The organism is Bradyrhizobium sp. AC87j1, assembly GCF_002936975.1.
Lineage (GTDB): Bacteria > Pseudomonadota > Alphaproteobacteria > Rhizobiales > Xanthobacteraceae > Bradyrhizobium > Bradyrhizobium shewense.
This window is the reverse complement of record NZ_PTFE01000047.1, coordinates 1-57,671: the sequence shown is the minus strand read 5'-3', so window position 1 is coordinate 57,671 and position 57,671 is coordinate 1. Positions and strand designations below refer to the sequence as shown.

The window sequence follows — 57,671 nt, the reverse complement described above, 5'->3', positions numbered from 1 at the left end:
AGGTGCCCCGCAGCACGCGGTCGAGCTTCCAGGACAGGTTTTCGGCGTCCTCGAGCCCGGAATTGGCACCGCGGGCACCGAACGGCGAAACCTGATGAGCGGAATCACCGGCAAAAATCACGCGGCCATGGATGAAGCGATCCATCCGCCGGCACTGGAATTTATACAGCGAGATCCACTCGAACTCGAAGTTGTCGTGGCCGAGCATGCGCGCGATGCGCGGCCGCACGTTCTCCGGCTTCTTCTCGACCACCGGATCGGCGTAGCGGTTGAGCTGGAGGTCGATCCGCCAGACGTCGTCGGGCTGCCGATGCAGCAGCGCCGAGCGTCCGGCATGGAACGGCGGATCGAACCAGAACCAGCGCTCGGTCGGGAATTCCGCGGTCATCTTGACGTCGGCGATCAGGAACTGGTCCTCGAACACCTGTCCCGCGAACTCGGCGCCGACCATCTGCCGCAGCGAAGAGCGCGCGCCGTCGCAGGCGATCACATATTGCGCGTGCAGCCGGTAGGCGCCTTCCGGCGTCTCGATCGTCAACGCCACGCCGTCATTGCGCTGCTCCAGCGCCGTCACCTTGTTGCGCCAGCGCAAGTCGATCTCGGGCAGGTCGCTGATGCGATCGACCAGATAGGCTTCGGCGTAGTATTGCTGGAGATTGATGAAGGCGGGCCGCTTGTGGCCGTCCTCGGGCAGGAGGTTGAACTGGTAGAGCAGGGACTCCCCGTGGAAGATCCGGCCGACGCTCCACACCACGCCCTTGGCGACCATGCGGTCGCCGACGCCGAGCCGGTCCCAATATTCCAGCGACCGCTTCGAGAAGCAGATCGCCCGCGAGCCCTCGCCGATGCGATCGGTGTCATCCAGAAGGACGACGCGCTGGCCGCGCTGGGCAAGGTCGATCGCGAGCGACAGCCCGACCGGGCCGGCGCCGACAACCACGACGGGATGCTCGGCCGGGCTTTGGCCGGCGCGGTCCTGATCGGCATGGCGGCGATAGCCGAACTGGGCTTTGGCCTGATGCGTCTTGACCTGAAGAGTCTTGGCCTGCGCCATACTCGAACCTCGGCTCTGGTCAGGAGAGGACTGATCTGCTAGATAGTCTCACGTGCAACTATTTTGGACCGGAGCCGGCCGGCCGTCAACTGGAATTCGGAGCGCGCTCCTTGGCGAGGACATCCAGCGACATCGCAGTGAAGGCACGCGAAGCCGAAGAGGCCTCCGTGCGGCCAAAGGCACGGCTCGACCTGTTCAAGTTCGTGCCGTTCCGCCTCAACCGGCTCGCAGCGGAAGTCAGTTCCGCGCTTTCGGTCGAATATCAGGAACGGCATGGTCTCGACATTCCGGCCTGGCGCGTGATCGCCACGCTCGGGTTCCGCAACGATGCCTGTAGCGCGCAGTACATCGCGCAATGCACCCGCACGCACAAATCCACCATCAGCCGCGCGGTGACTGCGCTGCTCAACGAGGATCTGATCGAGCGGGTGGAGAACGAAGCCGACCGCCGCGAATTCCGCCTGCAACTGACGAAGAAGGGCCGCGCGCTCTACGAAGAGCTGTTCCCGCAGCTGCTGCGGCGGGAAGACGAAATCCTCGCCTGCCTCTCCGCGCAGGAGCGCAAGCAGCTCTCGGTGCTGCTCGGCAAGATCGAAGCGAATCTCGATCTGATCCAAACCAGCGAAGAGGCCGACGCGAAAGAGGCGTATTAGGACGCGTACTCATGGACGCGCAGACGTCGGCTTTTGGGAGTCCGGTTGAGAAAGCTTGGTAGGCCCGTGACGGCAGTGGCGTATATAGCGATGCTACTTGTGGCCTTTGCTGCAACTCGCGCATACGCCGTTGATATGGGTTATCTGGCTCCCCCCGGAGTCGCTGCAAACGAGTTTCCCTCACCGCAGCGCCCTGTCGCACGAATCGTCAGCCCGCGCCGCTCCGCCGAAGAGCGCCGCGACGCCCTCGATGAGGCCGGTCAAATCGCACGTATGCTTGAACTGAAACCAGGCATGACAGTCGGTGACATTGGAGCAGGCGGTGGCTACCACACGGTCAGGCTCTCGCACCTCGTCGGACCCGCCGGCTCTGTCGTTGCCCAGGACGTCACGCGAGATTACCTCGTCGAACTCGCCAGGCGAACAAAACTTCTGAAGTTGACGAACGCGCAATTCGCACTCGGCGAACCACACGACCCGCGTCTGCCCGCTTCCTCGCTGGACGCCGCAATCCTTGTGCATATGTACCACGAGATAGCCCAACCGTATGCCTTCCTCTACAATCTCGCGCCCGCCTTTAAGCAAGGTGCGCGGGTCGGAATTGTCGATCTTGAGCTTCCGACGTCGAAGCATGGCACGCCAATTGCGCTCTTGCGCTGCGAGTTAACCGCCGTCGGCTATCGCGAGGTCGTCACATATAAGCTCGCAGGGGACGGAGGATACCTGGCGATATTCTCTCCGCCGGAGCTAGCGGCTCGAAAATCTCCCCGCGATATCGTTGCTTGTGTGGATCCTGCCGGCGCTCGTTGAAACTATCTGCCGCCCGTCTCGGAGACCGCACACGTCCAAGGAAAAGGTCAGACCGGAATTGTCGATCGAGACTCAAACCGCCGCTCTCGACCCGGCTCGGCAAGATCGAAGCGAGTCTCGACCTGATCCAGACCAGCGAAGAGGCCGACGCCAAGCAGGCGTATTAGCCGACGCTGTCATTCCGGGGCGCGCCCTCTTGGGCGCGAGCCCGGAATCCATACTCCCGATCGTGGTTATGGATTCCGGGCCTGCGCCTTCGGCGCATCCCGGAATGACGGCTTCGCCCTCACTTCGCAAACGACCGCGACGGCGGCAGGTGCAGCGCCCAGGCATCGACCTTGTCGCTGGCGCGCGGATAGATCTCCGTCACGATCGGATCGTGGCCGGGAATGAATCGATCAGGATGGCCGGCGAGGCGCTCGATCGTCTCCCAGCCCACCGCCATGTCGCCGACATTGTAGACGATCGGGAACGGGCTCTTGCGCTGCAGATTGGCGTAGTAATGCGCGGCATCGGACGCCAGCACCACCGGCCCGCGCGCGGTCTCGACCCTGACCACCTGCAGGCCGTCGGAATGGCCGCCGACACGATGCACGGTGACGCCGGGCGCGACCTCGCCGTCACCCGAATAGAAAGTGACGCGTTCGCCATAGACGTGGCGCACCATCTGCGTGACGTGCTCGACCGAGAACGGATGTCGCAGCAGTCCGTTGCACATGCAGCGTCCCGTCGCGTAGGCCATCTCGCGCTCCTGGAGATGGAAGCGCGCATTCTGGAAGCGATCGAGATTGCCGGCATGGTCGTAATGCAGATGCGTCACGATGACGTCGCGGATGCTTGACGCCGCGACGCCAAAACGCTCCAGCGCATCGACCGGATTGAGCGTCAGCTTGCGCGCCCGCGCGCTCGCCTCCTCGGCATTGAAGCCGGTGTCGACCAGGATGTCGCGGCCGCCGCCGCGGATCAGCCAGACGAAATAGTCGAGGTCCTGCGCCGCGCTGTCATGCGGATCGGGCTGAAGGAAGTTCATGCTGGGGGTGCGCGGCGACATCGTCGCATAGCGCAGGGCGTAGATCTCGTAGGCGTTTCCCATGGTTTTTGCTTTTGCTTTGCTTTTCTGAGTGGATCTTCGGCACGATCCTGCGCACCAAGCCATTCTCCGCTGCAAAGGTCAAACGCCGCGCCGCATCAGGGCGGCAGGCCTTCAATGTGAGACCAATCACATTTTCGTCGCCATGGAGGCCCTAACGTGCCGCCGGTAAGATCGAGCCGGATCACGTCGAGCACAAACATGACAGCCTGTTTATTCCCCCTGCGGCGCACCCTGGCGTTGCGGTCAAACGTCGCGATAACGCCGAATCTCCAAGCGGTTGACGCCCCCCGTCCCCGGTTTGATAATGCAGGAAGCGTAAGTTAAGGTCGCCGCGGCGCAAGCTGGGAACGGCGCCTTTTTGGCTGGACCGCGCTGATTATGAAAATTCGCTTCCTTTTTCTTCTGCCCTTGCTCGTCTCGCTCGTCCCGACTGCACCATCGCTTGCGGCCGGTGACCGCTTTGCGCTGGTCATCGGCAACGCGAAATATCCGGATGCGGATGCCCCGCTGAAGGAACCGATCAACGATGCCCGTGACGTCGCCGACGAGCTCAAGCGCGACGGCTTTTCGGTCGAGATCGGCGAGAATCTGACCGGCGACGGCATGCGCCGCGCCTTCGACAAGCTCTACGGCAAGATCAAGCCGGGATCGGTGGCGCTGGTATTCTACAGCGGCTTCGGCATCCAGTCGGCGCGCCAGAGCTACATGCTGCCGATCGATGCGCAGATCTGGACCGAATCCGACGTGCGCCGCGACGGTTTCAGCCTCGAGACCGTCCTCGGCGAGCTCAACACCCGCGGCGCCGGCGTCAAGATCGCGCTGATCGACGCCTCCAGGCGCAATCCGTTTGAGCGCCGGTTCCGCAGCTTCTCGGCCGGCCTGACCCCGGTCATCGCGCCGAACGGAACGCTGGTGATGTATTCGGCGGCGCTGGCCTCGGTGGTCTCCGACGCCGGCGGCGAGCACAGCCTGTTCGTCCAGGAGCTCCTGAAGGAAATCCGGGTCCCCGACCTGATGGCCGAGGAGACGCTGAATCGGACCAAGATGGGCGTCACCCGCGCTTCGCGCGGCGAGCAGGTGCCTTGGATATCCTCTTCATTGGCCGAAGATTTCTCGTTCAGCCCGGGAGCCGGCGGATCGCGTCCGGCACCGGCGACGCCGCCCGCGCCTCCCGCGCCGCCGCCGGTTGTCGCCAACAACCCGCCGCCGTCACCGCCCGCGCCGCCGACACCGCCTCCGCCGCCGAAGCCGGCCGACACTGCAGCGGCACCCGCGCCGGCTTCTCCACCTGCGCCTGCGCCCGCGCCGGCCACCACGCCGAAGCCGCAGATCGAGGCCGCCCTGCCTCCGCCTCCACCGCCGGTAAAGCCGGCAGATCCCGCTCCGGCGCCGAGCACGGACAGCGGGCCGAGCGCTGCCGCGCTGGCCGACGATCCCACGATCAAGAGCCTGACCTCCAAGATCGCCGCCAATCCTGATGACGTGAACGCGCTGTACCGGCGTGGCCAGGTCTATGCCAGCAAGGGCGCCTACAACCTCGCCATCAAGGATTTCGACGACACGCTCCGGATCAATACCAAGGATGTCGAGGCGCTGAACAACCGCTGCTGGACCCGCACCGTGGTCGGCGACCTCCAGGGCGCGCTGAAGGATTGCAACGAGGCGCTGCGGCTGCGGCCCAACTTCGTCGACGCGCTGGACAGCCGCGGGCTCGTCAACCTCAAATCGGGCGCGGTCAAGAATGCCATCGCCGATTTCGATGCGGCCCTGAGGATCAACCCGCGCCTGACTTCCTCGCTCTACGGACGCGGCCTCGCCAAGCAGCGCAATGGCTCCGCCCAGGAAGGCGCGCTTGATATCGCCAATGCCAAAGCGATGGATCCGAACATCGTTCAGGAGTTCGCAAGCTACGGAGTGCGCTAGTATTTTTTTGAATTGAGGCAGGCGGCGCCTCGAACCCCTGGTGGCCCAGGGAAGACTAACGAACGGACGCCGCAGGCGGCCTTCCCCGGGGGGGGCTCATTGCAGGAATTTGGCAGAATTTTGGAACCGCGCGAGCTGGCTGCGCAGGAGGGACTGGTTATGAAATCGGCTGCAAAGGGACTTACCGCGATCCTGTCCATCATCGCTCTTGGCGCCGCGCTGTCGCTGCCGGCCTCGCCCGCCTTCGCCGGCGACGACGGCAACAGCAAGAACGTCACAGAGGATGACATCGTCCGCGCGCTGGCGCCGCCGACCAAGAAGCCCCTGACCCGCGGCCTCTCGATCGCCCCGCAGGCCGACCCCGCGCCGAACGCCGCCGAGAGCAAGCTGATCCAGTCGGTGCGCGGCCGCTCGACGCGTTCGCTGTCCTCGACCGAGCGCGAGGAAATCGCATCGGTCGCCAAGGACAAGCCGAACATCGATCTCGAAATCACGTTCGACTACAACTCCGCCAATATCAGCGCCAAGTCGATGCCATCAGTGCAGGCGCTCGGTCGCGCGCTGACCAGTCCCGACCTGAAGGGCTCCACCTTCGTGGTGGCCGGTCACACCGATGCCGCCGGCGGCGAAACCTACAACCAGGACCTGTCGGAACGCCGCGCGGATGCGATCAAGCGCTACCTCGTCGACAAGTACAGCATCTCCGCCACCGACCTCGTCACCGTCGGCTACGGCAAGAGCAAGCTGAAGAATCCGAGCCAGCCGATGGCGGAGGCCAACCGCCGCGTGCAGGTCGTTAACATGGAAAACAAGACCACCGCATCGAAGTGAGCACGACGCAATCCTTTGAAGTGACAAGTCGTGATGTGGTGTAAAGTCTCGCCTCCAAAGCGCGTCCCGCGGCCTTGCGGGACGCCGCTTTGTTTCAGGGAAACGTTCTCGATGGGCCTCGCGCGGATGGCCGTGAGCCAGGCCAGGATGATCCGGCGATGAACCTCTCCGAATATCTCAAGCCTGCCGGAACGGTGGTGTTCGTCGTCGCGCTCGGCGTCGGCTATTACCTGTTCGAGCATCGCAAGCGCGCCGAACCGAAGGAAACGCAGAGCGAGGCGCTCGTCATTGTGACGAAGTCGACCAATGCCTGCTTCTCCGACCTCGTGCGGGTGACCGGCTTCTTCGTGCCGCGTCGCGAGGCGGTGGTCATCGCCGACCAGGAAGGATCCAGGGTCACCGATCTCTTCGTCACCGAGGGCACCGTCGTTGCCGACAACCAGGAGCTAGCGCGCCTGACCGCGCCGCCGCAGATCCCGGGGCAGCCGCAGAGACCCGGTCCGCAAGGCCCGATCTCCCTGAAGGCACCTGCGCCGGGCCTCATCACTGAAGTCCGCACCATCGTCGGCGCGCCCGCTTCCCCGCAGGCCGGCCCGATGTTCCGCATTGCCGTCAACAACGAGATCGAGCTCGATGCTCAGGTCCCGGCGGTGCACATGCCCAAGCTCAGTTCGGGCGCCACCGTGCGTATCAGCCGCGACGACGCACCCGATTTGATCGGCCGGGTCCGGCTGGTTGCGCCCGAGATCGACCGCGCCACGCAGCTCGGCCGCGTCCGCATCAGCGTCACCAACAATCCGTCGCTGAAGGTCGGCGTGTTCGCCCGTGCCTCGATCGACGCCAAGCGAAGCTGCGGCGTCTCGATCCCCAAGACCGCGATCGACCATCTCACCATTCAGGTCGTCAAGGGCAACACGATCGAGACGCGCAAGGTGCGGGTCGGGCTCTCGTCCGACAACGCGACGGAAATTCTGGAAGGCCTCGACGTCGGTGAAATCGTCGTGGCCGACGCCGGCTCTTCGCTCCATGACGGCGACCAGATCAAGACCATGTTCGCCGATGAACTCGATCGCACGCGGGTACGCTGATGGCTCTCAATATCTCGGCTTGGTCGATCCGGAATCCGCTGCCGTCGGTCGTCTTCTCGATCATCCTCTTGATTCTCGGCTGGGTGTCTTTCACCAAGCTCGCGGTGACGCGGCTGCCTTCGGCCGACATTCCCGTGATCTCGGTCGTGGTCTCGCAGTTCGGCGCGGCGCCCGCCGAGCTCGAATCGCAGGTGACCAAGACGGTCGAAGACGCCGTCTCCGGCGTCGAGGGCGTGCGGCACATTACCTCACAGATCACCGACGGTGTGTCGGTCACCACCATCCAGTTCGCGCTGGAGACCAATACCGACCGCGCGCTCAACGACGTCAAGGACGCGGTGACGCGTGTGCGCTCGAACCTGCCGCAGAACGTCACCGAGCCGCTGATCCAGCGCGTCGACGTGATCGGCCTGCCGATCGTCACCTATGCCGCGATCTCGCCCGGCAAGACGCCCGAGCAACTCTCTTACTTCGTCGACGACGTGGTCAAGCGCGCGCTGCAAGGTGTCCGCGGCGTCGCCCAGGTCGAGCGCATCGGCGGTGTCGAGCGCGAGATCCTGGTTTCGCTCGACCCGGACCGTTTGCAGGCAATGGGCCTGACCGCGGTCAATGTCAGCCAGAGCCTGCGCGGCACCAATGTCGACGTCGCCGGCGGCCGCGCCGAGATCGGCAAGAACGACCAGGCCATCCGTACGCTCGCCGGCGCCAAGACGCTGAGCGATCTCGCCGGCACCATGATCCCGCTGTTCGGCGGCGGCGAGGTCCGGCTCGACGATCTCGGTACCGTCACTGACACCATCGCCGACCGCCGCACCTTCGCCCGCTTCAACGGCGAGCCGATCGTCGCGCTCGGCATCAAGCGTTCTAAAGGCGCCAGCGACGTCAAGGTGGCCGAGGCTGTGCAGAAGCGCGTCGACGCGCTCAAGGCCGCCTATCCCGACGTCGACCTGAAGGTGATCGACACCTCGGTCGAATACACCAACGGCAATTACCACGCGGCGATCTCCACCCTGTTCGAGGGCGCCATCCTCGCCGTCGTCATCGTGCTGTTGTTTCTGCGCGACCTGCGCGCCACCATCATCGCCGCGATCTCGCTGCCATTGTCGATCTTCCCGGCGTTCTGGGCGATGGACATGCTCGGCTTCTCGCTGAACCTCGTCAGCTTCCTCGCCATCACGCTATCGACAGGTATTCTGGTCGACGACGCCATCGTCGAGATCGAAAACATCGTCCGGCACATGAACATGGGCAAATCGCCCTACCGTGCCGCCCTGGAAGCTGCCGACGAAATCGGCCTCGCGGTGATCGCGATCTCGCTGACCATCATCGCGATCTTCGCACCTGCGAGCTTCATGTCGGGCATCGCCGGACAGTTCTTCAAACAGTTCGGCATCACCGTCTCGGTGCAGGTGTTCTTCTCGCTGCTGGCGGCGCGCTTCGTCACGCCGGTGCTGGCCGCCTACTTCCTCAAGCCTGGCACTCACGAAGAACCGCCTCCCGGCCGCGTGCTGCGGTCCTATCACAGGATCGTGGCCTGGTCGGTAAAACACTATTTCATCACGGTGCTGGTCGGCTTCGGCGTCTTCGCCGCCTCGATCTGGAGCATCACGCTGTTGCCGCAGGGTTTTCTGCCGGCGCAGGACAGTTCGCGCTCACTGCTGGCCCTCGAGCTGCCGCCGGGCACCCAGCTTGCCTATACGGAAAAGGTCACCGAGGACATCGTCGCGCGCCTGCGCAAACGGCCCGAGGTGAAGAGCATCTTCGTCGACGGCGGGCGCGTCCCGCCGGGCACCCAGGAAGTCCGGCGCGCCGCACTGATCATCAATTACACGCCCAAGGATGCCCGCGACATCACCCAGCGCGAGCTGGAATTCTCGATCAGCCAGGAGCTGGAGAACATTCCAGACATCCGTTTCTGGTTCCTCGACGAGAACGGCCTCCGCGCTATCTCGCTGGTCGTGACCGGTGTCGACGCCAACATCGTGAACAATTTCGCGAGCGAGCTCGCGACGCAGATGAAGCGGATTCCCACCATCTCCAACGTGATCTCGGAAACCACGCTGGAGCGGCCCGAGCTGCGCGTCGAACCGCGCGCCGATCTCGCCGCGCGGCTCGGCGTCTCGACCGAAAGCCTGTCGCAGACCATCCGCGTCGCCACCATCGGCGATGTCGGACCCGCGCTCGCCAAGTTCGACGTCGGCGACCGCCTGGTGCCGATCCGCGTGCAGCTCGAGGATGCCGCGCGCGGCAATCTGAAGACGCTGGAACAGTTGCGCGTGCCGCTCGGCGAGCACGGTGAGAAGGGCGGCGTGCCGCTCTCGGTCATCGCCGACGTCAAGCTCGACCAGGGCCCGACCAGCATCAACCGCTATGATCGCGAGCGGCAGGCGACCGTCGCCGCCGACCTCGTCGGCTCTGCCGCACTCGGCGACGCCACCAAGAAGATCTACGACCTGCCGGTGATGAAGAGCCGGCCGAAGGGCGTGAAGGTCTCTCCCTCCGGTGACGCCGAAAGCCTGAACGAACTGTCCGACGGCTTCGCCACCGCGATCACGGCAGGCCTGATGATGGTCTACGCCGTGCTGGTGCTGCTGTTCGGCACCTTCCTGCAGCCAATCACCATCCTGTTCTCGCTGCCGCTCTCGATCGGCGGCGCCATCGCGGCCCTGCTCATCACCGGCAAGCAGCTCACCACGCCGGTGTGGATCGGCATCCTGATGCTGATGGGCATCGTCACCAAGAACGCGATCATGCTGGTGGAGTTCGCGATCGAGGCGATCCGCGACGGCAAGCCGCGCGAGGAAGCCATGATCGACGCCGGCATGAAGCGCGCCCGCCCAATCGTGATGACCACGATCGCGATGGCCGCGGGCATGATGCCGAGCGCGCTCGCGGTCGGCGCCGGCGGCGAGTTCCGCTCGCCGATGGCGCTCGCGGTGATCGGCGGCCTGATCTTCTCCACCATCCTGTCGCTGGTGTTCGTGCCCGCGATGTTCATGGTGATGGACGATCTCGGCGCCCTGATCTGGCGCTTCGCCAAGCGGCTGATCGTGCACAGCGAGGACGCCGAGACGGACAATCATCACGGCGCGGCGCCGGCATCAAAAGACGTTGCCCACCGTGCTGCGGAGTAAAATTCCAGGCGAGCGGCTGGAGGGGCGCGTCAACGCAGGGCGCCTTCAAGGCGCTCTGTTACCCCAATAGCTTTCACGCGGATCACGCTCGGCCCTGCGGTCTGCACCGGCAAGCCCTGCATTCGTAGGCTACGTTCGGCTTCGCCCTATTCGTTCCGCGCGATCGCGGTCAGCTTGGTCATGTTCCGCAGCAGGATCCGGCCGCGCTGCAGATCGAGGATCGCTTCCTTGCGCCAGGCCTGGAGCTGGCGGTTGACGCTCTCGCGGGCGGCTCCGACGAAGACGCCGAGCTGCTCCTGCGAGATGTGCACCTCGGAACCGAAATCGGCGGCAAGCGCGCAGAGCCGCCGTGCGAGGCGCACCGGCAGCGGCTGCAGCATGGATTCCTCCATGCGCTCGCTCTGCCAGCGGATGCGCTGGCACAGCAATGCGATGATCTTGATTGCGACCTTCGGCTCGCGTTCGAGGAAGCTGAGGAAATCTTCGCGCCGCAGCACGAACAATTCGCTGGCCTCGCCGGCGGTAGCATCCGCGGTCCGGTTCTGGCCGTCCAGCACCGCGACTTCGCCGAACAGGTCGCCCGGGCCCATGAAATTGAGCGTCAGCCGGCTGCCGTCGGAGGCACCTGTCTCGATGCGGACCTGGCCGCGGCGCACGCCGAACAGCGCATTGCCGGCATCGCCCTTCTGGAACAGCACCTCGCCGTTCCCCAGGTGCTGGGTGTGACAGAGATTGGACAGCCGCTGGAGCTCGTCTGCACCGAGATCCGCGAACATCGCGTTCATCTTCAAAATGACCGCAAATTCGGCCTGCTTGCTCATTTCAATGTCCTTGTGAAGTCCTGGTCAGTCAGCTTGTCAGACGCTTGGCAAATCGCTTGAAACCATCACGATCAGGATCGCGTAAAACCGCGTCGGGGAAGTGTGTCATAAGTCACATAACTTTGCAGCACCCCCTGACTATTTTTACGCGCTTGGAGCCGCTTCCCGTCCGGGGATAAACTCGCGAAGGATGGATAGCCGGCGGGATTCGACGCCGATTGTCCGTCAGTGGAAAGTCGAGATGAGAGCAGTAAAATTCGCCGGCGCGGCATTGGCCGCCGTCATCATCGTGATCGCACTCCTGCTGGTGGTCGGAATCCCCTCGGGCTTCCTGACGACGACGATCGCCTCGCGCGTCGAGAGCGCGACCGGCTATCGTCTCTCGATCGACGGCACCACCAAGATCAGCCTGTGGCCGACGCTGAACGTCACCCTGAACGACCTCTCGCTTGCCGATCCCCGGGATCGCAGCGGCATCACGCGGCTGACGGTCGACCGCGTGCAGGCCGACATGTCGCTCTCCAGCGTTTGGTCGGGCCGCCCTGAGATCCGCGAGCTGATCATCACCCATCCGGTGCTCTACCAGCCGCTGCTGCGTGAACGCTTGCCGAATGCGGGGAGCTCGTCGAAACCGCCTGCGCTCGATGTCGACGGGGCATCCATCGACCGCGTCAAGGTCACCGACGGTGAGGTCGCATTCGCGCGCGTGCGCGATCGCGTCGAGGGCCGCATCAGCGCCATCAACGCGGAGGCGACCATCGGCCGCGACCGCAAGGTCGAAATCACCGGCACCGCGCGCGTCGGCGACCACCCGACCAAGTTCGACATCAAGGCGACTACGCCTGCGCCGCCGGCCGACCGGCCGACGATCCCGGTGGATTTCGCCATCGACATGCCCGACGTGCTGAAGTCTCAGCTCAACGGTCATGCCGAGATGCGAATGAACGGCGACGTCGTGATGATCAATGGCGTGAATGGCCGGCTCGGCGACGGCGCATTCAACGGCTGGGCTTCGATCGACATTGCGAGCAAGCCCCTGGTCAAGCTCGACCTCGACTTCCAGCGGCTGGCTATACCGCTGGCGAAAACGCCGGAGGGCGCGTCCGGACAGCCCTGGAGCAATGCGCCGATCGACGTGTCCGGGCTCAATTACGTCGATGCGCAAGTGAGGATCTCCGCGAACGAAGCCGTCATCGGCGATGCCCGCATCGCGCCGCTGGCGCTCGATGCGAAGCTCGCCGGCGGCGTGCTGAAGGCCGGCACCGCCAATCTCGGCGCCTATGGCGGCCAGGTCTCGGGCGAGGTGATCCTCGATGCAACCACCGGCGCGCCGAGCTTTGCCATGCATTCCGATCTCGTCGGCGTGCGTGCGCTGCCGCTGCTTCAGGGCCTTGCCGAATTCGACCGCATCGACGGCAAGCTGCAGGCCAAGCTCGCTCTGCGCAGCGCCGGCACCAGCCAGCGCGCGCTGATGGCCAACATGCAAGGCACGGCCTTCGTCAATTTCCAGGATGGCGCCATCCGCGGCATCAATGTCGCACAGATGATCCGCTCGCTGACATCGGGCACGCTGTCCGGCTGGCAGGACAACCAGAATGCCGGCCAGGAGCAAAGCACGGATTTGTCGCAGCTTTCGGCCTCGTTCCGTATCGACAAGGGCCAGGCAGTGACGACCGATCTCAACCTGATCGGACCGCTGGTGCGCGTCACCGGCGCGGGCACCATCGCGCTCGACACCAAGATGATGGGCTTTCGCGTCGAGCCGAAGCTGGTGATGACGACCGAAGGTCAGGGCCGCGCCAATGAGCCGGTCGGCTTCGGCATTCCCGTAATGATCCAGGGCAGCTGGTCGCAGCCCAAGATCTACCCTGACATGGCCGGCATGCTGGACAATCCGGATGCCGCCTATGCCAAGCTGCGCGAGATGGGCAAGGGCCTGTTCGGCCCCGACGGCGCCGGGCTCGGCAACATTTTGGGCAGCCTCGGCCTCGGCGGCGCAACTGCGCCCGGCGGCAACGCCAATCCGCAAGCCCAGCAGCCGGGGCAGAACAATCTGCTCGGCGGTCCGCTGGGCGAAGCCATCGGCAATTTGCTTCAGCAGGGGCTGTCCAGCGGCGCGGGAAGCAGCACCGGCGCCGCGCCAGGCAGTGGCCGCAGCCGGAGCCTGCCGGCAACGCCGTCCACGCCGACGCCGCAGGCCTCGCCCGCGGCTCCGGCCCTTGAGGACCCGCCGGTCGCGCAGCAGGACAGTCAGCCAATGAACGACGTGCTGCGGCAACTCTTTAACCGGTGATTGGCGGATTGGCGGGCTGGGCTCCACGGCAATCCCCTTACATCAGCTTCCCCGCCACCGGCTTCCTCCGAACGGATGAGGCTGCGGCAATTCACCGGCCTTCCGCCGGCCCCGGCGTCCACAGGGAGTAACCACGCCGGCCGGTCCCCGGCCCGCGCGGCGGTCGTTTGGCCCAAATTGTGATAGAACGGCCGGGAAGGGCCTGCACGGCCCGTGAGCGCCGGCGTCGATGGCGGCGCGAGAGGATCGGGATGGCAGGAGCGAACGACAAGACACGGTTTCTGCGCGAGGGCCTGTTCGCCAAATACGTCGTCTCCCTCGTCGGCCTCGTCGTGTTCGTCCTCGCCGTCAACGGCGCGATGGAGACCTGGATCTCCTACCGCGCCACCAAGACACAGCTGACCGACGGGCTGGAGGACAAGGCGCAAGCCGCCGCCCGGCGGATCGAGCAGTCGATCTCGGAGCTCGATCGCCAGATCAGCTGGGTGACGCGGGCGAGCCAGGACACCCTCGAAAAGCGTCGTGCCGACTACGCGTCGCTGCTGCACCAGGTCTCGGTCGTCAACCAGCTGTTCCAGCTCAACGGCGAGGGCCGCGAGGTGCTGCGCGTCTCCCGCCAGTCGACCACGACCGGCAGCAACGCCGACCTCTCCCGCGACATGCGCTTCACCGACACCGTTGCCCGCGGTGTCAGCTATGCGCCGGCCTGGTTCGCCGACCGGACGCCGTTCATGTCGATCTCGGTGGCGCATTCCGGCTTCAATGCCGGCGTCACCGTGGCCGAGATCGATCTCAGCTTTCTCTCCGACTTCCTGTCCGACGCGCAAGTAGGCAAGGCCGCCTTTGCCTATGTCGTCGACCCCCGCGGCCGCGTGCTGGCGACGTCGTCGAAAGGGCCGGATGTCGGCAAGGATTTGTCGAAGCTGCCGCAGGTGGCGGCGGCGATCGCACCTGGCCATGAGGCGGACAGCTCGGGCACCGACTTCAACGGCCATGCGGTGATGAGCGCCGCGAGCACGGTGCCGAAGCTCGGCTGGAGCGTGTTGTTCGAGCAGCCGACCACGCAGGCCCTGACGCCGATCCGCGACCAGCTGGTGCGCATCGCGCTCTTGATCGGCATGGGCCTGATGGTCGCGATCCTCGCCGGCACGCTGCTCGCCCGCCGCATGATCATTCCGATCACGGCGCTGCGCGACGGCGCCTACAGGCTCGGCGAGGGCGATTTCAATCACCGCATCGAAGTGCGCACCTCGGACGAGCTGGAGGATCTCGCCGGTCAGTTCAACCGCATGGCCGGCCAGATCCAGGAGACCTATTCGGACCTGGAGACCAAGGTCGAGGAGCGCACGCGCGATCTGGCGCAGTCGATCAACGAGCTGAAGGTGCTGGAGGAGGTCGGTCGCGCCGTCGCCTCCTCGCTCGATCTCAACGCCGTGCTGCCGACGATCGCCGCGCGCGCGATCGAGATCACCCATGCCGATGCGGTGCTGATCTACGGCTTCGATGCCGAGACGCACCGCTTCAACCTGGTCGAGGCCAACGGCATCGACAAATCCCCCGACGGCGCCCATGTCACCATCGACGAAGGCGAGAACATCCTGAGCGATGCCGCCGAAAGCGGCGAGCCGATCGCGATTTCCGAACTCGGCGCGGCCGCCGAGCAGCCGCTGCGGGAGGTCGCCATCGCGGCCGGCTTCCATTCGGTGCTGGTGGTGCCGCTGGTCGACCAGCAGGGCACGCTCGGCTCGCTGGTGGTGTTGCGCCGCCCGGGCGGCGAGTTCGCCGCCAGCATCATCGGCCTGATGCGCACCTTCGCCAACCAGGCCGTGCTGGCGATGCGCAATGCGCGGCTGTTCACCGAGGTCGACCACAAGAGCCACGCCCTGGAGACGGCGAACGAGACCGTGCGCGCCCAGGCCGACAAGCTGCGCGAGCAGACCGAGCAATTGAAGAACTGGAACAAGTCGCTGGAGGAGCGCGTCAAGACCCAGCTCGGCGAGATCGAGCGCATCCGCAAGCTCGAGCGTTTCCTGGCACCGCAGGTGGCGCAGCTGATCGCCTCCTCCGACAGCCCGGAAGGGCTGCTCACCAGCCAGCGCCGCGAGGTGACCGTGGTGTTCTGCGATTTGCGCGGCTTCACCGCGTTCACGGAAGCGACCGAGCCGGAAGAGGCGATGAACGTGCTGCGCGAATATCACGCCGCGCTCGGCAAGCTGATCTTCAAATATGAAGGCACGCTCGACAAATATGCCGGCGACGGCGTGATGATCCTGTTCAACGCGCCGATCCAGTTCGAGGACCACACCAAGCGCGCCGTGAAGATGGCGGCGGAGATGCGCGACACCATCGGCCCGCTGACCGAGCGCTGGCGCAACCGCGGGCACAGCCTCGGCTTCGGCATCGGCATCGCGGTCGGCTATGCCACGCTCGGCCAGGTCGGCTTCGAGCAGCGGCTGGAATATGCCGCGATCGGCAGCGTCACCAACCTCGCCTCGCGCCTGTGCGGCGAGGCCAAGCCCAACCAGATCGTGGTCAGCCGCCGCGTCTACGGCATCGTCGAGCCCTGGGTGGAAGCGCGTGCCCTCGACGATCTCCAGCTCAAGGGTTTTAATCACCCGGTGCTCGCGATGGAGATTTTGAACTGGCGCGAGGAAGTCGAGAACGTGGTGGATGCTTCAGTGGTGCGGCGAAGAGGGTAGCTTCCTCGCCTGTCCCAAGTGGTGAGGCATTGCTCTTATAGTTCACTGACAGCGTTTCGCGATCCCGCGACGGATTGCGCCCGGGTTTTGCTTGATCTCGGCACCCTTCGAAGTGGAAGGGCGCAGGGAAGACCGGGCACCGGCTGGCACCCGCAAGACCCCTGTGCATGAGTGCGTGATAGTCGCTCACAGGGGAGAAACAGGTGCGGCCGAATGCCCGGCCTTCCCTGCGCAGTGGTTGAAACGGCTTATGTCGCGCTCTCGCCGGTGAGACGATCCCTTTGCCACCGTCGCCTTGCAGCTTTCGAGGGATGCGTAGGTCCGGTCGGACCAGCGCACCGCTGCAAGACTTGACGCCGGATATTCGGGCGTCACGACCACACGATTTTGCCGTACGCAGGCAGCACCGTCGTACACGACGCCCGCTGATCGCTCACGGGGACAACCCGCCCTGCGACCGCATCTGGCACCAACGCCGCCCGCGTCCACCGCCCCTCACCCCACGAACCCTGACGATCGCGATCCGTCCCTTACCATGGGATGAGTTGGGAGGGAGCATAGGGTGTTTCGCTTTTCTAGTAAAGAGAATTTTGGATTATTCGAATACGGAATTGGATATCGAGCTTTCTTGGAATTTCAAAACAACCCCATGCACAGTAGACGGGAGTTGTCGGATCAGTGGGTTATGAGAGACAGTCGAGGACCCACCTCCCCGGGGTCGTCCCGGCGAACGCCGGGACCCATACCGCGTGATCTATCGGTTGCGGAGGTAGAAGTACCGAACACCTCATCTTCGCCAAACTTCTCCCTGTGGTTATGGGTCCCGGCGTTCGCCGGGACGGCAGGGGAGAATGAGGCGACGGCGTTGCCAAAATTCCTCCCCCCGAACCACATCCCTGCTCCCCACGACTAACCCTCGCCTCAACGGCGAGGCGATTCCAATGGAGACCACCTGTGACGCTCGCCTTGCCTTCGCGTGCTTATGATCTGCAGATGCTGGACCGTCCCGCCGATCGCGCGCGCGACCAGGGTTGGGTCTATGGCCTGCCGCCGGGCATCAGCAGCGAGCAATGGCCGCTCGATCCCGTCACCGGCTATCCCCTGATGCACGGTTTCACGCTGCTGCTGCCGGAGGACTACCGCGTCCATGGCGAGGACATCGTTGCAGTGTCGTTCTTTGCCACCGCGCCCGACCACAATGACGGCGGCGCGCCCGACGATCCTGAAATCCGCGAGGCCGTGCAGGCGCGCGCCTCGCATCCGCGCCTGTCCCGGATGACCGACATTCTCGACTACGAATATGCTGCGCTGCTGCTGACGAAGGCGGAATATGACGGCCCGTTCGCGACACCGCCCGCACCGCTTGCGCTGGCGACGGCCGACCGGCCGCGCTGGCTCGATGTCGGCGGCGCCAGCGCCTTCTTCGAGACGGCCGCGCCCTTCGCGCAGAAGATGTTCGCCGGCCCTCCGCGTGCCGAACTGGCCGAGAACCTCGCGATCGCGTTGATGCCGCGTGCTGATGATCCCAACGCCGGCAAGGCCCCGCAGGACCCGCACATCCCGCGCAACCCGCCGACCGGCTATCAGTCCTATTACTACTTTGCCGACAATATCCCGACCGCCGACAATTACCGCCTGCACGATTGGTGCAAGGACCACGCCCGCATCCATCTCGGCGGCACCATGCGGCCATGCCAAGCGGTGCCGGAGATGAGCCCGTTCTACATCGAGTTCGAGGAATATTTCGGCGGCTACAATTTCGGCAGCGGCAACGCGCAGCTCGACTTCAGAGACATGAAGTTCGACTGGGCGTGCGACTGATCACGCCCCCCGCTTCGGCCCGATCGCTTCGAAGCCGGCCTTCTGCTCGTCGCTCAGATCGGCCTCGAAATCGTCGAGCGCATCGATGACGCCGTTCACGGCTTGCAGCATTGTCCGCAGCCGCGCCTTTGCGGCGGAGAGGCGCGCCTGCGGAGTCGCGGCGGCTTCCGCCGGGCAGGCGCTGAGCGTCTGCATCGTGCGCAGGGTGGTGTCCTGGAGCACCTCGAAGCGGGCGCGGGCGGTCTCGTCGAGGCGGAGCGTGGTGGCGATATCGCCTGCCGGCCATTGCTGCTGCACGAGCTGCTCATACTGACGCTGCAGCTTTTCGTCATAGCGGGGATCGCTGTTGGCATCGCAGGCGTTTGAGGCCTGCGCATCCTTGCTCGTATCCTTGCTCGTATCCTTGCGCTGCATGGCTGCGAGCGCGGCGCGGCGGTCCTTGGAGAGCGCCTCGAGCTTGGCCTTCTGGCCGTCGTCGAGGAGACCTGTGAACTTCGACAGCGGCGCCGCGATGGCGTCGGTTGCCTTGATCATGGCCTCGATGCGCGCCTGCATCAGGCCGAGGCGCTCCGAGGCCGTGGCGGGCGCCTGCGCCGGGCAGGCGGCGCGGATGGTGTCGCGCGCATTGGTCCAGGCGGTTGCGAGCTCGTCGAGCGCCACGCGCTGCAATTCGTTCGGCTGCAGGGCGGCGGCGATGCGGTCGACCGGCAGGCCGCCGGTGTCGCTGGCCTCGCACAGGGTCTCCGCAGTCGGGACTCTTCGTCCGCGCCGGCCTTGCGGTGCGGTGTAGGCCGCGAGCTCGGTCGCCGCATAGGGCGCGAAGATCGCGGCATAGATGTCGCCATAGCCGTAAAGCGAGAGACTGGTCGCATCGCCGAAGACCACGGCATTGGTGAGATCGTCATGCGCGAACGGCCAGAACACCGGGCCGACCCAGCCGTAGCTGCCATCGGGATGGCGCCACCAGCCCTGCGGTCGGCGGCCGCCCTGCCAGCCCGACAACGCCGCTTGCGCCGTGAGCGCCGCACGCAGGACGTAAGGATTGGACTGTTGTCCGCGCTCGGCCCCGCGCGGATCTTGACGTGGATCTTGCGACCTCAACGCGGCGGAGCGGTATCGGCCGCCCCGCACCGCCATGCGGGAATGGCGCAAGCGCGACACGCCGATCATGTGGCCGACGGCGAAGCGTGCGACGCCAAGCGGACCGCCGCGCAACCCGAACTGCGCCTCGGCCTTACCGGGCAGCAGCACGGCCGCAATCATGATGGTCGCGCCCGCCAGCGCCAGTCCGATGCGTCCTGACAACACCGCTGACCTGACCAATTCGGCCTCCTCCCGGCTGCCCAAGCGCGCACTGCGTCGCATCGAGATGACGCGCCGGGGAACCAAATGTTCCGGAGGGACACAGGGCAAAGCGTCGCGGGGAGATGACTTACCTATCCCGGCGCCTGCGCAGACGCGCTTTGACTACGGCCTGAGCGCGCGCCTCGAAACGCCTCTCACTCCGCTTTTTGCGGCATCACAAACGTCTGGCCGGGATAGATCAGATTGGGATTGTGGATCTTGTCGCGGTTGGCCTTGAAGATCACGGCGTAGCGGGCGCCGTCGCCATAAGCGAGCCGGCTGAGCGCCCACAGGCTGTCGCCGCGGGAGATCACCCGGCTGCCGGTCTCCGCCGGCGCGGCGCTGAGGCCGTCCGCCGGCGAGGCCGATGCAACGGTCGTCGCCGCCGGCGCCCGCGCCATGACGCGGGGCTTCGGCGCGCCGACCAGCCTCGGCCGGGCCGCCGACCTGTCGGCTGTTGAGGCCAGATGCGGCGCGGCCGACTGCAAGGAAGCCACGACATCCGATTTGTCGTCCGGCTTCTCGGCCTGCTTCACGTCTTGCCTGGCGGCCGGCACCGGACGCGCGGGCGGCGGCGCCGCCTCGGCGATGGTCACCGGCATGGTCCGGCTGGACTGCGTGACCGTGCCATCCGGCGCCCTGGCGCGGAGCGTCAATTCATAGGAGCCGGCGGGAAGCTGCGGCGGGGTCATGACGAACTGGCCCGAGGCGTCGGCGACCACCGTATCGAGCGGCTTGCCGTCGCGCAGCAGCTCGACCTTCGCACCCGGCGCGGCCTGGCCCGCAATCACCGCGGCCTCGCCGTGATCGTCGACGCGGGCGACGTCGAAACGGGGGCCGGTGTCGGCGACCGCCGGCGGCGGCTTGACCGGTGCAAGGTCGGCGAGCGCGGCCGTGACCTGCTTCTGGGTCTCGGCCAGCCCGGCCACCTTCGGCTCAGGGGCCGCCGCGGGTGCTGGCGCAGGCGGCGTGGCGGCGGCAAGCTTTGGCTGTTCCGGTTTCGGCTCGGGCTTGAGTTCGGCCTTAGCCTCGACCTTTGCTTCGACCTTGGGTTCCGGCTTGGCGGCGACGGCGGTCTTGGTCCCGTCCGGCAGCAGGCGGCGCAGCTCGGTCGGGCCGATCACCAGCACGGTGCCGACCAGCGCGAGCAGGCAGAAGGCAATGAAGGCCTTGGATGCGGTCATCATCGGAAAAGAACCTTGGATGGCAAATCAGCCGAGGGGCCAAGGTGCGCCGAATTGGCTGCGGCAGCAAGACGTTCGATGGGATGAGACCGCCGTCCCGGCACTCAGGGATGAACCGGCGCCACCCCGCCGGCGTCAAATCACGCGAGACCGCATCGCGGCATTTTTTGAGGAATTTTCCCGTGACCGCATTTTGCCGTTCCGCCCCAAGTCTGGCGCTCGGTCCGGCCCTTGGGCTGGCGCTTGCCCTGACGCTCGCCGCTTCCCCCGCGCTCGCAGTGTCCGGCCCGCCGCCGGGCTTCGTTCTCTCCGACAATGCCGAGTTCGCCTTCACCTCGCCCGACAAGGCCACCGGGATCGAGCAGTACAAAAAGGACGGCGGCGATTTCGAGATGAAATGGCAGGCCTGGGCGCGGCACGGCGACCAGATGACGGAGCTGAAGCCCGAGCAGGGCTATCCGGCCGGCTTCCGCTTCACCAGCGACTCGCAATGGCTGGTGCGGATGCAGAAGACCTCGGGCGAGCAGGACCTTTTTCTCTACCATGTCGAGAACGGCGCCTTCGTCAGCGCGACGAAGCAATCACTCAGCGATCTCGCCTGGGCCTATTTCCACAGCCGTCCTGACACGAAGAAGATGAAGCTCGACTACCATATCTCGGCCAATCTGATGAAGGGCACCGAGACTGCCTATCGCTGGCTCGGCGTCGACTGGCCCGACAACCGCTACCTGCTGATCTCGCTGTCAGGCGAAATGGACAAGCATCCGAAGAACGTCGCCGTGAAGGGGCTCGCCGACTGGAAATGCCGCTATGACCTCAAGACCGGCAAGTTCGATGTCCCCAAGATGTTCGCCAAGGGCAACGTGGAAGCGCTGAACTGGGAGATCAAGCGGTGAGCGCACCGCAATCGCCGCGCGCGATGGAACCAACCCTCTGATTCCGTTCCGATTCATAGTTCCCTAACCTTCGCTGGTAACGGGGTCTTGTCGGTTTTGCTGCACCTTGCATCCCACGGGAGGGCTGCATGGGCACATCGATCCGATGGACCGCGCGCATGCGCGCGCTGCTCCGCCGTTGGCGGGGAGCGCCACTGACATGGCTGATCGTCGGCGGCTTCGTGCTGATGGCCGCGACCGCAATCGGCACCGCGCTCACCGTCGACCGTTTCCGGCAGAATGCGATCGAGAGCGGCCGCGACAGTCTTGAAAACGCCGTGCGCCTGCTGGCCCGGCATTTCGACCGCGAGTTCGAGGATTTTGCGGTGCTGCAGAAGAGCATCATCACCGAGCTCGAGAGCCGCGGCATCGAATCCGCCGACGTCTTCCGCAGCGAGATGGGCACGCTGGCCATGCACGAGGTGCTGCGTGCGAAAGCCAGCGGCTGGTCCGACGTTGCCGGTGCCAATGTGTTCGATGCCAGGGGCATGCTGATCAACTCGTCGCGGCGCTGGCCGGTCGCAGACGTCTCGGTCGCCGACCGCGGCTACTTCAATCGCCTCAAGAACGATCCGACCGCGCAGGAGGACGTGGAGGTGGTGAACGGCCGGATCGGCAACGGACCGGCGATCGTGTTCGCGCGGCGCGTGTCCGGCCCGCATGGTGAATTCCTTGGGCTGGTCTCGCGCGCGATCGCGCCCGAGCAGTTCGAATCCTTCTTCGCCTCGACCGGGCTCGGCGAGGAATCATCGATAGCGATGCACCACCAGAACGGCCAATTGCTGGCGCGCGTTCCGCGTGTCGATGCGATGATCGGGCAGAACTTTCGCAAGGGCACGCCGGAGCAGATGGCGGTGTTCGATCGCACCTTCGTTTCCATGCAGATCGCGAGCCCGATCGACGGCAAGGACCGCATCGTCGCCTCGCGCCTGCTCGCCGGCGAGCCGCTGGTCGTGGTCGCGACCAAGTCGCTGGATGCGACGCTTGCGACCTGGCGCACGCAGACGAAATTCTTCGTCACCGTCGCCGTGCTGTCGATCGGCCTCCTGGTGCTGACGCTGTTCCTGATCTTCCGCCAGGTGACGAACCGGCTCTCGCTCGAGAAGCAGCGGCTCGACACCGCGATGAACACGATGACGCAGGGGCTCCTGATGTTCGATCAGGACGAGCGGCTGATCGTCTGCAACCGGCGCTACATCGAGATGTACAGCTTGTCCCCTGAAGTGGTGAAGCCCGGCGCCACTTTCCGAGACGTGATCCGGCACCGCCATGACACCGGCTCGTTCCACGGCGACGTCGAGACCTATTGCGACGACATTCTGAGCCATATCGGGCGCACCCAGAGCACCATCGTGGAGACCGCGGACGGCCGCCTGATCGAGATCAAGAACCAGCCCGGCGCTGCCGGCGGCTGGCTCGCGACCCATGACGACGTCACCGGGCGCATCCGCGCCGACGAGCGCATCGCGCATATGGCGCATTACGACGCGCTGACCGACCTGCCCAACCGCGTACTGCTGCGCGGGCATCTGGAGCGGCGCGTGGCGGAGCTCAGCCAGGGCAAGTCGTTCGCCATCCTCTATATCGACGTCGACGAGTTCAAGGGCGTCAACGATTCACTCGGACACGAGGTTGGCGACGAATTGCTGCGGCAGGTGGCGAACCGCCTGCGCGCCTGCGTCAGCGGCAACGACCTCGTCGCGCGGCTGGGCGGCGACGAGTTTGCCATCGTCAAGGCTGAGACCTCCGATCCGGCCGAGCTGTCGGCGCTGGCGGAGGATATCCTCAAGGCGCTGCGTGCGCCGGTGGATTGCAAGGGCCAGGACATCCCGACCGATGCCAGCATCGGCATCGCGATCGCGCCCGATCACGGCGATAATCTCGACGACCTGCTCAAGCGCGCCGATCTTGCGATGTATGCGGCGAAGTCGGAGGGACGCCGCACCTTCCGCATCTTCGCGCCGGAATACGACGCCAAGGCAAGGCTGCGCCGTCAGCTCGAGCTCGATCTGCGTCAGGCGCTGGCTCGCGGCGAGTTCGAGGTGCACTACCAGCCGCTGGTCGATCTCGCGGCCAATGTCGTGACCGGCTGCGAAGCGCTGCTGCGCTGGCGCCATCCCGAGCGCGGCATGGTCTCGCCTGCGGACTTCATTCCGGTGGCGGAAGATACCGGGCTGATCGGCGAGATCGGCGAATGGGTGCTGAAGCAGGCCTGCCGTGAGGCCGCCTCCTGGCCCGGCCAGATTCACATCGCCGTCAACGTCTCACCGGTGCAGTTCCGCTCGCGGACGCTAGCGCTGAAGGTCGCGGCCGCGCTCGCGGAGTCCGGACTTGCACCAGGCCGGCTCGAGCTCGAGATCACCGAGACCGTACTGATCCGCGACGACGAGGAGGCGCTGACGATCCTGCAGCAATTGCGCGAGCTCGGCGTGCGCATCGCGCTCGACGATTTCGGCACCGGCTATTCCTCGCTGAGCTATCTGCACCGCTTCCCGTTCGACAAGATCAAGATCGACCGCAGCTTCATCAGCGACATCGGTCAGTCCGAAGATTCCTCCCCGATCGTGCAGGCCGTGGTGCACATGGCCGCGGCCCGCCACATGGCGACGACCGCCGAAGGCGTCGAGACCGAAGCCCAGCGCGAGGTGCTGCGCCAGCTCGGCTGCAGCCAGATGCAGGGCTGGCTGTTCAGCCCGGCCGTGCCGGCGGCGAAATTGAAGCAGCTACTGGCGTCGCAGGCGGTTGCGGCTTAGCGCGGCGCTCCCTCGTCGGAGAGATGTCCGCGCCCCAAGGAAGCGGACGTCGGGGCCGACGTTGCGTTCTTCTGCCTTGGGCCCCACAAGCTGAAGGCCGGCGTTCCGCGTGATAGCGTCAGCGACGGGCTAAACGCAGACGTCGCCAGTAGTCGCGACAGTTAACGCCATTCGATTCCGTATGCATCAATCGGCTGCTGAAAGCCTTTGAGATGGTGGGCACCCAAGCTTGACACTTGCACGCGATCCCGGATGCAATCCTGTACAGCCTTTGACACGAGAATGGCATCCGGTTCGGCCAACTGACACAAACGAGCGGCCAGTTGAACGGTCGCACCGAAAAGGTCGTTGCTGTCAGCAATCGGTTCACCTACATCGATGCCAATTCGCACCTGAAGCTTCTCCTTGCTCGCCAGATTGAAGGCTTCAAATGCGCGCTGGATGGCCCGGGCGCATTGCACGGAGGCAGAGGCGTCGGCAAAGGATGCCATGATACCATCGCCGGTGTGCTTCACCACATGCCCGCCCTCGTCCTTCAAGGCCCGGCGCACCAGCGCGTCATGAGCCCGAACCATCTCCACTGAACGGGCATCGCCAAGACGCTCCGTCATGCTGGTAGAGCCAACGATGTCGGTGAACATGATAGCTCGCAGCGCCGAATCGAATTTGACATCCTCTGCCGTGCTGCTCGGTGCCGGGTCGGACACCCTCCCCAGAAACGCCTGGACCGCCGAGAGGTCCACTTCGATGACATCTTTCGCTACGTCGCCGTGAGCTTCGTCATGAACCCTCATCGCCGTTCGGATATCCGGCGCGTCAATGAGACAGAAGCCCGTACCGCGCGATTCATCAAACCAGTACGTTAGAAAACGAACGCCGTATCGATCTTGTACTTCCAAATCTTTGCGATGCGCCTCGGCGATATCGGCAGCGGTCAGCCCCGAGAGATCGTGCCGGTCAAGGAAAATTGGCATTGGCGGCACCTTATCTAATTCTTCGAAATATGGCCTGAAGTCTGCACCAAGCTCGGAGTTCCCGAAAGTGCCAACCCCTGCGTCCTGATGTCAGCTTCGGGTCACTTGCGGACTTTTGACCAAGCATCGATGGACGTCAGCTAGGGGGCCAGTAGCCGACTCATTCGCTACTTGAAGGCCCGCTTGACCAAGGCATCAGTGAGCGATCCTCGCGTATATTCTCCTCTTGATGCCAAGCCGAGAGTTCTGCAGACTCCAGGCTGTTTCAGGCCATTCTTACTCAACCGGTTTGATATGAAGACTATTCTGACGCTGTTTTTCGTGTCGGTTAGCTCGGGTGCGCTTGCCGCCACTCCCACGGCCGGAACGGGACCGTGTACTCGGTACACGCCTGTTGGTGTCTACTGCTTCTGTAGTCACGGCGTGTACCGTGGGTCATATTCGCCGGGCTGGATTCCCGATCCGATGGCACAACGACACTACACGAGGCCCGGCTGGCATGTGTCCGCCACTAAGGGCATGCACGGCGGCGGCAAACTCTGCATGCGAGATCGCCTCCCTACAACAGAAGAAAGAGAACAGGCCCGCGCTCGCTAGATGGCCTGCTCGGCTCACCTCCCGCAAGCGGACGTCGCGACCGAGAGGGACGGGCACGCCGGCCGACGGGCATTGGCCGACATTGCGTCACGGCATCGCCGACGACTTCTGGCGCGGGCTCAGAGCTTCTGTTTTGCCGCGGTGATCTCGACGAACTCCGCGTCGGGGTGGCTGACGATGGTGGCGACCATGATGCCGCTGATGATCAGCGACCAGGCGGTGTTCCAATAAATCCAAAACACGAGCCAGCCTCCGTTTTCATCTCTCACGCCCGCGGGACCGGGGTAACGGCGCAGCGATGCTACCGTTCCCAACGCGCGGCGCGGCACGACCGTGCGGCGAGGCGCTATTTTGATTTGGTCGGCGGCGACGCCTGATCGGTTTGACCGGTGTGGCGCTTTGCCACGACGTCCTCATCGTGTTCGCCTTGGTGCGGGCGCGGCGGCGACTTGGGCTGGCCGGCTTGACCGCCATGCTTGCCGCCCATGTCGGGCTTACCTTCGAGATCGTTTTCACGGGGCATGCCGGTTCAATGCGCTCGCGCGGCATTGGTTCGCCTTGCGCCGGCCGTTTTCGCCTGTGAACGAGTTCATAGGATTGCCGCGGTTTGCAGTGCACGATTCCGGTGCCCCGCGACGTCATGACAGCAACGGATTCGACCAGATGCGGAAACGACTCATCGCCTGGACCATCCTGACCTCCGCTCTGGTTGCGGTCGCCGTCTGGACTGTGCTCGGACCACCCGCGCATCCGTCCAGCCCGCATCTGCCCTCCCGGACCGCGGCGATGCGGTAGCCCCTCTCCGGCGACCGATGCAATTTCGGCATCGATCAATCCCAACTGGAATTTGGTGCGGCGGCGCACCGCCCGCTATCCTCGCGGGCAAAACGACAAGGCCGCGACCGGCCCTCAGGAGGAGCCCATGTTGAGACCGACCCGACGCATCGCATCCAAAGCGCCACGCGCTGCGATCGCCACCACCCTCACCTTCCTCGCCCTCGTTTCTGGAGTCCACGCCGGCATGGCCGAGACCTTCGCCTATGTCGGCAACGCCGACAGCAACGACATCAGCGTGTTCAAGATGACCGAGAGCGGGGAGATGATTTCGGTGCAGACGGCCGCCTTCAAGGGCGTCGACAAGCCCGGCTCCTCGACGCCGCTCGCGATCACGCCCGACCACCGCGTGCTGATTGCCGGCATCCGCTCGCAGCCATTCCAGGCGGTCAGCTTTGCGATCGATCCCAAGACGGGCCAGCTCAGCCCTATCGGCAACGGACCGCTCGCCGACAGCATGGCGAACATCGCCGTCGACCGCAGCGGAAAATTCCTGTTCAGCGCCTCCTACGGCGGCAACAAGGTCGCGCTGAATCCGCTTGCCGCAAACGGCGTCGCCGGCGAGCCGAAGCAGGTGATCCCGACCGGGCTGAACGCGCACGCCTTCCTGCCCTCGCCCGATAACCGCTTCGCGTTCGCGACCAATCTCGGCTCCGACCAGGTGCTGGGCTTCGCGTTCGATGCCACGGCCGGCACGCTGACGCCGAACGATCCGCCCGCCCACAAGGTGCCGGAGAAATCCGGGCCGCGGCACTTCGTATTCCATCCCAATGGCAGGTTCGTCTATCTGATCCACGAGCTGAACGGCGACGTCGCGGCGTTCACCTATGAGACCAGGAGTGGCGCATGGGACGAGATCCAGCGCACCACCGCGCTGCCCGAGGGCTTTAGCGGAAAACCCTGGGCCGCCGACATCCACATCACCCCGGACGGCCGTTTCCTCTACGCCTCCGAGCGCACCACCAACACGCTCACCGCCTACAAGGTCGATGCGGCCAGCGGCAAGCTGACCACGATCGGCAATGTGCCGACCGAGAAGCAGCCGCGCGGCTTCCACATCGATCCCTCCAGCCGCTACCTCGCGGCGGTCGGCGAGCTCTCCGACAGCATGACGGTCTATGCGATCGACCAGGGCAGCGGCGCGCTGGCCAGGCTGAAATCCTACCCCACCGGCAAGAAGCCGAACTGGGTGGAGTTCCTGACCCTGCCGTGAGAAGACGGCCGTCGCCGACCTACGTAATCATCCGCAATTTCGGAAGGCGCGCCTGCCGTCATATCGTCGGTCATGGACCGTCATATCGTCTTCAAATGCCCGCAGACCGGCATGAACGTGCAGCATCGGCTCGGCGACGAGCCGGCCGACCGCACGCATGTGTCGGTGTCCTGTCCGGCCTGCACGCGCCTGCATTTGATCGACCGGGCGAGCGGCAAGCTGCTGGGAGAGCGCCGCGGCTGACGGGCCGTTTACGGCCGCGCCGCGACCTGTGCCGTTGACAGATGAGAGGACCGTGATCGACGGCACTTTGGGAGCAGTGCGCCGCCCGGCAGATGCGAACCTGTTGTCCAATCCTGCGACTAATCAAAGACTTGCTGCGTCGGCCCGCGGCGGCGTGGCCTTCCTTTTTGGGGCAACGCTGCCATAGTCCGGACGGCTGCCATCTGCTATCGATTGGAGGCATAGCCCCCGTGGAATTTCCGATGCGTCATTTGCCCCGTGCCGTCGTTCGAAGCCTGTGTCCCGCAGCCGTCGCCGGCATGCTCATCCTCGGTCCCTATCCGGCCCGAGCCGCCGATGACGACGCGCCCAAGGGGCCGGCGGTCACGGTGCTGAAGGTCGCGAAATCCTGCTTCTCCGACATCGTCGAGGCCACCGGCACGATCATCGCGCGGGAGGAAACGTCGGTGCGGCCCGAGCGTCCGGGCCTCAAGGTCACCGACGTGCTGGCCGAAGCCGGCGACACCACCACCGCCGGCCAGGTGCTGGCGCGGCTGGCGCTCCCCGAGGGCGGCACGCTGCAGGTCACCGCGCCGGTGGCGGGCGTGATCGCGACATCGACCGCCCAGATCGGAAATTTTGCCTCGGCCAAGGGCGAGGCCTTGTTCACGATCGTGGCGCGCAGCGAATACGATCTCGTCGGTCTGGTGGCGACCACCGACATGCGCAAGCTCGCGGTCAATCAGCCGGCGACCGTGCGGATCGCAGGCGCCGGCGACATCGACGGCAAGGTGCGCCGCATCGGCCCGACCGTCGAGCCGAACATCCAGCAGGGCATGGTTTATATCGGCATCTCCTCGCAGAAGCGGCTGCTGCTGAAGGCGAGCGGACGCGCGCTGATCAAGACCGGGCAGAGCTGCAACGTCGCGGTGCCGCTGACCGCCGTGCAATATTCATCCGCCGGCACCGTGGTGCAGGTGATCCGCCGCAACCGCGTCGAGACCAAGCGTGTCGAGGTCGGATTGATGTCGGGCGGCAATATCGAGGTCCGTGACGGCCTCAACGACGGCGATGTCGTCGTCGCCCGCGCCGGTGCGCTGCTGCGCGAAGGCGATCCGGTGCGCCCGGTGATGGCCGCGGAAGCGGCGAAGTAGGCAAAGTGGCTCGTGTCCCGGACGCGCTGCAGCGTGCAACGCTGCTGCGCAGAGCCGGGACCCATCTCGTCTCACAGAGCGATAGCCTAAAAAAAAATGGGCCCCGGCTCAGCGTCGCATCATTTCATGATGCGCCGCGTCCGGGGCACGAGACTTCGCAAGATCTAAGAAAAACTAGCCGCCGGCTTCGCCGAAGTGAACGTCCTCGAGCAAGGACGACGACACGGTCGGGACCTGGTCGCCTTCGCTGGCGCGGGAGATGGCGACGCGGGTCTTGTTGAAGACGCTTTCGGCGCTGCCCTTTGCACTGAGGTTGTTCAGGAACTCGCTGACCAGCACGCTGTGCTCGCCCTTGCCGTCGTCGACGACCTTGCCGGGCGAGGCGGAGGAGAGGATCAGCGCGTTGTCGGACGCGCTGATCGGCGCGAGGCCGTGGCTGTAGGAGCGGAAGCGGCGCTCGTAAGGGTTACGGCGGGAGGCATCGACGACGACGAGCTTGGCCTTGGCGCCCTGCTCCTTCATCATGTCGATCACGCCGTCGATCGAGACGCCCTGGCGGCGAACGTCGCTTTCCTTCCAGATCACGGCATCGACCGGCAGCATGTAGCTCTCGCGTCCGGCCTGCACGCCGTAGCCGCCGAAGAACAGCATGACGACAGTGTCGCGCTTGATCCGGGACTTCAGGCGATTGACGGCGCGGACCATGTCGTCCTTGGTCGCGTCTTCCACCATGTCGACGTCAAAACCGTTCTTGCGCAGGGACGAGGACAACGCGCGGGCGTCGTTGATCGACTGCGTCAGCGGCGCGCTGGCGTCGGGATAATGTCCATTGCCGATAACGAGCGCGAGGCGCGAGGTCTGGGCGATCGAACCCGTGATCTGGTCGGTCGAGACGGCCTTGGCGGCGTCGATCGCGCGCATGTTGAGAGCAGCATGGGCGCCGATCACGAGCGACACCGTGCCGATGAGGGCCGCGGCCAACGCGATCGTGCGTCGGGAAATGTCGAGCTGCCTAACATTCATCTCGCTTCATTCCTGTCAGTGCCAAAGACCAGCCAAGCGCGCGCACACTGTTTGAGTAGCGCGATAGCGTCTTTAGGTTTGAGGGATTGGCCGGGGATGTGCCCCCGAATTGCGCGCAATTTGCGGCGCCGCACCAAACAAACCCTTAACCGGATATCGCCTCCCCGGCAATAGATTGCCCAAAAATTGAACTAAGTGGCTGAATATGTTCGTTAATTTTCCGGGGTAGATTTGTGCGTTTTTGCCCCTGGCGACCCTTTCCGAGCCTCGATCATGCAGCCTTCGTGCCGGCTTTTTCCGTGACCTTCATCACGTTTGTATTTCCTGCGAATCCGGGTAGCCTTTTCAACGACTTGCAGGGGGTCGCGCGTGGCTGGGAGCGCGCCGGCCGGCCCCCGGCCAAGACCTTGCCAAAGACCCCGCCAAAGTCCCGCGACCAGGTATTTCATGAGCCTTCATTATTTTGCCGGCGCCGCCTGCCGGGCGCTGACCGCCCGGAAGGACGGCCCCTCGCTTTACGATGTGTGCGATCCCGTATTGTCTGTTACGGCCAGTGGCGATCCGCATCTGGCCAAATTCTACAAGACCGCGCTCGGCAATCCCGCGTTGCGGGTGCTGCTGCGGCGGGCCGGGCTGCCCGAGCTGCGCGACGAGGCCAGGCTCTCGGCGCTGCGCGAGGCGCTGGCGCGCGCCCGCGACGAGGCGGAGCCCGATTGGGCGGCGGTCGGCCAGCCGGTCGCCGATCTCGTCGACAGCATCGCGCTCGACCATCCCAAGCCGCCGCCGGCGATGTTCACCGGCTCCGCGCCGCCAGAGGCGCAGATCGACGGCGTGATCCGAGACTGCGCGCAGCATCTGCTCGGCTCGTACCGCAAAAACGGCTTTCTGCCGACCTACGCCGCCTTCAACCTGATCGGCGATCCTGATTTCCGCGGCCGCGAGCTGATCATGGCGCTCACGGGCCTCAACGCACGCGGCTACAAGAATTCCTCGCTGCTGTTCAACCTCGCCCGTGTCTTCATCGCGCGCACGCCAGCGCGTGCCGTGGTCAATCCGCCCTGGCGAGGCATCGCGGAGCCGATGTGGGAACCGGTGCAGATCCGCCATCGCTCGGCCTATTACGATGCGTTCTTCATCGAGGCGCTGCTGAGCTATGGCGAGACCGGGCTCGCCTCGGTGGCCGACAAGATTGCGGCCGAGCGCGCCATCGCCGACATGGTGGATTTCTGCGTCAACATCAGCCGCGAGGAGGTCGAAGGCATCGACGGTGCGCGCTTCAACGTCGTCACTGCGCTGGCGCCTCCGCCGCATCCGCGCTTTTCCCGCTACTTCGCGCAGATCAAGCAGGATCTCGGCTTCGGCGTTTACGTGCCGGATTGCGACACCACGGCCTGCTCGATCTCCGCTGCGACGCAGGCCGGCTGCCTTGATGAGATCATCAATCAGCCGCTGCTGGATTTCTACGCCGGCTACCAGGTGCGCTCCGGCGTCAACGAACCGCGCGTGACCGTGCCGCTCAACGACAATATCGACTATGAGGGCGGCGTCGCGACCTGGATCGACAACCTCAAGGGCGAGCGTCCCTACGGCAACGATCTCGATCCGACGCTCAATCTCGACATCCTCGAGGTGAGCTTTCGCAACCTCGCGCGCTGGAAAGTCCTGGAGACGCCGTCGCGGCTCGCCACGGTGCATCGGATCATCGGCTTCCAGAAGCGGCTGGCGGCGAGCGGCGCCTTCGCCAATCCGCGCTCGCACATCTATTATCTGCCCGAGCTCTACAGCGCCTATTTCGGCCGCTGCTATGCGGCGTTCCTGGCGCTGCCGCTGGCGGCGCAGGCCGCGATCGATCCCGCCGGCGATTTCGACTTCATCCGCCATCGCGTGCTGTCTTACGTCAAGGGCGAACTGATGGCGGCGGAGATGAACGTGTTCGACGCGGCGCTGGCGCTGATCGCGCTCGGCCATCTCGGCGCTGACCCGCGCGCCTTCGCGCCGGCGCTGAACGTGATCGTCGCCGGTCTCGGCGAGGGCGGCCGCCGCGGCCCGTTCCGCGCCTATGAGTGGAACAAGATGAAGACGCCGACGCGGATCCTGGTAGGCGGGCCGGAGGTGACGTCGGCATTCGTGCTGATGGGACTGGCGGTGGCGAAGCGGGCGATGACGCGGGGGTGAGGGGACACTGTATCCGTGCCCCGGACGCAGCGCAGCGCCCCTTCGGCGGTGCGCTGCAGAGCCGGGGCCTATGCCTCTGCGAGATGTGTCTGTAAATTTCTGGGTGCCGGCTCTGCGGAGCGGCGTTGCACGCCGCACCGCGTCCGGGACACGAGCCGAGTGACCGTCGATCAATGACGGGAAGTTGAAAGCCTATCTGTTAGGCATACGCTGGCCCGACGGCCAAAAGCCGACCACAATTACGCGATCTATCGAGATATTCATCACACGCGGAACGGCATGCTGCGAAAGATCCTGATTGCGCTGTCCTTGCTCGCTCTCCCGTCGCTGGCCGAGGCCGCCGACATCACCGGCACCGCAAAAGTCCGCGCCGGCGATGCCGTCGTGATCGGCAACACGCGGATCCGGCTCGGCGGCATCGACGCGCCTGCGGTCGACCAGCTCTGCCTCAACACCAAGAGCGAGCGCTGGACCTGCGGCGTCGCGGCGCGCGACGATCTTGCCAAATATGCCGAGGGCAAGAGCTGGGTCTGCCATACCCGTTCGATCGACCGGCGCGGCCGCACCGTGGCGCGCTGCGAGGTCGGCGGCGAGGACATCCAGAAATGGCTGGTGCGCAGCGGCTGGGCGCTGGCCTACACCCGCATCTCCAAGGACTACGAGCCCGACGAGGCCGCCGCGCGCGAGGCAAAAGCCGGGATGTGGCAGGGCGCCTTCATCGCGCCCTGGGACTGGCGCGTCCGCAACAAGAAGACCGCCATCCTCGGCGCCACCAAGCCGCCCGACGGGGCGCATGCGGTGCTGCTCGCCTCGGCCTCGGGACCGGTGGCGCCTTCCCCGGACTGCACCATCAAGGGCAACGTCAACAGCGCCGGCGAGTGCATCTTTCACCAGCCGACCAGTCGCTGGTACACCCAGATCAAGATGAAGATCAGCAAGGGCACCCGCTGGTTCTGCTCGGTCGAGGAGGCGGAAGCCGCCGGCTGCCGCGAGACCAAGAGATGAGAGCCCCAGACCTGCGTTTTGCGTGCTTTTCTTGGGGGTTCACGGCGCGTAAAACGTGATTCAGCAAACCCACCAGTCCGTTCTCAAGCAATAAGGACCAACAGCAATGACCGTTCGCGCGGGCCGGGAATTTCTGGCCATCCCCGGGCCCACCACGATGCCCGACGAGGTGCTGCGGGCGATGCATCGTCCGGCGATCGACATCTACTCCAAGGAGATGCTCGACCTGACCGAGAGCCTGCTCGGCGACATCTCGAAGCTGTTCTCCACCAAGGGCAGGTCCTACATCTACATCGCCAACGGCCACGGCGCCTGGGAAGCGGCGCTGAGCAACGTGCTGTCGCGCGGCGACAAGGTGCTGGTGCTGGAGAGTGGCCGTTTCGCGATCGGCTGGGGCAATGCGGCGGCCCTGATGGGCGCCGAGGTCGAGGTGCTCAAGGGCGACTGGCGCCGCGCAGTGCGGCCGCACGAGGTCGAGGAGCGCCTGCGCCGCGACAAGGAGCACACCATCAAGGCCGTGGTCGTCGTCCAGGTCGACACGGCCTCGGGCGTGCAGAACGACATCGAGGCGATCGGCAAGGCGATCAAGGCGAGCGGCCATCCGGCGCTGTACATGGTCGACACCGTCGCTTCGCTCGGCTGCATGCCGTTCGAGATGGACAAATGGGGCATCGATGTTGCGATGTCCGGCTCGCAGAAGGGCCTGATGACGCCCCCCGGCCTCGGCTTCGTCGCCGCCAATGCGCGTGCGCTCGAGGTGCACAAGAAGGCCAACATGTCGACGCCCTATTGGAGCTGGAGCGAGCGCGAGGGCACCGAGAATTATCGCAAATACGCCGGCACCGCGCCGGTGCATCTGTTGTTCGCTTTGCGCAAGGCGATCGACATGCTGCACGAGGAAGGCCTCGAGAACGCCTTCCGCCGCCACAGCCTGCTCGGCGAAGCCGCGCGCCGCGCGGTTGGCGCATGGTCGGAAGGCCAGGTGCTCGGCTTCAACGTGGCGGAGGCCAACGAGCGCTCCAACACCGTGACCACGGTGACCATGAGCAACGGCCATGATCCCGCGGTGCTGCAACGCTATTGCAAGGACAAGTGCGGCGTGGTGCTCGGCACCGGCATCGGCGACCTCTCGGGCCAGGCCTTTCGCATTGCCCATATGGGCCACGTCAACGCGCCGATGCTGCTCGGCACGCTCGGGGTGATCGAGATCGGCCTCAACGCCCTGAAGATTCCGCACGGCAAGGGCGGGCTGGAGGCGGCGGTCGCGTATCTCGGTGAAGAGGTGGTGGTGTAGGCGCCACCACAAACTCCACCGTCGTCCCTGCGAACGCAGGGCTTCTTTCTTCCTTCTCCCCTTGTGGGAGAAGGTGGCGCGAAGCGCCGGATGAGGGGTTCTATCCGCGAATCTCATCGCGAGAGTTTTACGGGCGGATAGAACCCCTCACCCGTCTCGCCGCTACGCGGCGAGCCACCCTCCCCCACAAGGGGAGAGGGCAAGATCAGCGCTCGACGCGATACGCTTCGACCTGAGCCTTCAGTTCGTCCAGCGACGCCGTCGGCTGCTTCGGATCGACCCGATGCTCCCCACTCGCCAGCCACTGCAACACCATCGCGTCGATCACCGGCGAATGATGGATGACGTCGCCGTAATTATCGAGATCGTGCGTCACCGCCTTGATCGCGCGGAAATCGTGCAGGCGCACATTGGGAAGCCGCGTCAGTCGCTGCGCCATGAGTGCCGTCAGATCGGTGACGATCTTCAGCGTCTCGGGCGAGGCATCGCGCATCGCGACGAATTGCAGGATCGAATAGGGGGGGAAATAGATATCGAAGGTCACGTCGGGGTGGCGCGTGATCAGGCCGACGGCATCGCGCTCGAAATGCCCGGCCATAGCGTCATAGCCGTAGCCTTCGCCGAGAAAGCGGCTGCGCACGGGGCTCGTGATGTAGGCGAAGGCGGCGAGCGTCCTCTTCGCATTGTACTCGCGCGCGACGTCGAAATCACGCGGCAGCACGTAGATGTCGTCGACATCAGCCAGCGCGAACTTGACGGGCAGAAACGGCGCCGCGCGGGTCAGCGGCCCTTGCAACGGCGGGACCGACCGCAGCAGCGTGAACAGCGACTCTTTCGCCATTGCGGCGCTGAACAGATAGGACGCGATGCCCCTGGTCGTCCCGCGATAGAGATCGACGGACAGATAGGGATCGGCCTCGATGTCGGCCGCATCGACGAAGATGAAATCGTCCATCGCCCAGACCACGCGCCTTGCGCCGCGGTCGATCGCCTGCTCCAGCACAAAACCCTGCTGGCGCGAGTTGGAGCCAGTCATCGCCAACTTGAGAGAGCGAACGCCGAGCGCACGGTCGATGTCGCTCTGGCGGAAATGGATCGCGAGCGAGGTGCCCATGAAAACGGCGTCGAATGTCTGGCTTCGGATCAGCCCGGCATTCTGCACGCGCGTGTCGTCGGAATAGAAGGCGAGGCGCGAGGGGCGAAACAGCTGCAGGGGATCGACGACGTAGGTGAGTAGGGCCGCACCGAGCACGAATGCGATGCTCGCGAGCAGAAGGCGATTGAGACTGGTGAACGGCCTGCGCATCAGAACCGGAAATAGATGAATTCGCTGTGGCTCTGGATGCCCAGGATCCCAAATGCAAACACCAGCGACGCGCCGTAGAGAAACAGCGGCCGCATGCGCCCTGCCCGCAAGCTCTCGCCGACCCGGCGGTTAGCGTGATCGTATCCCAAGATGCCTTGCGTGTTCGGCGCCAGCCACACCAGCGCAGCGTAGATGGAGATCAGCACCAGCGCCGCGATCTCCTCGCGGCCGAAGACGATGTTCGAGGGATCGGCCATGGCGTGAAGGACGCGCAGCGCCCATGCGACGCTCTCGGCGCGGAAGAACACCCAGGCGACGACGACGGCGAGGAACGTCAGCGCTGCTCCGGCGATGCGAACCGGGCGCGCAAGGGCCGACGGAATGGTTGGCATCAGGGCGTTGAAGGCGTGATTGACGCAGAGATAGGCCCCGTGCAGCGCGCCCCAAATGACAAAAGTCCAGGCGGCGCCGTGCCAGAGCCCGCCGAGCAGCATCGTGATCATCAGATTGACGTAGCGCAGCACGCGGCCGTGGCGGTTGCCGCCGAGTGGGATGTAGAGATAGTCGCGCAGGAATTGCGACAGCGTCATGTGCCAGCGGCGCCAGAACTCGACGATGCTGGTCGCCTTGTAGGGCGAGTTGAAATTGACCGGCAGGAAGATGCCGAACATCAGCGAGATCCCGATCGCCATGTCGGAATAGCCGGAGAAGTCGAAATAGAGCTGGAACGTATAGGCGAGCGCACCACACCAGGCCTGATCGAAGCTCGGCGAGCGCGCCTCGAAGGCGAGCGCGACCAGCGGCTGGATGCCGTCGGCAAGACAGGTCTTCTTGAACAGGCCGATGGCGAAGATGATGATGCCGCACAACATCAGATGTCCGTCCGGATGCTTCGTCTCCTTCCGCTCGAACTGCGGGATCATGTCCTTGTGGTGGAGAATGGGCCCGGCGATCAGATGCGGGAAATAGGTCACGAACAGCGCGTAATGCGGCAACGCATAAGCCGCGACCTGTCCGCGATACGCATCCACCAGGAAAGCAATCTGTGTGAAGGTGTAGAAGGAGATGCCGACCGGCAGCAGGATGTGAACCGCAAGATGCGAGCCGAACAGCGCGTTGACGTTCTCGGTGACGAAGCCGGCGTATTTGAAGATGCCGAGCACGAGCAGATCGCCGACGACACCGAGCGCGAGCGCCGCCTTTCGTTGCGACGAGCCGAGCTTCGCCACGATCAGGAGATGGCCGACGCCGTAATTGAAGGCGATCGACAGCAGCAACAGCGCCACGAACTGCCAGTTGCCGATGGCGTAAAAGGCGAGCGAGGCCAGCGCCAGCCAGATCACCGGGGTGAGATTGCTGCGCCGCCCGAGCCAGAAATAGCCGGCCAGCACGACCGGCAGGAACAACAGGATGAACGGGTAGGAGTTGAACAGCATCAGGCTGGACCGGCGGCGGGGATTTTGGTCCGTAAAGCATACAAGGGGCCGGTCAACAACCCGGCAGGCTTGGCGGAGTCGTGCTGGCAATTCGTGGAAGCGGGACGATATAAGATGGAACACGTATTGAGATGAGGACCGAGTGACCCAGGCCAAAACCCCTTCCCAGCCCCCCGTCGCCCCGCGCCGGCCGCATTCCTTCACGCGGCACGGGATCACCGTGACCGACGACTATGCTTGGCTGAAGGACGCGAAATGGCAGGAGGTGCTGCGCGATCCCAAGGTGCTCGATCCCGACATCCGCAAATATCTGGATGAGGAGAACGTCTACACCGAGAGCCTGCTCGGCCACACCGCATCCCTGCAGAAGACGCTGGTGCGGGAGATGCGCGGGCGGATCAAGGAGGACGATTCCAGCGTGCCCTCGCCCGACGGCCCGTTCGCCTATTTCCGCAGGTTTCGCGAGGGCGGACAGCACGAGCTGTTCGGCCGCATGCCGCGCGACGGCGGCGACGGTGAGATCGTGCTCGACGGCGACGCGCTCGCCAAAGACCACAAATATTTCAGGTTCGGCGGCAGCCGGCACTCCTACGATCACAGGCTGCAGGCCTGGAGCGCCGACACCAAGGGCTCGGAATATTTTTCGATCCGCGTGCGCGACTGGGCAACGGCCAGGGATCTCGACGACGTGGTCGAGGAGACCGATGGCGGCGTCGTCTGGGCTGCGGATTGCAAGAGCTTCTTCTACGTGAAGCTCGACGACAATCACCGGCCGATGCAGGTGTGGCGGCATAGGCTCGGCACCAAACAGGCCGACGACACGCTGATCTATGAAGAGCGGGATGCCGGCTGGTTCACCCATCTGCACGAGAGCACCAGCGGCCGCTTCTGCGTGATCGCCGGTGGCGATCACGAGACTTCGGAACAGCGCCTGATCGATCTCGCCAACCCCGAGGCGCCGCCGCGCCTCGTCGCGGCGCGCGAGGAAGGCGTGCAATATTCGCTGGCCGACCGCGGCGATCAGCTCTTCATCCTCACCAATGCCGACGACGCCATCGACTTCAAGATCGTCACCGTGCCGCTCCTCTCGCCCGAGCGCAAGAACTGGCGCGATCTGATCCCGTATCGTCCCGGCATCTACCTCATCGACCTCGATCTCTATGCCGGTCATCTGGTGCGGCTGGAGCGCGCCAATGCACTGCCGGCGATCGTGATCCGCGATCTCGTCTCGAACGAGGAGCATGCCATCGCCTTCGATGAGGCCGCCTATTCGCTGGATACGATGGGCTCCTACGAATTCGAGACGACGAATTTGCGCTTTGCCTATTCGTCGATGACGACGCCGTCGGAAGTCTACGACTACGACATGGTCAAGCGCACGCGCACCTTGCGCAAGCGCCAGGAGATTCCGTCCGGCCACAACGCGGCCGATTACGTCACCACGCGCATCGCGGCAAAGGCGCAGGACGGCACCGAGGTGCCGGTGTCGATCCTCTACCGCCGCGGCTTGACGCTCGATGGCACGGCGCCGCTGCTGCTTTATGGCTACGGCTCCTACGGCATGGCGATGCCGGCCTCCTTCAACGCCAACCGCCTGTCGCTGGTCGACCGCGGCTTCGTCTACGCCATCGCCCATATCCGCGGCGGCGCCGACAAGGGCTGGGGCTGGTATCTCGATGGCAAGCGCGAGAAGAAGACGAATTCGTTCGACGATTTCGCGGCCAGCGCCCGCGCGCTGATTGATGCGAAATACACTAGCGCAAAACGCATCGTCGGCCATGGTGGCTCGGCCGGCGGCATGCTGATGGGCGCGGTCGCCAATCGCGCCGGCGAATTGTTCGCGGGTATCGTCGCCGAGGTGCCGTTCGTCGACGTGCTCAACACGATGCTCGACGACACGCTGCCGCTGACGCCGCCGGAATGGCCGGAATGGGGCAACCCGATCGAGAGCGAGCAGGATTTTCGAACGATCCTGTCCTACTCGCCCTACGACAATGTCGCGGCGAAGGACTATCCGGCGATCCTGGCGATGGGCGGCTTGACCGATCCGCGTGTCACCTATTGGGAGCCAGCCAAATGGATCGCGCGCCTGCGCGCCACCATGAGCGGCGGCGGCCCTGTCCTGCTCCGCACCAACATGGGCGCCGGCCATGGCGGCGCCTCGGGGCGGTTCGACCGGCTCGATGAAGTCGCGATCGTCTATGCGTTCGCACTGTGGGCGGCGGGGATGGCGGAGGCCGGGGTTTAGCCACACCCACCGCCGTCGTCCCGGCGAACGCCGGGACCCATACCGCGTGATGTATCGGTGGAGTGCAGGTGGCGGTACCAACGAAGACCCTTATTAACTGCTAGTCTTCGTCAAACTGCTCCCTGGGGCTATGGGTCCCTGCGTTTGCAGGGACGACAGTGGGATTGTGGGGCGAGTTACCGCCCCACAAACAAGACTCACACCGCCCCGTGCGCCTCGACATACAGCGCATACACCGAATGGCTGCTCGCCATATAAAGCCGGTTGTTCTTCGGGCCGCCGAAGCAGAGATTGGCGCAGCGCTCGGGCAGCTTGATGAAGGCGAGCGGCTTGCCGTCCGCATTGAACACCATGACGCCGTCGAGATCTTCCGGCTTGGCCCTGAGCTGAAACACCTTGCGGCCGCCGACATCGGTCGGCTCGCCCTGCAGCGCGCCGTTGGAGCCCCAGCCGCACCAGAGATTGCCGTCGCGGTCGACGCGGAAACCATCGAGCGAGCCCTGGTCGGCGGCGTCGATCAGCTTGGTCTTGCCGCTGAGCGAACCATCGTCGCCGACATTGTAGCTCCAGATGCTGCGGTTGGGCGTGCCCTTCCACTCGACAATGTAGAGCTTCTTCTCGTCCGGCGAGAAGGCGAGGCCGTTCGGATTGACGAGGTCGGTGAGGACGGCGGTGATCTTGCCGTCCTTGGCGATGCGGTAGACGTTGGTGGTGGCCTGCTCGGCCTTTTCCTTCTTGCCCTCCCACTCGCCGTTGATGCCGAACAGCGGATCGGTGAACCAGATGCTGTCGTCGGACTTCACCACGATGTCGTTCGGCGCGTTCAGCCGCTTGCCTTCGAACTTGTCGGCGAGCACGGTGACCTTGCCGTCCTTCTCGGTGCGGGTGATGCGGCGGGTGACGGAATGCTCGCAGGTGACGAGGCGGCCCTGCCGGTCGCGCGCATTGCCGTTTGCGTAATTGGCATTGGCGCGGAACACGCTGGTCTGGCCGGTCTTCTCGTCGAACTTCATGATCCGGTTGTTGGGAATGTCGGAGAACAGCAGATAACCGCCCTCGGGGAAATAGGCCGGGCCTTCGGCCCAGCGCATGCCTGATGCGACCTGCTCGACCGTCGAGGAATAGAGCCTGTATTTTGTGAAGCTGGGATCGAGGATCTGGACGGCGGGGTCGGGGTAGCGTTGGTTCGGCGTGAACGGGAACGACTGAGCGCCGGCCGCGCGGGCCAAAAGCGTGGACGCCATTGCAGCGCCTGCGCCGGCCATGAGATTGCGTCGCGTGAAATTCATAAAATCCTCCCTGGATGATAAAAAGCCGGCGCTTGATGTGGCCGGCCTGTTTCTTGACGTGGTTTAGTGCTGGGCCTTACCGGCCGTTTTTCTTCCGCCACTCCGCAAAATCGGTGAGCGTCTGCGGATCCGTAGCCGGATAGAGACCGAAGATGCCGCGGCCCTTGCCGACCTCCTCGGTGACGAAATCCTCGAACGCCGTCATCTCGAAGGTCTCGTTGGCGATCTCATCGGCCAGATGGGCGGGGATCACGATGACGCCGTCGGCATCGCCGAGAATGACGTCGCCGGGAAACACCGGCGCATCACCGCAGCCGATGGGCACGTTGATCTCGATCGCCTGGTGCAGCGTGAGATTGGTCGGCGCCGAGGGACGGTGGTGATAGGCGGGGATGCCGAGCCTGGCGATCTCGGCGGAATCGCGAAAGCCGCCGTCGGTGACGACGCCGGCGACGCCGCGCTTCATCAGCCGCGTCACCAGGATGGCGCCGGCCGAGGCCGCGCGCGCGTCCTTGCGGCTGTCCATCACCAGCACGCTGCCTGCCGGGCAATCCTCAACCGCCTTGCGCTGCGGATGCGAGCGATCCTTGAAGACGTCGATGGTGTTGAGATCCTCGCGCGCCGGCATGTAGCGCAGCGTGAAGGCCTCGCCGACCATGGTCGGCTGGTCGGCACCGAGCGGATGCACGTCCTGGATCATCTGGATGCGCAGCCCGCGCTTGAACAGCGCGGTGGCGACGGTGGCCGTGGAGACGGATTTGAGCTTGTTGCGGGTGGCTTCGCTGAGTTTCGTCATTTGGTCGAACTCTCTCTTTCGTCATTCCGGGATGGCCCGCAGGGCCAGGCCCGGAATCCATAACCACGATCGGGAGTATGGATTCCGGGCTCGCGCCAAGGGGCGCGCCCCGGAATGACAGTGGGGCTAGTAAATCGACGGCTCGCTGATCGGCGCGCCGAAATCGGTCTCGAGGAAGTCGAAGTCGCAGCCGTCATTGGCCTGCTTGATGTGCTTTGTGAACATCCAGCCATAGCCGCGCTCGAAGCGGCGCTCCGGCTGCTTCCAGGAGGCGCGGCGTTTTGCGAGCTCGGCCTCGCTCACATCGAGGTTGATGGTGCGCGCGGCGACGTCGAGCGTGATGCGGTCGCCGTTCTGCACCAGCGCCAGCGGGCCGCCGATGTAGGATTCCGGCGAGACGTGCAGGATGCAGGCGCCGTAGCTGGTGCCGCTCATGCGCGCGTCCGAGATGCGCACCATGTCGCGCACGCCCTGCTTCACCAGTTTGGTCGGGATCGGCAGCATGCCCCACTCCGGCATGCCCGGCCCGCCCTGCGGCCCCGCATTGCGCAGGATCAGAATGTGGTCCTCGGTGACATCGAGATTGGGATCGTCGACCGCCTTCTTCATCGACGGATAATCGTCGAACACCAGCGCCGGCCCGGTGTGCTTGAGGAAGCGCGGCGCGCAGGCGCTCGGCTTGATGACGCAGCCATCGGGCGCAAGATTGCCCTTGAGCACGGCGAGCGCGCCCTCCTTGTAGATGGGGTTGTCGATTCCGCGGATCACGTCATCGTTGTGGACTTCGGCGCCCTCGATATTCTCGCCGATGGTCTTTCCTGTCACCGTGATGCAGTCGAGATGCAGATGCGGCTTGATCTGCCCCATCAGCGCCGGCAGGCCGCCGGCATAGAAGAAGTCTTCCATCAGATAGGCATCGCCGCTCGGCCGCACGTTGGCGATGACGGGCACCTTGCGGCTGGCCTTCTCGAAATCGTCGAGGCCGATGTCGAGGCCGGCGCGGCGGGCTTGCGCGATCAGATGGATGATCGCGTTGGTCGAGCAGCCCATCGCCATCGCCACCGCAATGGCGTTTTCGAACGCCTTGCGCGTCTGGATCACCTTCGGCGTCAGATCCTCCCAGACCATCTCGACGATGCGTCGGCCGCATTCAGAGGCCATGCGGATGTGATTGGCGTCGGCCGCGGGGATCGAGGAAGCTCCCGGCAGCGTCATGCCGATCGCTTCGGCAATCGCCGTCATGGTCGAGGCCGTGCCCATGGTCATGCAGGTGCCGTAGCTGCGGGCGATGCCGGCCTCGATGTCGAGCCAGTCCTTGTCGGAAATCTTTCCGGCGCGCCGCTCGTCCCAATATTTCCAGCCGTCCGAGCCGGAGCCGAGGGTCTTGCCCTTCCAATTGCCGCGCAGCATCGGGCCGGCCGGCAGATAGATCGCCGGAATGTTCATCGACGTCGCGCCCAGCAGCAGCGCCGGCGTGGTCTTGTCGCAGCCGCCCATCAGCACCACGCCGTCAACGGGATGGCTGCGCAAGAGCTCCTCGGCGTCCATCGCCAGCAGGTTGCGGTAGAGCATGGTGGTGGGCTTCAGCAGCGATTCCGACAGCGACAGCGCCGGCAATTCCAGTGGCAAGCCGCCGGCCATCAGGATGCCGCGCTTGACGTCGTCGACGCGCGACTTGAAATGCATGTGGCAGGGCTGTGCATCCGACCAGGTGTTGAGAATCGCGATGATCGGGCGGTCCTTCCACTCCTCCGGCGCGTAGCCCATCTGCATGGTGCGGGAGCGGTGGCCGAACGAGCGGAGATCGTCGGGCGCGAACCAGCGCGCGCTGCGGAGCTGGTCGGGCGTTAGTTTCTTCTTGGTCATGATTGGGTGCCCCATTTCTGCACGGTGTTCCGCTCAATGGCGCGGAAGATCAGGTTCTCGACAAAGAGCCCAATGATGATCACCGTCAAGAGGCCCGCGAACACCGCGGGTATGTCGAGCAGATTGCGGTTCTCGAAGATGAACCAGCCGAGGCCGCCCTGCCCCGAGGACACGCCGAACACCAGCTCTGCCGCGATCAGCGTGCGCCAGGCAAAGGCCCAGCCGATCTTGAGACCGGTCAGGATCGAGCCGAACGCCGCGGGGATCAGGATCTTGGCCACGTAAGGCAATCCGCGCAGGCCGTAATTGCGGCCGACCATGCGCAGCGTGTTGGACACGCTCTTGAAGCCGGAATGGGTGTTGAGCGCGACCGGCCACAGCACCGAATGGATCAGCACGAAGACGAGGCTGCCATTGCCGAGGCCGAACCAGATCAAAGCGAGCGGCAGCAGGGCGATCGCCGGCAACGGGTTGAACATCGCCGTGACCGTTTCGAGGAAATCGGTGCCGATGCGAGTGGAGATCGCGAGCACGGTGAAGATCGCGGCGAGCGCGATGCCGGCCGAATAGCCCATGAACAGCACTTTCAGCGATGTCCAGGCCCGCATCGGAATGGTGCCGTCCTTGACGCGGTCGAACAGCGTGATGGCGGTATCGTGCAGCGTCGGGAACAACAGCGGATTGTCGAGAGCGACGCCGTAGGCCTCCCAGACCGCCGCCAGGAACAGGATGATCACCGACTTGCGGACGAAGCCGTCGTTCCACAACAGCTCGAGCACGCTCAGCTTGCGCTCGACCTCGCCCGCGGCTGAACTGGCAGCGGCCGGCTCGGCCCGCAGCAATATCTTGGCTTCGCCCATGGCGGCTCCTTCAATGCGCGGTGGCTTCGCCGGCGAACAGGAGATCGTGGATCTCCTTCTCCAGCCGGCCGGCGCTGCCGTCTTCGTTCGAGACCTTGTCGACGTCGATCACCTCGGCCTTGACGCGGCCGGGATGCGGCGACAGCAGCAGGATGCGGTTGCCGATACGGATCGCTTCCGCGATCGAATGGGTTACGAACAGCACGGTGAATTTGGTCTCGCTCCAGAGCTGGAGCAGCTCGTCCTGGCAGGTTCGGCGCGTCAGGGCGTCGAGCGCCGCGAACGGCTCGTCCATCAAGAGGATATCAGGCTCCATCGCCATGCCGCGCGCGATCGCGACACGCTGCTTCATGCCGCCGGAGAGCGTGTGCGGATAGGCATCGACCACGCGGGTGAGGCCGACCTTCTCGATATAGGCCCGTGCCTTGGCCTCGGCGTCCCTGCGCGACAGTTTTCGCGCGGTCAGCAGCGGAAACATGACGTTGGCGAGCACGCTCTTCCAGGGCAGGAGCTGGTCGAACTCCTGGAAGATCATCATGCGGTCGGCGCCGGGACCGTGGATCTCGCGATCGCCGATGGTCATGCGGCCCTCGCTCGGGGTCATGTAGCCGCCGACGGCCTTGAGCAGGGTCGACTTGCCGCAGCCGGACGGACCGAGCAGCACGAAGCGGTCGGACTTGTCGACCGTGAAACTCACCCTCTCGGTGGCGGTGACGACTGCGCTGGAGGTCTTGTAGCGCAGCGTCACGGAGCTGACGTCGAGCAGCGCCATCAGTTGCCCTTCAGATCGTGCGCGACGGGGAGATAATAATCCGTCCAGGCCTTGGGCTGGCTCTTCAGCGTGCCGGTCTTGAACAGATGCGCGGCGAACTTCATCGTGCCCTGCGGCTCGAGATTCCACTCCATCATGCCGGGCTCCTTGAGCAGATCGAGCAGCTCCTCGACCGAGGTCTTGTCGCCGGTGATCTCCTTGTAGATCTCGACCGCCTGCTTCGTGTCGCTGCGGATCAGGGCCTGCGCTTCCTTGGTCGCGTCGCGCACGGCCTGGATGATCTTCGGATTGGCCTCGGCGAATTTGGTGGTCGTGAAGAATTGCGCCTGGCTGAGCGGCCCGCCCATCACATCCGGCGATGACAGCACGATATGCGCGCCCGGCACGTTCTTCAGCTCCAGGAAGGTGAAGGGCGGGATCGAGAAGTGGTTGTGCACCTCGTGCTTGGGATTGGACAGCGCCGCATAGGCGTCGGGATGACCGAGTTGAACGGTGTTGGCGTCCAGCTTCGACCATTGATCGGCGCCGAAGGCCTCGGCGGCCGCGATCTGAAGCACAATCGCCTGGGTCGAGACCTTGACGGTCGGCACCGCGATCTTGTCGGAGGGGCCGAAATCCCTAATCGACTTGATGTTGGCGTCGCGGCTGATCAGCGTCATCGGCTGCGCCGAGGTCGCGACGATGCCCTTCACCCCGCCGCGGGTGCGGTCCCACAGCAGCAGAAGATTGCCGGTGCCGGTGTTGAGGATGTCGACGCCGCCCGCGAGCAGCGCATCGGTCTGCGCGCCGCCGCCGGAGAAAGTGATCCATTTGGTGGTGACGCCTGCGAGGCCGAGTGAAGCTGCGTGCTTCTCGATCAGCTTCAGCTTCTCCATGATGTGGCTCGGCATGTAGAAAATGCCGGGCTGGCGCGACAGCGCGATCTCGGATTTCTGCTGCGCACGCGCCGGCGAAGCCGCCAGCACGGTTGCGACGATCAGGGCGATGGCGGCAGCGCCACGCTGGAATGGCTTGATCATAATTGTTCGTTTCCTCCGGCCGCCATTGACGAGCGATCCTGTTAATGCACTAATGCATTAGTGCATCAAAGGCAAGCCTGCCGGAGCCCTCGCTATGGAAACAGCCCATCCCGCGCCCCGCGCGGCCCGCCCCGGCGCGCGGCTCGACCGGGCCCGGCAGGCCGCGCCGCAGGTGTTCGAGCGGCTGCGCAACGCCATTCTCGCGCTCGAACTGCCCCCGGGCTCGCCGCTGTCGCGCACCGATCTCGCCGCGCAATTCGGCGTCAGCTCGACGCCGATCCGCGACGCCCTGATGCGGCTCGAGGAAGAAGGGCTCGTGGACGTGTTTCCACAGCACGCGACCGTGGTCAGCCGGGTCGATGTCGGCCGCGCCGAACAGGCCCATTTCCTGCGCCAGGCGCTCGAGCTCGAAATCGTCCGGCTGCTCGCCGAGCAGCATGACCAGGCCCTGGTCCTCCGCCTCGACCATGTGATCGCGCTTCAGCAGCAGTTCGCCAAGGCCGGCGATTTCGAAAGCTTCATCGCCGCCGACAATGATTTTCATGCGCAGCTTTATGCCGCGGCCGGCAAGCAGGAGCTGTGGACGCTGGTGCGCAGCCGCAGCGGACATATCGACCGGCTGCGCCGGCTGCATTTGCCCTCGCCCGGCAAGGCCCAGAACATCGTCCGTCACCACAAGCTGATCACCCGCGCGATCGAAGCCGGCGAACCCGATGCCGCGCAACAGCATCTGCGCAAGCATTTGTCGGGTACGCTGAGCGAGCTCGACGAGATCCGGAGCCATTATCCGGAGTATTTGACCGATTGAATCAGGCCGCGTCGCGGCTGCTGCGCCGTTCCGTCGGACCGGTGCGCAGCCGGACGAAGAAGGCCTGGACCTCGGTAGTGAGGTGCTCGGCCGCCCCCGAAACCTGGTTCGCGGCCCCCATCACATCGTCGGCCGAGCGGTTGGTTTCCGCAATGGCGCCGGAGACGGTGCCGATGCTGGTTGCCAGCGTCTGCGTTCCCGATGCCGCCATCTGGACGTTCTGCGAGATCTCCCGCGTCGCCGCGCCCTGCTCCTCCACGGCGCTGGCAATCGCCGCGGTCACCTCGTCGATCCGGCGCATGGCGGTTGCGACCTCCTTGACGGAGGCGACCGCGCTGCCGGTCGAGTTCTGGATCGCGGCAATGTGCTGGGCGATCTCTTGCGTCGCATTGCGGGTCTGGTCGGCCAGCGCCTTGACCTCGGACGCGACCACGGCAAAGCCGCGACCGGCCTCGCCGGCGCGCGCGGCCTCGATGGTGGCGTTGAGCGCCAGCAGGTTGGTCTGGGCCGCAATCGCCTGGATCAAATCGACCACCGAGCTGATGCTTTGCGCGGCGTGTGCGAGTCCTTCGATCTCGCTCTCCGAGCGCGCGGTCACCTCGCCCGCGGAGCGCACGGTCTTGTTGGACAGTTCGATCTGCCGGCCGATCTCGACGATGGAGCCCGCGAGCTGCTCGGCCGCCGCGGCGACGGTCTGGACGTTGACCGCGGTCTGTTCGGAGGCGGTCGCTGCGGACGCGGCCTGGCTCGTCGCATGATTGGCGATGCCGCCGAGGCTCTCCGCGGTCTGCCGCATGGTGCCCGCATTCTCGCCGACCAGCGCGAGCAGCTCGCGCGAGGTCGCGCGAAAGTCCTCGACCGCGTCCTCCATGTTGCGGTTGGCGGCTTCGCGCGCTTCCGCCTCGCGCGCGAGAGACGCCGCCGCCTGCTGCTGGGCGATCACATTGTCGCGGAATTTGGCCACCGCCTGCGAGACCACGCCGATCTCGTCACCGCGCTCGGCGGTCCTGAATTCGACACTTGTGTCGCCGCCGGACAGGCGCGCGGAATCGCTCACCAGCTCGACGATCGGACGGGTGATGGAGCGCGCAACCAGGATCGCAATCACTGTGGCGAGCGCAAGCCCCGCGGCGAGCAGGATCCATTGCAGCAGCAGCAACCGCTCGACCGCGTCGGCCACATTGCGGGCGTCGTCGGCGAGCTTCGACTGCTGGTCGCTCTTCAGACCGCCCGAGCGCTTGCCATCGGCGTCCTTGCGGCCGTCGAGCAGATCGAGGATGCGGGCAGCGCGCGGCGCGGCTTCGGTGGACAGGATGAAGACCGGCGTGTTCCATTGCGGCGTCTGGCGGATCGCGAAGATCTTCTGCGGCAGCGGGGTGAAGGCTTCGTTCGCCTTGACGATGGCCCGGTAAGCGGTCGCCTGCCGTTCGGTGAGCAGATCCGCCTGGGTGCCGACCGATGCGAGCGCGGCCCTGAAGGTCGCCAGCGGCTTTTCGAACTTGTCACGATCGGCGGCCTCGCCCGAGGCCACATACAGGCGCAATTGCGATCCCGCGGCGGCGAGATTGCCCCGCACGTCGGCAAAGGTCTTGAGCAGGCGCTTGCGCTGCGGCGTCGCCTCCAGCGCCTCCTCCTCGTCGATCATCGCGGTGATCTCGGCGAACATGGTCGCGATCAGCGGCGCGGCCTCCTTCGCCAGGAGCTCGCTCGCCGGATAGGCCGATGGGGTGAAGGCAGCGAGCTCGGCCTTGTCCTGGGCCTGGCGGAATTCCGCCATCAGCGCCTTGGCTTCGCTCCAGTTGGACTTGTTCTGCGGGTTGGAAAAGCCCTCCGCCATGCGGTCGACTGCGGCGGCCGTGCGATCGAGCTCGGCCCAGACGGCGGCCCGGTCGCGCTTGCCCTGCGCGTCGCCCGTCAGCAGGTAGCCGCGCAGCGTCGAAAGCGTGGAATAGAGATTGCCGACGAGCTCTGTGCTGGCAATCGCGACCGGCGCACGCTGGTCCACGACCGCCCTGATCCGCGACGAAATGTCCGAGACGGCGGCAACGGTGTAGACCACGGTCGCCGCGAGCAGGCCACAGATCAACGCAAAGCCGCCGAGCAGCCGGGTGCGAATTCCGGTGTTCGCGATCGATTTGAACATGAGAGGTCTCGTGCTGATGGCCGGTTGGGGGGACGGCTTCGTCGGTTGCCAGAATGCGGAAATTGAATGCGCGAAATACGTTCGGAAACTATCGTAGATTGTAATCCACGGCCTTTAATCCATCGTGAAGGCCGAGGTTCCGTACAACTACGGCGAGAGTAATATCTCTAGTTTCTGAAACGGGTTACGGTACTCGGAGCCGAAATTTGAACTCATATGCACGCAAGAGTGCGTATGGTGATCGACGGCCTTGGCTTCCCGGCACGCCATGGAAAGGCAATCGCGGCAGACGCGAGGCGCTTGCGGCGCAGCCAGAATCCGCGCAACAATTTCGCATTTGTTGCTTTGATTTGAGGTCGCGGGAACGTGCCATGCGACCCGGAGGAATTGACGTGGCCAACATCCTGATCGTGGATGACGACCCGGCCGTCCAACTCACGATCCGGCTGCTCCTGGAGAGGGCCGGTCATCACGTCACCGTCGCGGGCGATGGCCGCAAGGGACTTGCGCTGTTCGGAGCCAGCCGGTTCGACCTCCTGTTTCTCGACATCTTCATGCCCGGCATGGATGGGCTGGAGACGATGCGTCACATCCGGGTGCTGGCTCCGGCCATTCCGATCATCGTCATTTCCGGCCGCTCGATCACGCCGGATGCCTATGCGGAGCCGGACTTCCTGAAGATGGCGACCAAGCTCGGCGCGGTGGCAAGTTTGCAAAAACCGTTCCGGCCCGACGCCCTGCTCGCCGCGGTCGATGGCTGCCTGAAAGCAGGCGAGCCGGAGGGGTCCGATGTCAGCTCCGGCCACCGATGACGGGGGCGCCGCTGCTCCAGGCCAGACCAGGCGCGGTCATCCGGGAAGCCCTGCGAACATCCGCTTGACCCTCGCAACGCGGCTAGCGATCGCGATGATCCTGCTGGTGGCGGTCACCGTGGCCGCAGTCGGATGGCTCGGCTTTCGCAACACCACGCAAGCGGTGATTCCGCGCGTCCTGGAGCGGGTCGGGGCCCAATCGCGCCTGCTCGCGGCCAATCTGGAATCCTATGTTGCCGGGGCCCGCGGCGATTTGATCGGCTATCGCTCTGCCGCGGCGATCAACGGCCTGATCCGCGCTCACGTGGCCGGAGGAATTGACCCTTCAGACGGCGTCTCGGAGCAAACCTGGCGCGGGCGTATCGCCACGCGGCTCGCGGCCGAGATCGAGGCCAAACCCATCTACGGGCAGTTTCGAATCATCGGTCTCGACGACGATCAGCGCGAGCTGGTCCGCGTCGACCGCTCTGGCCCGAATGGAACGGCACGGATCGTCCCCAGCGGCGAACTGGAGCGCAAGGGCGAACGAACGTACTTTGAGGACACTATACGCCTGGCGCCGGGCGAGATTTACGTTTCACCGATCGATCTCGCGACCCGCCAGGGAGGCACCACCGCCCTGCACGTTCCGACGCTGCGGGTCGCAACGCCGCTGTTCACGCCGGATGGCAAGCCGTTCGGGATCATCATCGCCAATATCGACATGCGTCCGTCGCTCGACCGCCTCCGCGCGACATCGACCTCGGGGGGCGAGATCTACGTCGTGAATTCGCGCGGCGACTATCTCGTTCATCCGGATCGCACGCGAGAATTCGGCGCATTGCATGATCGTCCCAACGACTGGCGCAAGGACTTTCCGTATTTTGGTGCCTTGACCGGTACGCTGGAGGGATCCACGCGCCTCATGACCGACGGGTCGGGCCGGCCGAGCGGGGCGGCGATCGCGCCGGCGCTGCTCGTGGGCAAAGAATGGGTCGCAATCATCGAGACGATCCCCGCGCCGGTGTTCGGCCTCGTACCGGCGGCGATTCAAAGAACGTCCTTACTGGTCGGTATCCTCGCTGTCCTCGCCGCGGCCTTACTCGCGGTGCTGCTTGCGCGCTCGCTAACTCGTCCGATCGGTCGCCTGACCGCGGCGGTGGAGGCCATCGGCAACGGACGGCCAGCCGACATTCCCGTCGATGCGAGCGGCGAAACGGGGGTGCTGGCGCGGGCTTTCGCCCAGATGGTCGAAGAGACGCGGGCGAAAACGGCAGCGCTCCAACGCGAGATCGAGGAGCATCGCCGCACCGAGGCCGCACGAAGCCATCATGCGGCACGCGAGCAATTGTTCAGTGCCGCCGTCGAATCATCCGACGATGCGATCGTGATGCAAACGCTCGACGCCATCATCACGGGCTGGAATCCGGCAGCCGAGCGGCTCTATGGCTATTCGGCGAGTGAGGCGATCGGGAAATCCACCGCGATCATCGTGCCGCCCGGCCGGCGCGAGCATGGCAAGGGCTATCTGGCGCGGATCGCGCGGGGCGAACCGATCGAGCGGTTCGAGACGGTGCGCCTGCGCAAGGACGGCACGCCGGTCGAAATCTCGCTCAGCCTCTCGCCGATCAGGGGGCCGTCCGGCGAGATCATCGGCGTCTCCGGGACCGCGCATAGTCTCACCGAGGCGCGGCGGGCCGAGCGGCAGCTGCAGCAGCAGCTCGAAGAGCGTCGGCAGATCTTCGACACCTCGCAGGATCTGATCATGGTCATGGACCCGCGGGGCCATGTCGCGCAGATCAGCCCGAGCAGCGAGACCATTCTCGGCTACCGGCCGGACGAGATGATCGGCCGCAGCGGCGCGGACTTCATTCATCCCGACGATCTGGCTCAATCGCGCGAAGACATGCGCGCGCTGCGGCGCGGCGAGCGCCCCAAGCTCGGCGACACCCGCTGCTTCCACAAGAACGGACACGAGGTCTGGCTGTCCTGGCTCGGCAACTGGTCCGAGCAGGCGCAGCGCTTCTTCTTCGTCGGACGCGACATGACGGAAGCGCGGCTCGCGCAGGAATCGCTGCGCGAGAGCGAGCGGCTCGCCCGAAACATCGTCGAGACCTCGCTCGACGCCTTCATCCAGACCGACGAGACCAGCAGCATCCTGAACTGGAACTCGCAGGCCGAGCAGCTGTTCGGCTGGCGCCGCGAGGAGGTGCTCGGCAAGAGCACGATCGACCTGATCGTCGCCGAGAGCGAACGCGACAGGGTCAGGACTGGCCTGAAGCAATTCCTGGAGAACGAGGACGGCAGAACGCTGAACCGCCGCCGCGAGCTGATGTGCCTCCGCCGCGACGGCAAGGAATTCAAGGCCGAGCTGAGCGTCACCGCGCTGAAGCGCCGCGAAGGCCTGCTGTTCAACGTCTTCTACCGCGACCTCACCGACAAGATCGCCGCCGAGGAGCGCATCCGCCATGCCGAGAAGATGGAGGCGGTCGGCCAGCTCACCGGCGGCGTGGCGCACGATTTCAACAACATCCTCACCGTCATCACCGGGACGATCGAGATTCTCGCAGAAGCCGTCGAGAAGGAGCCGCAGCTTGCGGCCATCACGAAGATGATCGACGAGGCCGCCGCGCGCGGCGCCGATCTGACCCAGCACCTGCTGGCCTTCGCGCGCAAGCAGCCGCTCCAGCCGCGCGAGATCGACATCAACTCGCTGGTGGTCGACACCGCGAAGCTGTTGCGACCGACGCTGGGCGAGCAGATCCAGATCGAATCGGTGTTCGAGGACGAGAATTGCGTCGCGATCGTCGATCCCAACCAGCTCACCACCGCGATCCTCAACCTCGCGCTCAATGCCCGCGACGCCATGCCCAGCGGCGGCAAGCTGATCGTCGAGACCGGCGTCGCCTATCTCGACGAGGTCTATGCCAGCGGCAACGACGTCCGTCCCGGCCATTACGTGCTGATCGCCGTGAGCGACACCGGCTCCGGGATCCCTGCGAACATGCTGCCCAGGGTGTTCGATCCCTTCTTCACCTCGAAGGGGCCGGGCAAGGGCACCGGGCTCGGGCTGTCGATGGTCTACGGCTTCATCAAGCAGTCCGCAGGCCACATCAAGATCTACAGCGAAGAAGGCCACGGCACCACGATCAAGATGTACCTGCCGCCCGGCACGACGCCGACAGCCATCGGCGAGGGCGTGACGCCGGCGACGATCGAGGGCGGACACGAGACGATCCTGGTGGTCGAGGACGACCGGCTGGTGCGCGACTACGTGCTGGCGCAGCTGCATGCGCTGGGTTACGTCACCTTGCAGGCCGCGAACGCGGCGGAGGCGCTCGCGATCGTTGCCGCCGGCAAGCCGTTCGACCTGCTGTTCACCGACGTCATCATGCCCGGCAAGATGAACGGACGGCAACTCGCCGACGAACTGATGAAGACACGCCCCGATCTCAGGGTGGTCTACACGTCAGGCTATACCGAGAATGCGATCATCCATCACGGCCGGCTGGATTCCGGCGTCCTGCTGCTGGCCAAGCCCTATCGCAAATCGGATCTCGCGCGGATCATCCGCAAGGCGCTGAGCGCTTGATTGCTCTTGTGTCCCGGACAAGGCGCAGCGTGCAACGCTGCGACGCAGAGCCGGGACCCAGAACTGTCAGCGGTGAGTTTGGAGAGATGGGCCCCGGCTCAGCAGCGCATCATTGCATGATGCGCTGCGTCCGGGGCACGAGACCATTTACGACGCGCGCTGCGCCGCGGTCATCACGATGCGGATCAGATCGGCGGCGTTGCGCGCGCCGAGCTTCTTCATGATGTTGGCGCGGTGATCCTCGATGGTGCGCGGGCTGATGCCGAGGGTGCGGCCGGCTTCCTTGTTGGACGCACCGGAGGCGAACTGCTCGAGCACCTCGCGCTCCCTGCGCGTCAGCGGCTCACGTCCGGGGAAGTGCAGCGAGCCGAATTTCGGCGAGGCGTTCTCTGCCTGCCTGCGCGCATAGGCGCCGATCGCCTCGTCGAGCCGGCCGACGATTTCGCTGCCGCGGAACGGCTTCTCGATGAAGTCCAGCGCGCCGCTCTTGATCGCGCCCACCGCCATCGCGATGTCGCCCTGCCCGGAGATCATGAAGATCGGCGCCGGATAATCCTCGCCGTGCAGCTCCTTCAGAATGTCGAGGCCCGACTTTCCGGGAATGTTCACGTCGAGCAGGATCGCAGCCGGTGTACGGTTTCGCGCGACGGAGAGCAGCGCTGCGCCGTCCGCAAAACAGATCACCTCATAGCCCGCCGCCTTCAACACCATCGACAGGGTGTCGCGAACGGCAGGGTCGTCGTCGACCACGAAGATTTCACCGCGAGAGCTTTGTTCGGCCATGTGCCACATCCAGTTGGCATGAAGGACTCGCGTGCGCGCCAACCGTTATGGCGTTCGGCGCGGATTCGGCCCACCCGTATTTGTACGGGACATGGACTTAACGCACAAGTAGCGGCAGGGTGCCTAATTGCGGGGTACGGAGAATATCCATGCTAAATTTCGCTGGCACACCCCGCTCATCGCGATGCCTGAAACTGACAGCCGCCAGTTGATCGCTGCCGATCTTCGCGCCCTGATTACGCGGATCGAGAGCAGCATGCGCCTGATCGACGCAGCCATGTTGGAAGCTGGCCTGTCGGAAATGGGGCTGGCCCACGACGATAACGGCGATCCGGCCGGTTCCGCCGACATTTTCGTGCTCGACGACGTCACGCCGCGCTATGCGACGGCGAGCGCCGCTCTCAACGCCTGCCGGGCGGGCCTTGGCCACGCCCTGCAATGCCTCACGGAATCCGGCAGCCCGGCATGAATCGCGATCAGCGCGGCGCAGCGGCCGCATGGCAGCTCCGCGGCCTAGGCGCGGTGCCGTTCCACGATCGCGTCCGTGGCGACACCACCCCAGGTATGGATCGCGGGAAGGCCCATCGCGGTCTTACCGAGATTGGCGAGGCTGATGCGCAAGGCCGCGAGGTCGAGCGGCTTCGGCAGGCTCTGGAGCTCGATCCCGACGGACCGGGCGAAGATGCGGGCAGCGCTGCGACGCTTGCCGTCCATGCCGCTGATGACGATCACGGCGCCACCGAACTTCGCCGCCGCCATCTCGCGCAGCACGTCGATGCCGTCGCCATCCTCCAGCACGAGATCGAGCGTCACGCAGTCGAAGCGCGCGGCGCGGAGCTTCTCGATCGCATCCGCCACTGAGGGCGCCACGGTGACTTCGTGGCCGGCCTGCTTGGCGGCGACCGTGATCAGGCTGCGCTGCGTGGCGTCGTCATCGACCACCAGGAGCTGAAGCGCACGCCGCTCGGCGCCGTCGGGCAGGTTTGAGGGGATGGGGGAAAGAGAACTTCTGGGCATTTCAGTATCCTGAGATTGGGACCAACAATGGATACACGCTTCGCGCTTAGGCCACGTAAAGTTCCTGGCGCGAATTCATTCGGATGTTTTCAGAAAATGCGAAGCAACGGGCCGGAAAAGACGGCGACGGATGCGGGCAGATCACGCCGCTTCGTCGCGGCCGCCGGCTGCGCCGCGCTTCTTCCTGTTCTTGCCGCGCAGGAACTGAATGTCCATCTCGGCGCCGTTGACGCGGACCAGCTCGCAGCGGCGATAGGCGAGGCCCGTGGACGACAACAGCAGGAAGAACTCTTTCAGGTTCAACCCCTGGATCGAGCCTTCCACCGTGAGGATGGCGTCGGTATCGGAGATCGCGTTGAGCTTGCAGTCGCGGCGCCAGGTGCCGTCGATGGCCATGATGCAGACATCGTAGCCGCGACTGAAAGTCACGCGTTCCGTACCCTTGCCATCCTCGGCCATGTCTATCGTCCTGCCATGGCCGCCATGCGCGGCGCCGCGCCGGCGAGAGCCGGCTTGGCAGCTGCGACACGCGGATCGTTCGGCTTGTAGAGGCCGCGCCGCTCCGGAATCGGCCGGAACGTATCGGTCAGGCCGACCACGGTTTCGGCCGCACCCAACACCAGGAAGCCGTCGGGCTCGATCTGGCGCGCCAGCCGGTTGAAGATGTTGATCTTGGTGTCCTGATCGAAATAGATCAGCACGTTGCGGCAGAAGATGACGTCGAAGGTGCCGAGCTGCGCGAAATCGTGCAGCAGGTTGAGCTGCCGGTGCTGGATCATCGCCCGCAATTCGGGATTGACCTGCCAGGTCTCGCCGGTCTGCTTGAAATATTTCATCAGCATCTGGATCGGCAGGCCGCGCTGCACCTCGAACTGGCTGTAGATTCCGGCCTTGGCCTTCTCCAGCACCTCCTGCGACAGATCGGTCGCGATGATCTCGATGCGCCAGCCGGTGAGGGCCGCGCCCATCTCCTTCAGGCACATCGCCAGCGAATAGGGCTCCTGCCCGGTCGAGCCGGCGGCGCACCAGATCCGTATGCTGCGGCGAGCGGCCCGCGCCTTGATGATCTCGGGCATGATGGTGTCGCGGAAATGATCGAACGGGACCTTGTCGCGGAAGAAGAAGGTCTCGTTGGTGGTCATGGCTTCGACCACGTCGGTGATCACCGTGCGCGAGCCGCCTTGCAGCTTCTGCACGAGATCGCCGATGCCGGAGAGTCCGGCCTTGCGGGCCAGCGGCAGCAGGCGGCTTTCGATCAGATATTGCTTGTCTGCGGAAAGATCGAGACCGGAATTGTCCTTTAGGAACTTACGCAGATACTCATACTCGGTCGGGGTCACGGATGGCCTCTTCGAAGCTGCACTGGAACACTCTGGCCCGAATATTCAGGCCAGACACACTCAGACCATGGCTTGTCCGACCGGGATCAAACCAACTTCAGCGAACTTGTCGGCGATGATGTCTTTGTCGAAAGGCTTCATGATGTACTCGTTGGCGCCACCGCTGAGCGCCTGAGCAATATGAGCCACATTGTTCTCGGTGGTGCAGAACACCACCTTGGGCTGGTCGCCGCCGGGCAGGCGGCGCATGTGGCCCATGAATTCGAAGCCGTCCATCACGGGCATGTTCCAGTCGAGCAGCACCGCATCGGGCAGCTGCCGCTGACAGATCTCGAGCGCCTTCGAGCCGTCCTCGGCCTCGGTAACTTCGAATTCCAGGCCTTCCAGGATCCGGCGGGCGATCTTGCGCACCACGCTGGAATCATCAACCACCAAGCACGTCTTCATTTTGGTTCTCCGGCTTTGATGTTTCGTTGGCTCATGCAGCCATCTGCACTTTGGTTTCAAGCTCGAGGACGCGATCGACGTCGAGGACGACCATGAGCTGGCCGTCGAGGCGATGGACGCCGCCGGCGAGCTTGGCCATGCGAGGATCGAGGTTGACGGGGTTTTCTTCCATGCCGGCTTCGGGCAGGCGAAGGACCTCGCCGATCTGATCGATCAGCAGGCCATAGGATT

46 protein-coding genes and 2 pseudogenes (1 of these 48 running past the window's edge) are annotated in these 57,671 nt (G+C 64.9%); 24 read left to right on the top strand and 24 right to left on the bottom strand.

The genetic code is table 11. The annotated features are described in order from the left end of the window. A protein-coding gene (locus tag CV770_RS23185) for an FAD-dependent oxidoreductase (protein WP_104463992.1) crosses the window boundary here: on the bottom strand, nucleotides 1-1,054 show its 5' portion. 578 nt of this gene lie to the left of the window's left edge; the window shows 1,054 of its 1,632 coding nt (coding positions 1-1,054); the start codon lies at nucleotides 1,052-1,054; the stop codon falls past the left edge of the window. A 110-nt stretch (nucleotides 1,055-1,164) separates the two neighbouring features. Here CV770_RS23185 and CV770_RS23180 point away from each other — a divergent pair, with 110 nt between their 5' ends. From CV770_RS23180 to CV770_RS43425, 3 genes and pseudogenes are all read left to right on the top strand, one after another. Beyond that, nucleotides 1,165-1,707 (top strand): MarR family winged helix-turn-helix transcriptional regulator, encoded by a 543-nt coding sequence (locus CV770_RS23180; protein WP_091966478.1) that lies wholly within the window; start codon nucleotides 1,165-1,167, stop codon nucleotides 1,705-1,707. Between the two features lie 90 nt (nucleotides 1,708-1,797). Next, nucleotides 1,798-2,517, top strand: coding sequence for a class I SAM-dependent methyltransferase (locus tag CV770_RS23175; protein WP_104463995.1), 720 nt, complete (start codon nucleotides 1,798-1,800; stop codon nucleotides 2,515-2,517). An 83-nt stretch (nucleotides 2,518-2,600) separates the two neighbouring features. Continuing rightward, nucleotides 2,601-2,684 (top strand): annotated as a pseudogene (locus CV770_RS43425) (MarR family winged helix-turn-helix transcriptional regulator); the annotation flags it as partial. Nucleotides 2,685-2,803: 119 nt separating this feature from the next. Here CV770_RS43425 and CV770_RS23165 read toward each other — a convergent pair. Beyond that, nucleotides 2,804-3,610, bottom strand: coding sequence for an N-acyl homoserine lactonase family protein (locus CV770_RS23165; protein WP_165637869.1), 807 nt, complete (start codon nucleotides 3,608-3,610; stop codon nucleotides 2,804-2,806). Nucleotides 3,611-3,988: 378 nt separating this feature from the next. Here CV770_RS23165 and CV770_RS23160 point away from each other — a divergent pair, with 378 nt between their 5' ends. The 4 genes from CV770_RS23160 (at nucleotide 3,989) to CV770_RS23145 (ending at nucleotide 10,586) form a co-directional block, all read left to right on the top strand. Continuing rightward, nucleotides 3,989-5,533 (top strand): caspase family protein, encoded by a 1,545-nt coding sequence (locus CV770_RS23160; protein ID WP_104463991.1) that lies wholly within the window; start codon nucleotides 3,989-3,991, stop codon nucleotides 5,531-5,533. A 159-nt stretch (nucleotides 5,534-5,692) separates the two neighbouring features. Continuing rightward, the gene (locus CV770_RS23155) at nucleotides 5,693-6,364 is read left to right on the top strand and encodes an OmpA family protein (RefSeq protein WP_201759992.1); all 672 of its coding nucleotides are present in this window, start codon (nucleotides 5,693-5,695) and stop codon (nucleotides 6,362-6,364) included. A 158-nt stretch (nucleotides 6,365-6,522) separates the two neighbouring features. Continuing rightward, nucleotides 6,523-7,452 (top strand): efflux RND transporter periplasmic adaptor subunit, encoded by a 930-nt coding sequence (locus CV770_RS23150; RefSeq protein ID WP_104463989.1) that lies wholly within the window; start codon nucleotides 6,523-6,525, stop codon nucleotides 7,450-7,452. Continuing rightward, on the top strand, nucleotides 7,452-10,586 hold the full coding sequence (locus CV770_RS23145) for an efflux RND transporter permease subunit (protein ID WP_091966486.1): 3,135 nt from the start codon (nucleotides 7,452-7,454) through the stop codon (nucleotides 10,584-10,586). Before CV770_RS23150 ends, CV770_RS23145 begins: the two co-directional genes overlap by 1 nt. Nucleotides 10,587-10,732: 146 nt before the next feature. On the opposite strand, the gene CV770_RS23140 is transcribed toward CV770_RS23145, so the two are convergent. Further along, complete coding sequence (locus CV770_RS23140; protein ID WP_028143892.1) at nucleotides 10,733-11,407, bottom strand: Crp/Fnr family transcriptional regulator; 675 nt, start codon at nucleotides 11,405-11,407, stop codon at nucleotides 10,733-10,735. A 241-nt stretch (nucleotides 11,408-11,648) separates the two neighbouring features. On the opposite strand from CV770_RS23140, the gene CV770_RS23135 reads away from it, so the two are divergent. From CV770_RS23135 to CV770_RS23125, 3 genes are all read left to right on the top strand, one after another. Beyond that, a complete protein-coding gene (locus CV770_RS23135; RefSeq protein WP_104463988.1) occupies nucleotides 11,649-13,700 on the top strand; it encodes an AsmA family protein in 2,052 nt (683 codons plus the stop codon). A gap of 251 nt (nucleotides 13,701-13,951) precedes the next feature. Further along, nucleotides 13,952-16,399, top strand: a complete 2,448-nt coding sequence (locus CV770_RS23130; RefSeq protein ID WP_091966490.1) for an adenylate/guanylate cyclase domain-containing protein — start codon at nucleotides 13,952-13,954, stop codon at nucleotides 16,397-16,399. A 993-nt stretch (nucleotides 16,400-17,392) separates the two neighbouring features. Next, nucleotides 17,393-18,220: a hypothetical protein gene (locus CV770_RS23125; protein ID WP_245453840.1), complete on the top strand. Its 828-nt coding sequence runs from the start codon at nucleotides 17,393-17,395 to the stop codon at nucleotides 18,218-18,220. Here CV770_RS23125 and CV770_RS23120 read toward each other — a convergent pair whose 3' ends face one another. Together CV770_RS23120 and CV770_RS23115 are read right to left on the bottom strand one after the other, a co-directional pair. Further along, nucleotides 18,221-19,483, bottom strand: a complete 1,263-nt coding sequence (locus tag CV770_RS23120) for a Spy/CpxP family protein refolding chaperone (RefSeq protein ID WP_245453842.1) — start codon at nucleotides 19,481-19,483, stop codon at nucleotides 18,221-18,223. It lies immediately after the preceding gene. 236 nt (nucleotides 19,484-19,719) lie between these two features. Then, nucleotides 19,720-20,751 carry a LysM peptidoglycan-binding domain-containing protein gene (locus tag CV770_RS23115; protein WP_104463985.1) on the bottom strand — a complete coding sequence of 344 codons (1,032 nt, stop codon included), beginning with the start codon at nucleotides 20,749-20,751 and terminating at the stop codon, nucleotides 19,720-19,722. A gap of 179 nt (nucleotides 20,752-20,930) precedes the next feature. Between CV770_RS23115 and CV770_RS42725 the strand changes: the two genes are divergently transcribed. Then, nucleotides 20,931-21,644: a hypothetical protein gene (locus CV770_RS42725; protein WP_502693609.1), complete on the top strand. Its 714-nt coding sequence runs from the start codon at nucleotides 20,931-20,933 to the stop codon at nucleotides 21,642-21,644. 128 nt (nucleotides 21,645-21,772) lie between these two features. Continuing rightward, nucleotides 21,773-24,436, top strand: coding sequence for a bifunctional diguanylate cyclase/phosphodiesterase (locus CV770_RS23105; RefSeq protein WP_104463984.1), 2,664 nt, complete (start codon nucleotides 21,773-21,775; stop codon nucleotides 24,434-24,436). A 161-nt stretch (nucleotides 24,437-24,597) separates the two neighbouring features. On the opposite strand, the gene CV770_RS23100 is transcribed toward CV770_RS23105, so the two are convergent. The 3 genes from CV770_RS23100 to CV770_RS42185 all read right to left on the bottom strand — a co-directional run bounded on the left by CV770_RS23100 (nucleotide 24,598) and on the right by CV770_RS42185 (nucleotide 26,530). Beyond that, nucleotides 24,598-25,410 (bottom strand): nickel-binding protein, encoded by an 813-nt coding sequence (locus tag CV770_RS23100; RefSeq protein ID WP_104463983.1) that lies wholly within the window; start codon nucleotides 25,408-25,410, stop codon nucleotides 24,598-24,600. Between the two features lie 716 nt (nucleotides 25,411-26,126). Then, nucleotides 26,127-26,249, bottom strand: coding sequence for a hypothetical protein (locus CV770_RS43915; protein WP_256375112.1), 123 nt, complete (start codon nucleotides 26,247-26,249; stop codon nucleotides 26,127-26,129). 104 nt (nucleotides 26,250-26,353) lie between these two features. Beyond that, nucleotides 26,354-26,530: a hypothetical protein gene (locus CV770_RS42185; RefSeq protein ID WP_157158143.1), complete on the bottom strand. Its 177-nt coding sequence runs from the start codon at nucleotides 26,528-26,530 to the stop codon at nucleotides 26,354-26,356. A 140-nt stretch (nucleotides 26,531-26,670) separates the two neighbouring features. Here CV770_RS42185 and CV770_RS43910 point away from each other — a divergent pair, with 140 nt between their 5' ends. The 4 genes from CV770_RS43910 to CV770_RS23085 all read left to right on the top strand — a co-directional run bounded on the left by CV770_RS43910 (nucleotide 26,671) and on the right by CV770_RS23085 (nucleotide 29,430). Next, nucleotides 26,671-26,802 carry a hypothetical protein gene (locus tag CV770_RS43910; RefSeq protein ID WP_256379454.1) on the top strand — a complete coding sequence of 44 codons (132 nt, stop codon included), beginning with the start codon at nucleotides 26,671-26,673 and terminating at the stop codon, nucleotides 26,800-26,802. Between the two features lie 127 nt (nucleotides 26,803-26,929). After that, on the top strand, nucleotides 26,930-28,054 hold the full coding sequence (locus tag CV770_RS23090; protein WP_201759991.1) for a lactonase family protein: 1,125 nt from the start codon (nucleotides 26,930-26,932) through the stop codon (nucleotides 28,052-28,054). A gap of 72 nt (nucleotides 28,055-28,126) precedes the next feature. Continuing rightward, on the top strand, nucleotides 28,127-28,297 hold the full coding sequence (locus CV770_RS42720; RefSeq protein ID WP_201759990.1) for a hypothetical protein: 171 nt from the start codon (nucleotides 28,127-28,129) through the stop codon (nucleotides 28,295-28,297). A 242-nt stretch (nucleotides 28,298-28,539) separates the two neighbouring features. Then, the gene (locus CV770_RS23085) at nucleotides 28,540-29,430 is read left to right on the top strand and encodes an efflux RND transporter periplasmic adaptor subunit (RefSeq protein ID WP_165637871.1); all 891 of its coding nucleotides are present in this window, start codon (nucleotides 28,540-28,542) and stop codon (nucleotides 29,428-29,430) included. A gap of 174 nt (nucleotides 29,431-29,604) precedes the next feature. Here the strand turns inward: CV770_RS23085 and CV770_RS23080 are convergent, their stop codons facing one another. Continuing rightward, complete coding sequence (locus tag CV770_RS23080) at nucleotides 29,605-30,453, bottom strand: caspase family protein (RefSeq protein WP_091966504.1); 849 nt, start codon at nucleotides 30,451-30,453, stop codon at nucleotides 29,605-29,607. A gap of 447 nt (nucleotides 30,454-30,900) precedes the next feature. Between CV770_RS23080 and CV770_RS23075 the strand changes: the two genes are divergently transcribed. From CV770_RS23075 to CV770_RS23065, 3 genes are all read left to right on the top strand, one after another. After that, nucleotides 30,901-32,628 (top strand): hypothetical protein, encoded by a 1,728-nt coding sequence (locus CV770_RS23075; RefSeq protein ID WP_104463982.1) that lies wholly within the window; start codon nucleotides 30,901-30,903, stop codon nucleotides 32,626-32,628. Nucleotides 32,629-32,907: 279 nt separating this feature from the next. Beyond that, nucleotides 32,908-33,633: a thermonuclease family protein gene (locus CV770_RS23070; protein WP_091966508.1), complete on the top strand. Its 726-nt coding sequence runs from the start codon at nucleotides 32,908-32,910 to the stop codon at nucleotides 33,631-33,633. Nucleotides 33,634-33,739: 106 nt separating this feature from the next. Further along, nucleotides 33,740-34,927, top strand: a complete 1,188-nt coding sequence (locus CV770_RS23065) for a pyridoxal-phosphate-dependent aminotransferase family protein (protein ID WP_104463981.1) — start codon at nucleotides 33,740-33,742, stop codon at nucleotides 34,925-34,927. 205 nt (nucleotides 34,928-35,132) lie between these two features. Here CV770_RS23065 and CV770_RS23060 read toward each other — a convergent pair whose 3' ends face one another. Then, entirely contained in the window at nucleotides 35,133-36,233 is a 1,101-nt protein-coding gene (locus tag CV770_RS23060) for a hypothetical protein (protein WP_104463980.1), read from the bottom strand. After that, on the bottom strand, nucleotides 36,233-37,669 hold the full coding sequence (locus tag CV770_RS23055; RefSeq protein WP_104463979.1) for an MBOAT family O-acyltransferase: 1,437 nt from the start codon (nucleotides 37,667-37,669) through the stop codon (nucleotides 36,233-36,235). The genes CV770_RS23060 and CV770_RS23055 overlap by 1 nt, the downstream gene beginning before the upstream one ends. Nucleotides 37,670-37,811: 142 nt before the next feature. Between CV770_RS23055 and CV770_RS23050 the strand changes: the two genes are divergently transcribed. After that, on the top strand, nucleotides 37,812-39,917 hold the full coding sequence (locus CV770_RS23050; RefSeq protein WP_104463978.1) for a S9 family peptidase: 2,106 nt from the start codon (nucleotides 37,812-37,814) through the stop codon (nucleotides 39,915-39,917). Nucleotides 39,918-40,114: 197 nt separating this feature from the next. Here the strand turns inward: CV770_RS23050 and CV770_RS23045 are convergent, their stop codons facing one another. The 6 genes from CV770_RS23045 to CV770_RS23020 all read right to left on the bottom strand — a co-directional run bounded on the left by CV770_RS23045 (nucleotide 40,115) and on the right by CV770_RS23020 (nucleotide 46,519). Continuing rightward, a complete protein-coding gene (locus CV770_RS23045; RefSeq protein WP_104463977.1) occupies nucleotides 40,115-41,206 on the bottom strand; it encodes an SMP-30/gluconolactonase/LRE family protein in 1,092 nt (363 codons plus the stop codon). A gap of 76 nt (nucleotides 41,207-41,282) precedes the next feature. Next, nucleotides 41,283-42,002, bottom strand: coding sequence for a ribonuclease activity regulator RraA (locus CV770_RS23040; RefSeq protein ID WP_104463976.1), 720 nt, complete (start codon nucleotides 42,000-42,002; stop codon nucleotides 41,283-41,285). A 126-nt stretch (nucleotides 42,003-42,128) separates the two neighbouring features. Further along, on the bottom strand, nucleotides 42,129-43,868 hold the full coding sequence (gene araD / locus CV770_RS23035) for an L-arabinonate dehydratase (RefSeq protein WP_104463975.1): 1,740 nt from the start codon (nucleotides 43,866-43,868) through the stop codon (nucleotides 42,129-42,131). Next, complete coding sequence (locus CV770_RS23030; RefSeq protein ID WP_104463974.1) at nucleotides 43,865-44,728, bottom strand: ABC transporter permease; 864 nt, start codon at nucleotides 44,726-44,728, stop codon at nucleotides 43,865-43,867. The genes araD and CV770_RS23030 overlap by 4 nt, the downstream gene beginning before the upstream one ends. Nucleotides 44,729-44,738: 10 nt before the next feature. Further along, nucleotides 44,739-45,500, bottom strand: coding sequence for an ABC transporter ATP-binding protein (locus tag CV770_RS23025; RefSeq protein WP_018321609.1), 762 nt, complete (start codon nucleotides 45,498-45,500; stop codon nucleotides 44,739-44,741). Then, nucleotides 45,500-46,519 carry an ABC transporter substrate-binding protein gene (locus CV770_RS23020; RefSeq protein ID WP_038951261.1) on the bottom strand — a complete coding sequence of 340 codons (1,020 nt, stop codon included), beginning with the start codon at nucleotides 46,517-46,519 and terminating at the stop codon, nucleotides 45,500-45,502. Before CV770_RS23020 ends, CV770_RS23025 begins: the two co-directional genes overlap by 1 nt. A 94-nt stretch (nucleotides 46,520-46,613) precedes the next feature. Between CV770_RS23020 and CV770_RS23015 the strand changes: the two genes are divergently transcribed. Beyond that, nucleotides 46,614-47,327 carry a GntR family transcriptional regulator gene (locus CV770_RS23015; RefSeq protein ID WP_104463973.1) on the top strand — a complete coding sequence of 238 codons (714 nt, stop codon included), beginning with the start codon at nucleotides 46,614-46,616 and terminating at the stop codon, nucleotides 47,325-47,327. A gap of 1 nt (nucleotide 47,328) precedes the next feature. Here the strand turns inward: CV770_RS23015 and CV770_RS23010 are convergent, their stop codons facing one another. Then, nucleotides 47,329-49,470 carry a HAMP domain-containing methyl-accepting chemotaxis protein gene (locus CV770_RS23010; RefSeq protein WP_104463972.1) on the bottom strand — a complete coding sequence of 714 codons (2,142 nt, stop codon included), beginning with the start codon at nucleotides 49,468-49,470 and terminating at the stop codon, nucleotides 47,329-47,331. A 392-nt stretch (nucleotides 49,471-49,862) separates the two neighbouring features. Here CV770_RS23010 and CV770_RS23005 point away from each other — a divergent pair, with 392 nt between their 5' ends. Beyond that, nucleotides 49,863-50,282 (top strand): response regulator, encoded by a 420-nt coding sequence (locus tag CV770_RS23005; protein ID WP_104463971.1) that lies wholly within the window; start codon nucleotides 49,863-49,865, stop codon nucleotides 50,280-50,282. Beyond that, nucleotides 50,260-53,853 (top strand): PAS domain S-box protein, encoded by a 3,594-nt coding sequence (locus tag CV770_RS23000; protein ID WP_104463970.1) that lies wholly within the window; start codon nucleotides 50,260-50,262, stop codon nucleotides 53,851-53,853. Before CV770_RS23005 ends, CV770_RS23000 begins: the two co-directional genes overlap by 23 nt. Nucleotides 53,854-54,000: 147 nt before the next feature. Here the strand turns inward: CV770_RS23000 and CV770_RS22995 are convergent, their stop codons facing one another. Next, the gene (locus CV770_RS22995) at nucleotides 54,001-54,636 is read right to left on the bottom strand and encodes a response regulator transcription factor (protein ID WP_026202588.1); all 636 of its coding nucleotides are present in this window, start codon (nucleotides 54,634-54,636) and stop codon (nucleotides 54,001-54,003) included. A gap of 149 nt (nucleotides 54,637-54,785) precedes the next feature. On the opposite strand from CV770_RS22995, the pseudogene CV770_RS22990 reads away from it, so the two are divergent. After that, a pseudogene (locus CV770_RS22990) lies at nucleotides 54,786-55,105 on the top strand (hypothetical protein). 44 nt (nucleotides 55,106-55,149) lie between these two features. On the opposite strand, the gene CV770_RS22985 reads toward CV770_RS22990, so the two are convergent. From CV770_RS22985 to CV770_RS22965, 5 genes are all read right to left on the bottom strand, one after another. Further along, on the bottom strand, nucleotides 55,150-55,653 hold the full coding sequence (locus tag CV770_RS22985; RefSeq protein WP_104463968.1) for a response regulator: 504 nt from the start codon (nucleotides 55,651-55,653) through the stop codon (nucleotides 55,150-55,152). Nucleotides 55,654-55,794: 141 nt separating this feature from the next. After that, nucleotides 55,795-56,112 carry a hypothetical protein gene (locus tag CV770_RS22980; RefSeq protein ID WP_018321617.1) on the bottom strand — a complete coding sequence of 106 codons (318 nt, stop codon included), beginning with the start codon at nucleotides 56,110-56,112 and terminating at the stop codon, nucleotides 55,795-55,797. A gap of 2 nt (nucleotides 56,113-56,114) precedes the next feature. Further along, the gene (locus CV770_RS22975) at nucleotides 56,115-56,993 is read right to left on the bottom strand and encodes a CheR family methyltransferase (RefSeq protein WP_091967587.1); all 879 of its coding nucleotides are present in this window, start codon (nucleotides 56,991-56,993) and stop codon (nucleotides 56,115-56,117) included. Between the two features lie 60 nt (nucleotides 56,994-57,053). Continuing rightward, complete coding sequence (locus CV770_RS22970) at nucleotides 57,054-57,440, bottom strand: response regulator (RefSeq protein WP_018321619.1); 387 nt, start codon at nucleotides 57,438-57,440, stop codon at nucleotides 57,054-57,056. A 31-nt stretch (nucleotides 57,441-57,471) separates the two neighbouring features. Next, nucleotides 57,472-57,671 (bottom strand): chemotaxis protein CheW (locus tag CV770_RS22965; RefSeq protein ID WP_201759989.1); only part of this gene is annotated, 200 nt, incomplete at its 5' end.

Excerpts from the sequence above, each read along its gene's own strand:
- CV770_RS23175 (WP_104463995.1), top strand. The coding sequence starts at position 1,798 with ATGCTACTTGTGGCCTTTGCTGCAACTCGCGCATACGCCGTTGATATG.
- CV770_RS23165 (WP_165637869.1), bottom strand. The coding sequence starts at position 3,610 with ATGGGAAACGCCTACGAGATCTACGCCCTGCGCTATGCGACGATGTCG.
- CV770_RS23160 (WP_104463991.1), top strand. The coding sequence starts at position 3,989 with ATGAAAATTCGCTTCCTTTTTCTTCTGCCCTTGCTCGTCTCGCTCGTC.
- CV770_RS23155 (WP_201759992.1), top strand. The coding sequence starts at position 5,693 with ATGAAATCGGCTGCAAAGGGACTTACCGCGATCCTGTCCATCATCGCT.
- CV770_RS23150 (WP_104463989.1), top strand. The coding sequence starts at position 6,523 with ATGAACCTCTCCGAATATCTCAAGCCTGCCGGAACGGTGGTGTTCGTC.
- CV770_RS23145 (WP_091966486.1), top strand. The coding sequence starts at position 7,452 with ATGGCTCTCAATATCTCGGCTTGGTCGATCCGGAATCCGCTGCCGTCG.
- CV770_RS23140 (WP_028143892.1), bottom strand. The coding sequence starts at position 11,407 with ATGAGCAAGCAGGCCGAATTTGCGGTCATTTTGAAGATGAACGCGATG.
- CV770_RS23135 (WP_104463988.1), top strand. The coding sequence starts at position 11,649 with ATGAGAGCAGTAAAATTCGCCGGCGCGGCATTGGCCGCCGTCATCATC.
- CV770_RS23130 (WP_091966490.1), top strand. The coding sequence starts at position 13,952 with ATGGCAGGAGCGAACGACAAGACACGGTTTCTGCGCGAGGGCCTGTTC.
- CV770_RS23125 (WP_245453840.1), top strand. The coding sequence starts at position 17,393 with ATGCTGGACCGTCCCGCCGATCGCGCGCGCGACCAGGGTTGGGTCTAT.
- CV770_RS23120 (WP_245453842.1), bottom strand. The coding sequence starts at position 19,483 with ATGATTGCGGCCGTGCTGCTGCCCGGTAAGGCCGAGGCGCAGTTCGGG.
- CV770_RS23115 (WP_104463985.1), bottom strand. The coding sequence starts at position 20,751 with ATGATGACCGCATCCAAGGCCTTCATTGCCTTCTGCCTGCTCGCGCTG.
- CV770_RS23105 (WP_104463984.1), top strand. The coding sequence starts at position 21,773 with ATGGGCACATCGATCCGATGGACCGCGCGCATGCGCGCGCTGCTCCGC.
- CV770_RS23100 (WP_104463983.1), bottom strand. The coding sequence starts at position 25,410 with ATGCCAATTTTCCTTGACCGGCACGATCTCTCGGGGCTGACCGCTGCC.
- CV770_RS42185 (WP_157158143.1), bottom strand. The coding sequence starts at position 26,530 with ATGCCCCGTGAAAACGATCTCGAAGGTAAGCCCGACATGGGCGGCAAG.
- CV770_RS43910 (WP_256379454.1), top strand. The coding sequence starts at position 26,671 with ATGCGGAAACGACTCATCGCCTGGACCATCCTGACCTCCGCTCTGGTT.
- CV770_RS23090 (WP_201759991.1), top strand. The coding sequence starts at position 26,930 with ATGTTGAGACCGACCCGACGCATCGCATCCAAAGCGCCACGCGCTGCG.
- CV770_RS42720 (WP_201759990.1), top strand. The coding sequence starts at position 28,127 with ATGGACCGTCATATCGTCTTCAAATGCCCGCAGACCGGCATGAACGTG.
- CV770_RS23085 (WP_165637871.1), top strand. The coding sequence starts at position 28,540 with ATGCGTCATTTGCCCCGTGCCGTCGTTCGAAGCCTGTGTCCCGCAGCC.
- CV770_RS23080 (WP_091966504.1), bottom strand. The coding sequence starts at position 30,453 with ATGAATGTTAGGCAGCTCGACATTTCCCGACGCACGATCGCGTTGGCC.
- CV770_RS23075 (WP_104463982.1), top strand. The coding sequence starts at position 30,901 with ATGAGCCTTCATTATTTTGCCGGCGCCGCCTGCCGGGCGCTGACCGCC.
- CV770_RS23070 (WP_091966508.1), top strand. The coding sequence starts at position 32,908 with ATGCTGCGAAAGATCCTGATTGCGCTGTCCTTGCTCGCTCTCCCGTCG.
- CV770_RS23065 (WP_104463981.1), top strand. The coding sequence starts at position 33,740 with ATGACCGTTCGCGCGGGCCGGGAATTTCTGGCCATCCCCGGGCCCACC.
- CV770_RS23060 (WP_104463980.1), bottom strand. The coding sequence starts at position 36,233 with ATGCGCAGGCCGTTCACCAGTCTCAATCGCCTTCTGCTCGCGAGCATC.
- CV770_RS23055 (WP_104463979.1), bottom strand. The coding sequence starts at position 37,669 with ATGCTGTTCAACTCCTACCCGTTCATCCTGTTGTTCCTGCCGGTCGTG.
- CV770_RS23045 (WP_104463977.1), bottom strand. The coding sequence starts at position 41,206 with ATGAATTTCACGCGACGCAATCTCATGGCCGGCGCAGGCGCTGCAATG.
- CV770_RS23040 (WP_104463976.1), bottom strand. The coding sequence starts at position 42,002 with ATGACGAAACTCAGCGAAGCCACCCGCAACAAGCTCAAATCCGTCTCC.
- araD (WP_104463975.1), bottom strand. The coding sequence starts at position 43,868 with ATGACCAAGAAGAAACTAACGCCCGACCAGCTCCGCAGCGCGCGCTGG.
- CV770_RS23030 (WP_104463974.1), bottom strand. The coding sequence starts at position 44,728 with ATGGGCGAAGCCAAGATATTGCTGCGGGCCGAGCCGGCCGCTGCCAGT.
- CV770_RS23025 (WP_018321609.1), bottom strand. The coding sequence starts at position 45,500 with ATGGCGCTGCTCGACGTCAGCTCCGTGACGCTGCGCTACAAGACCTCC.
- CV770_RS23020 (WP_038951261.1), bottom strand. The coding sequence starts at position 46,519 with ATGATCAAGCCATTCCAGCGTGGCGCTGCCGCCATCGCCCTGATCGTC.
- CV770_RS23015 (WP_104463973.1), top strand. The coding sequence starts at position 46,614 with ATGGAAACAGCCCATCCCGCGCCCCGCGCGGCCCGCCCCGGCGCGCGG.
- CV770_RS23010 (WP_104463972.1), bottom strand. The coding sequence starts at position 49,470 with ATGTTCAAATCGATCGCGAACACCGGAATTCGCACCCGGCTGCTCGGC.
- CV770_RS23000 (WP_104463970.1), top strand. The coding sequence starts at position 50,260 with ATGTCAGCTCCGGCCACCGATGACGGGGGCGCCGCTGCTCCAGGCCAG.
- CV770_RS22995 (WP_026202588.1), bottom strand. The coding sequence starts at position 54,636 with ATGGCCGAACAAAGCTCTCGCGGTGAAATCTTCGTGGTCGACGACGAC.
- CV770_RS22985 (WP_104463968.1), bottom strand. The coding sequence starts at position 55,653 with ATGCCCAGAAGTTCTCTTTCCCCCATCCCCTCAAACCTGCCCGACGGC.
- CV770_RS22980 (WP_018321617.1), bottom strand. The coding sequence starts at position 56,112 with ATGGCCGAGGATGGCAAGGGTACGGAACGCGTGACTTTCAGTCGCGGC.
- CV770_RS22970 (WP_018321619.1), bottom strand. The coding sequence starts at position 57,440 with ATGAAGACGTGCTTGGTGGTTGATGATTCCAGCGTGGTGCGCAAGATC.